The 55,063-nt window shown below is 69.5% G+C and carries 56 protein-coding genes and 3 tRNA genes (2 of these 59 only partly in view); 31 read left to right on the forward strand and 28 right to left on the reverse strand.

From position 1 onward, the window contains the following. Together ABTW65_RS12090 and ABTW65_RS12095 are read left to right on the forward strand one after the other, a co-directional pair. A protein-coding gene (locus tag ABTW65_RS12090) for a D-arabinono-1,4-lactone oxidase (RefSeq protein ID WP_350660333.1) crosses the window boundary here: on the forward strand, positions 1–226 show its end. It extends 1,082 nt beyond the left edge of the window; 226 of the gene's 1,308 nt are visible here — the last part of the coding sequence; the start codon falls outside the window, past its left edge; its stop codon occupies positions 224–226. Between the two features lie 45 nt (positions 227–271). Next, a complete protein-coding gene (locus tag ABTW65_RS12095) occupies positions 272–2,317 on the forward strand; it encodes an acyltransferase family protein (protein ID WP_350660334.1) in 2,046 nt (681 codons plus the stop codon). Between the two features lie 11 nt (positions 2,318–2,328). Here the strand turns inward: ABTW65_RS12095 and ABTW65_RS12100 are convergent, their stop codons facing one another. From ABTW65_RS12100 to ABTW65_RS12110, 3 genes are read right to left on the reverse strand one after another with little or no spacing between them, the layout of a single operon-like run. Continuing rightward, complete coding sequence (locus ABTW65_RS12100) at positions 2,329–3,627, reverse strand: MFS transporter (RefSeq protein ID WP_350660335.1); 1,299 nt, start codon at positions 3,625–3,627, stop codon at positions 2,329–2,331. Positions 3,628–3,677: 50 nt separating this feature from the next. Further along, positions 3,678–4,604 (reverse strand): serine hydrolase, encoded by a 927-nt coding sequence (locus ABTW65_RS12105; protein WP_350660336.1) that lies wholly within the window; start codon positions 4,602–4,604, stop codon positions 3,678–3,680. Further along, the gene (locus ABTW65_RS12110) at positions 4,601–5,464 is read right to left on the reverse strand and encodes a LysR family transcriptional regulator (RefSeq protein WP_502890567.1); all 864 of its coding nucleotides are present in this window, start codon (positions 5,462–5,464) and stop codon (positions 4,601–4,603) included. The genes ABTW65_RS12105 and ABTW65_RS12110 overlap by 4 nt, the downstream gene beginning before the upstream one ends. A 108-nt stretch (positions 5,465–5,572) precedes the next feature. Between ABTW65_RS12110 and bla the strand changes: the two genes are divergently transcribed. After that, positions 5,573–6,451 (forward strand): class A beta-lactamase, encoded by an 879-nt coding sequence (bla, locus tag ABTW65_RS12115; RefSeq protein ID WP_350660338.1) that lies wholly within the window; start codon positions 5,573–5,575, stop codon positions 6,449–6,451. Positions 6,452–6,556: 105 nt separating this feature from the next. Here bla and ABTW65_RS12120 read toward each other — a convergent pair whose 3' ends face one another. Beyond that, entirely contained in the window at positions 6,557–7,438 is an 882-nt protein-coding gene (locus tag ABTW65_RS12120) for an SDR family oxidoreductase (protein ID WP_350660339.1), read from the reverse strand. Between the two features lie 81 nt (positions 7,439–7,519). Here ABTW65_RS12120 and ABTW65_RS12125 point away from each other — a divergent pair, with 81 nt between their 5' ends. The 5 genes from ABTW65_RS12125 to yidC are packed head-to-tail and all read left to right on the forward strand — an operon-like array spanning position 7,520 to position 11,130. Continuing rightward, positions 7,520–8,263: an enoyl-CoA hydratase family protein gene (locus ABTW65_RS12125; protein WP_350660340.1), complete on the forward strand. Its 744-nt coding sequence runs from the start codon at positions 7,520–7,522 to the stop codon at positions 8,261–8,263. Next, positions 8,260–9,330 (forward strand): NAD(P)H-dependent flavin oxidoreductase, encoded by a 1,071-nt coding sequence (locus ABTW65_RS12130; RefSeq protein ID WP_350660341.1) that lies wholly within the window; start codon positions 8,260–8,262, stop codon positions 9,328–9,330. Before ABTW65_RS12125 ends, ABTW65_RS12130 begins: the two co-directional genes overlap by 4 nt. Before the next feature lie 16 nt (positions 9,331–9,346). Further along, a complete protein-coding gene (locus tag ABTW65_RS12135; RefSeq protein ID WP_350660342.1) occupies positions 9,347–9,916 on the forward strand; it encodes a GNAT family N-acetyltransferase in 570 nt (189 codons plus the stop codon). A gap of 35 nt (positions 9,917–9,951) precedes the next feature. Then, positions 9,952–10,239 (forward strand): hypothetical protein, encoded by a 288-nt coding sequence (locus tag ABTW65_RS12140; RefSeq protein WP_350660343.1) that lies wholly within the window; start codon positions 9,952–9,954, stop codon positions 10,237–10,239. Positions 10,240–10,296: 57 nt separating this feature from the next. Further along, on the forward strand, positions 10,297–11,130 hold the full coding sequence (yidC, locus tag ABTW65_RS12145) for a membrane protein insertase YidC (RefSeq protein WP_350660344.1): 834 nt from the start codon (positions 10,297–10,299) through the stop codon (positions 11,128–11,130). Here the strand turns inward: yidC and ABTW65_RS12150 are convergent. Genes ABTW65_RS12150 through ABTW65_RS12160 form a run of 3 tightly spaced genes read right to left on the reverse strand, consistent with a single transcriptional unit; the run spans position 11,114 to position 14,248 of the window. After that, a complete protein-coding gene (locus ABTW65_RS12150) occupies positions 11,114–12,262 on the reverse strand; it encodes an acetyl-CoA C-acetyltransferase (protein WP_350660345.1) in 1,149 nt (382 codons plus the stop codon). The genes yidC and ABTW65_RS12150 overlap by 17 nt on opposite strands. Before the next feature lie 16 nt (positions 12,263–12,278). After that, positions 12,279–13,073 (reverse strand): SDR family oxidoreductase, encoded by a 795-nt coding sequence (locus ABTW65_RS12155; protein WP_350660346.1) that lies wholly within the window; start codon positions 13,071–13,073, stop codon positions 12,279–12,281. Continuing rightward, positions 13,070–14,248, reverse strand: a complete 1,179-nt coding sequence (locus tag ABTW65_RS12160; protein ID WP_350660348.1) for an acyl-CoA dehydrogenase family protein — start codon at positions 14,246–14,248, stop codon at positions 13,070–13,072. Before ABTW65_RS12160 ends, ABTW65_RS12155 begins: the two co-directional genes overlap by 4 nt. A 47-nt stretch (positions 14,249–14,295) precedes the next feature. Here ABTW65_RS12160 and ABTW65_RS12165 point away from each other — a divergent pair, with 47 nt between their 5' ends. The 8 genes from ABTW65_RS12165 (at position 14,296) to ABTW65_RS12200 (ending at position 22,596) form a co-directional block, all read left to right on the forward strand. Beyond that, positions 14,296–15,141, forward strand: coding sequence for an enoyl-CoA hydratase (locus tag ABTW65_RS12165; protein ID WP_350660349.1), 846 nt, complete (start codon positions 14,296–14,298; stop codon positions 15,139–15,141). Further along, positions 15,138–16,268, forward strand: coding sequence for an acyl-CoA dehydrogenase family protein (locus tag ABTW65_RS12170; protein ID WP_350660350.1), 1,131 nt, complete (start codon positions 15,138–15,140; stop codon positions 16,266–16,268). Before ABTW65_RS12165 ends, ABTW65_RS12170 begins: the two co-directional genes overlap by 4 nt. 125 nt (positions 16,269–16,393) lie before the next feature. Next, positions 16,394–17,203 (forward strand): hypothetical protein, encoded by an 810-nt coding sequence (locus ABTW65_RS12175; RefSeq protein ID WP_350660351.1) that lies wholly within the window; start codon positions 16,394–16,396, stop codon positions 17,201–17,203. Continuing rightward, positions 17,200–18,993 carry a hypothetical protein gene (locus tag ABTW65_RS12180; RefSeq protein ID WP_350660352.1) on the forward strand — a complete coding sequence of 598 codons (1,794 nt, stop codon included), beginning with the start codon at positions 17,200–17,202 and terminating at the stop codon, positions 18,991–18,993. The genes ABTW65_RS12175 and ABTW65_RS12180 overlap by 4 nt, the downstream gene beginning before the upstream one ends. A gap of 123 nt (positions 18,994–19,116) precedes the next feature. Beyond that, positions 19,117–20,076 (forward strand): acyl-CoA dehydrogenase family protein, encoded by a 960-nt coding sequence (locus ABTW65_RS12185; protein WP_350660353.1) that lies wholly within the window; start codon positions 19,117–19,119, stop codon positions 20,074–20,076. Then, positions 20,073–21,029, forward strand: a complete 957-nt coding sequence (locus ABTW65_RS12190; RefSeq protein ID WP_350660354.1) for an acyl-CoA dehydrogenase family protein — start codon at positions 20,073–20,075, stop codon at positions 21,027–21,029. Before ABTW65_RS12185 ends, ABTW65_RS12190 begins: the two co-directional genes overlap by 4 nt. Next, the gene (locus ABTW65_RS12195) at positions 21,026–21,850 is read left to right on the forward strand and encodes a CoA transferase subunit A (RefSeq protein WP_350660355.1); all 825 of its coding nucleotides are present in this window, start codon (positions 21,026–21,028) and stop codon (positions 21,848–21,850) included. Before ABTW65_RS12190 ends, ABTW65_RS12195 begins: the two co-directional genes overlap by 4 nt. Further along, positions 21,847–22,596: a CoA-transferase subunit beta gene (locus tag ABTW65_RS12200; protein ID WP_350660356.1), complete on the forward strand. Its 750-nt coding sequence runs from the start codon at positions 21,847–21,849 to the stop codon at positions 22,594–22,596. The genes ABTW65_RS12195 and ABTW65_RS12200 overlap by 4 nt, the downstream gene beginning before the upstream one ends. Positions 22,597–22,739: 143 nt before the next feature. Here ABTW65_RS12200 and ABTW65_RS12205 read toward each other — a convergent pair whose 3' ends face one another. Then, positions 22,740–23,357 (reverse strand): TetR/AcrR family transcriptional regulator, encoded by a 618-nt coding sequence (locus tag ABTW65_RS12205; protein ID WP_350660357.1) that lies wholly within the window; start codon positions 23,355–23,357, stop codon positions 22,740–22,742. 46 nt (positions 23,358–23,403) lie between these two features. Here ABTW65_RS12205 and ABTW65_RS12210 point away from each other — a divergent pair, with 46 nt between their 5' ends. Next, a complete protein-coding gene (locus ABTW65_RS12210) occupies positions 23,404–24,939 on the forward strand; it encodes an AMP-binding protein (RefSeq protein ID WP_350660358.1) in 1,536 nt (511 codons plus the stop codon). Positions 24,940–25,008: 69 nt separating this feature from the next. Next, complete coding sequence (locus tag ABTW65_RS12215) at positions 25,009–27,831, forward strand: FG-GAP-like repeat-containing protein (RefSeq protein ID WP_350660359.1); 2,823 nt, start codon at positions 25,009–25,011, stop codon at positions 27,829–27,831. 1 nt (position 27,832) lies between these two features. Here the strand turns inward: ABTW65_RS12215 and ABTW65_RS12220 are convergent, their stop codons facing one another. Further along, on the reverse strand, positions 27,833–29,425 hold the full coding sequence (locus tag ABTW65_RS12220) for a cation:proton antiporter domain-containing protein (protein ID WP_350660360.1): 1,593 nt from the start codon (positions 29,423–29,425) through the stop codon (positions 27,833–27,835). Between the two features lie 82 nt (positions 29,426–29,507). On the opposite strand from ABTW65_RS12220, the gene ABTW65_RS12225 reads away from it, so the two are divergent. Next, the gene (locus ABTW65_RS12225; RefSeq protein WP_160026252.1) at positions 29,508–29,768 is read left to right on the forward strand and encodes a YlcI/YnfO family protein; all 261 of its coding nucleotides are present in this window, start codon (positions 29,508–29,510) and stop codon (positions 29,766–29,768) included. Between the two features lie 7 nt (positions 29,769–29,775). Continuing rightward, positions 29,776–30,027, forward strand: a complete 252-nt coding sequence (locus ABTW65_RS12230) for a type II toxin-antitoxin system RelE family toxin (RefSeq protein ID WP_350660361.1) — start codon at positions 29,776–29,778, stop codon at positions 30,025–30,027. A gap of 118 nt (positions 30,028–30,145) precedes the next feature. On the opposite strand, the gene ABTW65_RS12235 is transcribed toward ABTW65_RS12230, so the two are convergent. The 3 genes from ABTW65_RS12235 to ABTW65_RS12245 form a co-directional block, all read right to left on the reverse strand. Then, positions 30,146–31,363: an acetyl-CoA C-acetyltransferase gene (locus tag ABTW65_RS12235; RefSeq protein WP_350660362.1), complete on the reverse strand. Its 1,218-nt coding sequence runs from the start codon at positions 31,361–31,363 to the stop codon at positions 30,146–30,148. A 9-nt stretch (positions 31,364–31,372) separates the two neighbouring features. Further along, the gene (locus ABTW65_RS12240) at positions 31,373–32,140 is read right to left on the reverse strand and encodes an SDR family oxidoreductase (protein ID WP_350660363.1); all 768 of its coding nucleotides are present in this window, start codon (positions 32,138–32,140) and stop codon (positions 31,373–31,375) included. A gap of 81 nt (positions 32,141–32,221) precedes the next feature. Continuing rightward, positions 32,222–33,109, reverse strand: coding sequence for a hypothetical protein (locus tag ABTW65_RS12245; protein WP_350660364.1), 888 nt, complete (start codon positions 33,107–33,109; stop codon positions 32,222–32,224). 214 nt (positions 33,110–33,323) lie between these two features. Here ABTW65_RS12245 and ABTW65_RS12250 point away from each other — a divergent pair, with 214 nt between their 5' ends. Further along, a complete protein-coding gene (locus tag ABTW65_RS12250) occupies positions 33,324–34,016 on the forward strand; it encodes a nitroreductase (protein ID WP_350660365.1) in 693 nt (230 codons plus the stop codon). A 100-nt stretch (positions 34,017–34,116) separates the two neighbouring features. Here ABTW65_RS12250 and ABTW65_RS12255 read toward each other — a convergent pair whose 3' ends face one another. Then, positions 34,117–36,204 carry a YhgE/Pip domain-containing protein gene (locus tag ABTW65_RS12255; RefSeq protein WP_350660366.1) on the reverse strand — a complete coding sequence of 696 codons (2,088 nt, stop codon included), beginning with the start codon at positions 36,202–36,204 and terminating at the stop codon, positions 34,117–34,119. Continuing rightward, positions 36,201–38,900 carry an MMPL family transporter gene (locus ABTW65_RS12260; RefSeq protein ID WP_350660367.1) on the reverse strand — a complete coding sequence of 900 codons (2,700 nt, stop codon included), beginning with the start codon at positions 38,898–38,900 and terminating at the stop codon, positions 36,201–36,203. The genes ABTW65_RS12255 and ABTW65_RS12260 overlap by 4 nt, the downstream gene beginning before the upstream one ends. A gap of 61 nt (positions 38,901–38,961) precedes the next feature. On the opposite strand from ABTW65_RS12260, the gene ABTW65_RS12265 reads away from it, so the two are divergent. Both ABTW65_RS12265 and ABTW65_RS12270 read left to right on the forward strand, forming a co-directional pair. Further along, on the forward strand, positions 38,962–39,582 hold the full coding sequence (locus ABTW65_RS12265; protein ID WP_350660368.1) for a TetR/AcrR family transcriptional regulator: 621 nt from the start codon (positions 38,962–38,964) through the stop codon (positions 39,580–39,582). Between the two features lie 48 nt (positions 39,583–39,630). Next, positions 39,631–40,857 carry a TerC family protein gene (locus tag ABTW65_RS12270; RefSeq protein ID WP_350660369.1) on the forward strand — a complete coding sequence of 409 codons (1,227 nt, stop codon included), beginning with the start codon at positions 39,631–39,633 and terminating at the stop codon, positions 40,855–40,857. A gap of 9 nt (positions 40,858–40,866) precedes the next feature. Here the strand turns inward: ABTW65_RS12270 and ABTW65_RS12275 are convergent, their stop codons facing one another. Continuing rightward, on the reverse strand, positions 40,867–41,778 hold the full coding sequence (locus tag ABTW65_RS12275) for an AraC family transcriptional regulator (RefSeq protein ID WP_350660370.1): 912 nt from the start codon (positions 41,776–41,778) through the stop codon (positions 40,867–40,869). A 73-nt stretch (positions 41,779–41,851) separates the two neighbouring features. Between ABTW65_RS12275 and ABTW65_RS12280 the strand changes: the two genes are divergently transcribed. Continuing rightward, positions 41,852–42,640, forward strand: a complete 789-nt coding sequence (locus tag ABTW65_RS12280) for an NAD(P)H-binding protein (protein ID WP_350660371.1) — start codon at positions 41,852–41,854, stop codon at positions 42,638–42,640. After that, the gene (locus ABTW65_RS12285) at positions 42,637–43,074 is read left to right on the forward strand and encodes an anthrone oxygenase family protein (RefSeq protein ID WP_350660372.1); all 438 of its coding nucleotides are present in this window, start codon (positions 42,637–42,639) and stop codon (positions 43,072–43,074) included. Before ABTW65_RS12280 ends, ABTW65_RS12285 begins: the two co-directional genes overlap by 4 nt. Here the strand turns inward: ABTW65_RS12285 and ABTW65_RS12290 are convergent. From ABTW65_RS12290 to ABTW65_RS12305, 4 genes are read right to left on the reverse strand one after another with little or no spacing between them, the layout of a single operon-like run. After that, complete coding sequence (locus ABTW65_RS12290) at positions 43,071–44,402, reverse strand: serine/threonine-protein kinase (RefSeq protein ID WP_350660373.1); 1,332 nt, start codon at positions 44,400–44,402, stop codon at positions 43,071–43,073. The two genes, ABTW65_RS12285 and ABTW65_RS12290, sit on opposite strands and share 4 nt — an antisense overlap. Positions 44,403–44,422: 20 nt before the next feature. Next, on the reverse strand, positions 44,423–44,977 hold the full coding sequence (locus ABTW65_RS12295; protein ID WP_350660374.1) for an NAD(P)-binding domain-containing protein: 555 nt from the start codon (positions 44,975–44,977) through the stop codon (positions 44,423–44,425). Then, on the reverse strand, positions 44,974–45,216 hold the full coding sequence (locus ABTW65_RS12300) for a (4Fe-4S)-binding protein (RefSeq protein WP_350660375.1): 243 nt from the start codon (positions 45,214–45,216) through the stop codon (positions 44,974–44,976). Before ABTW65_RS12300 ends, ABTW65_RS12295 begins: the two co-directional genes overlap by 4 nt. A 1-nt stretch (position 45,217) precedes the next feature. Beyond that, positions 45,218–45,535, reverse strand: a complete 318-nt coding sequence (locus tag ABTW65_RS12305) for a GNAT family N-acetyltransferase (protein WP_350660376.1) — start codon at positions 45,533–45,535, stop codon at positions 45,218–45,220. A 144-nt stretch (positions 45,536–45,679) separates the two neighbouring features. On the opposite strand from ABTW65_RS12305, the gene ABTW65_RS12310 reads away from it, so the two are divergent. Next, positions 45,680–46,336 (forward strand): NAD(P)H-binding protein, encoded by a 657-nt coding sequence (locus tag ABTW65_RS12310; protein WP_350660377.1) that lies wholly within the window; start codon positions 45,680–45,682, stop codon positions 46,334–46,336. A gap of 59 nt (positions 46,337–46,395) precedes the next feature. On the opposite strand, the gene ABTW65_RS12315 is transcribed toward ABTW65_RS12310, so the two are convergent. Both ABTW65_RS12315 and ABTW65_RS12320 read right to left on the reverse strand, forming a co-directional pair. After that, on the reverse strand, positions 46,396–46,896 hold the full coding sequence (locus ABTW65_RS12315) for a MarR family winged helix-turn-helix transcriptional regulator (RefSeq protein ID WP_350660378.1): 501 nt from the start codon (positions 46,894–46,896) through the stop codon (positions 46,396–46,398). A 145-nt stretch (positions 46,897–47,041) separates the two neighbouring features. Then, a tRNA-Arg gene (locus tag ABTW65_RS12320) sits at positions 47,042–47,114 on the reverse strand. A gap of 107 nt (positions 47,115–47,221) precedes the next feature. On the opposite strand from ABTW65_RS12320, the gene ABTW65_RS12325 reads away from it, so the two are divergent. After that, on the forward strand, positions 47,222–48,289 hold the full coding sequence (locus ABTW65_RS12325) for a LuxR family transcriptional regulator (protein ID WP_350660379.1): 1,068 nt from the start codon (positions 47,222–47,224) through the stop codon (positions 48,287–48,289). Between the two features lie 368 nt (positions 48,290–48,657). On the opposite strand, the gene ABTW65_RS12330 is transcribed toward ABTW65_RS12325, so the two are convergent. Next, positions 48,658–48,751, reverse strand: a tRNA-Ser gene (locus ABTW65_RS12330). Between the two features lie 43 nt (positions 48,752–48,794). Further along, positions 48,795–49,289, reverse strand: a complete 495-nt coding sequence (locus ABTW65_RS12335; protein ID WP_350660444.1) for a hypothetical protein — start codon at positions 49,287–49,289, stop codon at positions 48,795–48,797. Between the two features lie 69 nt (positions 49,290–49,358). Here ABTW65_RS12335 and ABTW65_RS12340 point away from each other — a divergent pair, with 69 nt between their 5' ends. Further along, a complete protein-coding gene (locus tag ABTW65_RS12340; protein WP_350660380.1) occupies positions 49,359–49,685 on the forward strand; it encodes a hypothetical protein in 327 nt (108 codons plus the stop codon). A 3-nt stretch (positions 49,686–49,688) separates the two neighbouring features. On the opposite strand, the gene ABTW65_RS12345 is transcribed toward ABTW65_RS12340, so the two are convergent. From ABTW65_RS12345 to ABTW65_RS12360, 4 genes are all read right to left on the reverse strand, one after another. Continuing rightward, positions 49,689–49,776: transfer RNA gene (locus ABTW65_RS12345), tRNA-Ser, on the reverse strand. A gap of 42 nt (positions 49,777–49,818) precedes the next feature. Then, positions 49,819–50,049 (reverse strand): biotin/lipoyl-binding carrier protein, encoded by a 231-nt coding sequence (locus ABTW65_RS12350; RefSeq protein WP_350660382.1) that lies wholly within the window; start codon positions 50,047–50,049, stop codon positions 49,819–49,821. A 48-nt stretch (positions 50,050–50,097) separates the two neighbouring features. Next, positions 50,098–51,819 (reverse strand): hypothetical protein, encoded by a 1,722-nt coding sequence (locus ABTW65_RS12355; RefSeq protein WP_350660383.1) that lies wholly within the window; start codon positions 51,817–51,819, stop codon positions 50,098–50,100. Between the two features lie 85 nt (positions 51,820–51,904). Next, positions 51,905–52,681, reverse strand: a complete 777-nt coding sequence (locus ABTW65_RS12360) for a carbon-nitrogen hydrolase family protein (protein ID WP_350660384.1) — start codon at positions 52,679–52,681, stop codon at positions 51,905–51,907. Between the two features lie 106 nt (positions 52,682–52,787). Between ABTW65_RS12360 and mobA the strand changes: the two genes are divergently transcribed. The 3 genes from mobA to ABTW65_RS12375 are packed head-to-tail and all read left to right on the forward strand — an operon-like array spanning position 52,788 to position 54,954. Beyond that, a complete protein-coding gene (gene mobA / locus ABTW65_RS12365; protein ID WP_350660385.1) occupies positions 52,788–53,357 on the forward strand; it encodes a molybdenum cofactor guanylyltransferase in 570 nt (189 codons plus the stop codon). Between the two features lie 17 nt (positions 53,358–53,374). Beyond that, on the forward strand, positions 53,375–54,349 hold the full coding sequence (locus ABTW65_RS12370) for an NAD(P)H-quinone oxidoreductase (protein WP_350660386.1): 975 nt from the start codon (positions 53,375–53,377) through the stop codon (positions 54,347–54,349). A gap of 14 nt (positions 54,350–54,363) precedes the next feature. Further along, complete coding sequence (locus tag ABTW65_RS12375) at positions 54,364–54,954, forward strand: bacterial proteasome activator family protein (RefSeq protein ID WP_350660387.1); 591 nt, start codon at positions 54,364–54,366, stop codon at positions 54,952–54,954. A gap of 47 nt (positions 54,955–55,001) precedes the next feature. Here ABTW65_RS12375 and ABTW65_RS12380 read toward each other — a convergent pair whose 3' ends face one another. Further along, a protein-coding gene (locus tag ABTW65_RS12380) for a helix-turn-helix transcriptional regulator (RefSeq protein WP_350660388.1) crosses the window boundary here: on the reverse strand, positions 55,002–55,063 show its final stretch. It continues 571 nt past the right edge of the window; the window shows 62 of its 633 coding nt (coding positions 572–633); the start codon falls outside the window, past its right edge; its stop codon occupies positions 55,002–55,004.

The following is a 55,063-nucleotide window of genomic DNA, read 5'->3' on the forward strand; positions in this document are numbered from 1 at the left end:
CCACACGGCGCCCTCCTCACCCTGGCGCGAGGAGTACTTCGCGACCTTCGAGCGCATCGCCGGCGAGGCCGGCGGCCGCCCGCACTGGGGGAAGATGCACACGCTCACCGCCGCTGACCTGGGCGAACGCTATCCGCGGTTCGGCGACTTCGTCGCGCTGCGCGACAAGCTCGACCCGTCGCGCACCTTCGGCAACCCCTACCTCGAACAGGTCCTCGGCTCTTAACCTGCACTTCTCCCCCGGGTCACCGGCGGGCTCTAGCGTGACCCGATGCCGCAGCCTCCCCGACCGCCGCGCATCGCTGAGATCCACGGGCTGCGGGGGCTGGCGCTGGCGCTTGTGGTGGTCTTCCACCTCTTCGGCAACGGCCGCGTCTCCGGCGGCGTCGACGTCTTCCTGGCGCTGACCGGATTCCTGGTGACCCGGTCGCTCGTCCGCCGGGTCGCCTCGTCCGAGCTGCGCCTGGGCGAACACTACGGACGTACGTTCCTGCGGCTCTCGGCTCCCACGCTGGTCGTGCTCGCGGGGACGGCGGTGCTGATGGTGACGGTCATGCCGCGGTCGATGTGGAGCTCGACGCTGCGGGAGATCGCCGCATCGGCGGCGTACGTCCTGAACTGGGAGATGATCCGGTCGCAGCTCGCCTACGGGGCGGCCGGGCCGAGCGCGAGCCCGCTGCAGCACTTCTGGTCGCTGGCGGTGCAGGGACAGTTCCTGCTGGTCTGGCCGGTGGTGGTGCTGGTGATCTGCCGGGTGGCGCGGGCCCGGCTGCGGCTCGTGCTGGCACTCGTCGTGGCGGTGGCGACGGTCGCCTCGTTCGTCTTCGCGTGGCGGCTGGGGATCACCGACCAGCAGGTGGCCTACTTCCACACCGGGGCACGCTTCTGGGAGCTCGGCGTGGGCGCGCTGCTCGCGCTCGGGCTCGACCGTCTCCGCCCGCCGGGGGCCGCCCGCCCGGTGCTCGCCTGGGCCGGGCTGGTGCTCGTCGCGAGCTCGGGGTTCGTGCTCGACGGCGCGGCGCTCTTCCCCGGGCCGTGGGCGCTGTGGCCGGTCGGCGGGGCGCTGCTGGTCGTGATCGGATCCGGCGCGGCCTACTCCTGGGGACCGCAGCGGCTCCTCGCGGTGAGGCCGCTGCGGTTCGTCGCGGACATTTCCTTTCCCCTCTATCTGTGGCACTGGCCGCTGCTGGTGGCATGGCTGAGCTGGACGTACGCCACCAGGACCACGCTCCTCGCCGCGGTCGTCGTGCTCTCGGCCTCGGTCGTCCTGGCCTGGCTCACCCACCGGTTCGTCGAGCTGCCGGTCACGCGCGTCGGGGCGTCTTTCGCGGGCCTCACACGTCTTGTGACCATCCCGGTCGTGCTCGCGCTCGTCGCGGGCACGACGATGGCCGGCGCCACCGCGGTGGAGCGCCAGGACGCCGCGGCCAGGGCGGCCGCCGTCGACGCCGCGAAGAGGTACGCCGGCTGCATCGGCGCCGCCGCCATGGACCCCGCGACCGCCGGCTGCGAGGGTCCGGACCGGCTGCTCGATGCCAGCCTCGGCTACCAGGCGCCCGACGGATCGGACTGCTGGTCCAACAAGGAGCGGCCGGTGCGGTTCAAGGTCTGCACGCTCGGGCCTACCAGCGGCTACACGCGGCGGCTGCTCGCGATCGGCGACTCGCACAACCACCAGCTCGTACCCGCCTACCGTGAGATCGCCGAGCAGCGCGGGTGGCGCATCGACGTCGCCAGCCGCGCCGGCTGCCACTGGAACGCGCGCGATCGCGTCGGCGCTCCGGGGACGACCGTCGAGCTGTGCCGGGAGTGGAAGTCGCGGCTCGCGACCTATCTTTCCGAGGAGGAGGGGATCGATGCGTACGTCGTCATCCACTCCAGCCAGGTCTCGGTCGAGGCCGTCGGCGACGAGACTCCCGGCGAGGCGCTCAGCCGTGGTCTCGCGGAGGCCTGGGCGAGCCGGCCGGACCCAGCCGTGCCCGTTATCGCGATCCGGGACAGCCCGATCTTCGAGGGCAGCACCACCCGCTTCGCCCGCGTGGTCCAGCCGTGCATCGACGACGCCGGCCTCGCCTCGGGGTCGACCTGTGCGCGCGACCGGGATCGGGTCGTACGCGACGACGGCACCGCCGGCGCGGCTCGCCTGACCCCGAACGCCCATCGTGTCGACCTCACCGACTACTTCTGCGAGCCCGACACCTGCTCCCCCGTCGTCGGCAACCTGCAGGTCTACCAGGACGGCTTCCACATCTCGCCGCTCTACGCCGCCACCCTCGCGCCCTACCTCGGCGAACGGATCGCGGCGATCCTGCGCTGACCTCGGCCGAGCTAGGCGGCCGCCGGCTCCGGCTCGGGCTCGTCCTCGTGCGGGAAATGGGTCTGTTTGAAACGTACGGCCATCCTCGTCGACGGCCCCATGGCGGCGGCAGCGGCGACGACGATCGCGCCGATCACGAGCCAGCCAGCCCCGCTGTAGAAGTCGGGGTGCCAGCCCATGGCGAGGAAGGTGAACAGGGCCGGGGCCCAGGCGCCGCCGAGCTGGCGGCCGATGCCGGCGACGCCTTCGTACTCGCCCCGTCGCTCGGGGTCCATGAGCTCGGCCTGGAAGGCCCACGAGGCGGAGCCGATGGCCAGCTCGGCGCCAGTCACGGCGACGTGGCCGAGCCAGACCAGGAAGATCGTGAGGAACCCGCGGGTGTCGTGAGTGACCAGCGTGATCGCGCAGGCGGCGACGAAGAACGCGCTGCTCCACCACACCCGGCGCAACGCGTCGCGTACGTTGCGGACGCCCTTGGACGTGTAGGCCGGGAGGATGATGCAGAGCACCGTGTTGGTCGCGAAGAGCCAGGCCAGCAGCCAGCGCGGGGAGTCGGTGTATTCGACCAGCCACAGCGGGATCACGGTGTGCAGCAGCACCTGGTTGGACCACAGGGTGCCGGTGAAGGTGGTCACCAGGAGCCAGCCGACGTTGCGCAGTGCGCCGGGGCCGGGCAGCTTCTCGGTGACCTCGCCGGCCGCGCGGCGCTCGTCGTGCGGCGCCCTCGGCAGCCGGGAGATCCAGACGGAGTTGGCGATCCCGATGGCCAACGCGAAGAACGGCACGCCCCACTTGAGGACCGTGTCGGTGTCCAGCGCGAGCGCGATGCCGGCGATCAGGGCGCCGATGGTGAAGCCGAGGTTGAGGCTGGAGTACATGAACGCCTGGGTCGCGACCCGCTCCTTGTCGGGCAGCACATCGAGGACGTACGCATTCCGGCCGGCGCCGCCTGCGTTGTTGACCACCTCGAAGACGACGATGACCGCCAGGTAGGCCCAGAAGCCGTGGATGAACGGCATCGTCGCGAACATCAATGCGCTGATCAGCGCGCTGATCGCCCAGATCCGCTTCGGGCCGATGAAGTCGGCCAGCCGGCCCATCGGGTAGGCGGTGAGGAACGACGCGATCCCCGCCACCGTCAGACCGACACCGATCTGCGCCGGGCTCAGGCCGACGAACGCGACGAGGTAGAAGGCCGCCGCGGTGTTGAACGTCCCGTCCCCCGCCGCGAAGAGCAGCGACTGCGTCGCCAACCGCCGCGACAACGGTGTCGGCGGGATGAGGTTGCTGATGAAACCGGGCGGGGGCACCGGCCAATTCCACCACCGCGACCGGGTGGTTGCCGACTGGTTTTCTGGCCTCAGCGGGGGCCGCGGGTAGCGAGGGCCTCGACGGCTTCGCGGGCGGTGGCGGCGATGGCGAGGTCGACGTCGTTCTGGACCCGGGCGGTGCGGTCGGAGTCGGTGAGTACGGCGATGGCGACGCGGCCGCCGGGATGGGTGACGACGGCGATCTCGTGCCGCAGGGTGAGGAACCCGCCGGTCTTGCCGGCGAGCTCGATGTCGTCGGCGAGCAGGTCGGCGGCGATCCGATGGGTGAAGACCTGCTTGCCCATCAGCCGCCGGACCAGCTCGGTCGCCTCGGGCTTGGCAACCTCGTCCCGCCAGACGCGCTCGAGCAGGTCGACGCAGGCGCGGGGCGAGCCGATCGTGGCGCGGTCGACGTCGAGCGAGTCGATGACGTGCCGGCCACCCGGTCGGCGGCCCTCGACCGCGAGCTGGGTGGCGAGGGCGAAGTCGTGGCCGGCGATGCGGGTGGCGTAGTCGTACATCGGCTGCATCCGGTGCCGCACCCGCAGCCCCTCCACGCCCCACTCGGCGAGCTGCTCGTCGACCTCGCGCGGTGGGACCAGGTCGAAGAGCGCGTCGGCGGCGGCGTTGTCGCTGAGGCCGAGCATCATCAGCATCAGGTCGGTGACCGAGCAGGTCGCGTCGTAGGTGAAGGCCGAGATGCCGTACGGCCCATAGCTCCGCTCCGCAGCGGTCAGCGTCACCATCGAGGCTCCGTCGATCTCGCCGCGGGCGATCCGGTCCGCCACGACGAGCGCCAGCGGCACCTTCGCCACCGACGCCAGCGGCATCGGCCGGTCGACGCCGACCCCGACCTCGTGGCCAGTGTCGATGTCGCGGGCGAGGAACGCGACCCGGACCTGGAGCTCGCGGAAGCGCTCTGCGGTGGCTTCGGCGAGGTCGATCAGTCCCCGGTCACTGCCGACGAGCGGGCTCATCCGCGTCCTTCCTCAGGTGCGCCGACGCACGCGGCGAGCAGGGCGAGCGCCTGCTCCCGCAAGGGGCCGGCCGCCAGTGGTCCGGGTGGCGGGGCCTGCTCGACCAGCCGGTGGCCGCGCGCCACCTGGTCGATGAACGGGGACCAGCTCAGTCCGTACGTCACCGCCTCGTGCCGCGCGCAGACCAGGCTCGCGCGCCCTGCCAGGGTCTCGGCCACCGCGAGCTGGTGCGGGGCACGGCGCAGGGTGGCCGGTCCGATGCCGGCCCGGTCCGCGAGTCGTCGCAGCCGGCCGGCGGGATCGTCCAGGTCTCGAGGGAGGGCCAGCACCTGCGTACGTTCTCCGCCTCGGCGGGGGCGCAACGAGCTCAGCGACACCGGCCCTTCGGCGGTCCCGGGAGCGGTGGCCGCGCCCAGCGGGGTGAGCCATGTGGCCGCGTCCGGATCGCACGCCTCGACCGTCCAGGCGGCCGGCTCCGGCGCCTCGTCGCTGTCGCTCGCGAGGCGTACGTCGACGCCTTCCGCCTCCAGCAGCGCGACCAGCCGCGCGAGCGGGGCGGGGTCGCAGCTGGACGGCACCGCGACCACGAAGCTCTCCCGGTCGTGCCGGCGGATGCTGCGCAGCAGATGGTCGGCCTGGTCGATCAGGTGCCTGGCCCGCGGCAGCAGGGCCGTGCCTGCCGGAGTGAGCGCGATCTGGCGCCGGGTGCGGTCGAGCAGCTCCACCCCGAGCTCCCGCTCGAGAGCACGCAGACGGCGGCTGAGGAGTGGCTGGTCGACGCCGAGCTCGAGGGCGGCCTCGGAGACGCTCATCTCGTCCGCGACGGCGGCGAAGCCGCGCAGATGAAGCAGTAGATCCACGCGTACAGGATGGCTGATCGCCCCCACCTCGTCCCATGTCGGCGATGCATACGTGCATGCCGGATCGTCCTTGGACGCGGTCGCGGCGTCGGCGTCACGATGCTCGGCATGACCACACCGATCCTCAGCCGCCGCGCCATCCTGGGCGGAGCCGCCACCGCGGTCGCCGTCGCCGCGACCGGAGTCAGCAGCTCCGTGGCGTACGCCGCCGACAGCCCCTCGATCGCCGCACTCGAGCAGAAGCACCAGCGTCACCTCGGCGTCTGGGCCAAGAACATGCGGACCGGCCGCGTCATCGAGCACCGTGCCGACGAGCGCTTCCCGATGCTGTCGACCTTCAAGACGCTGCTCGTGGCCTCGATCCTGCGCGATCTCCCCGCGCGTACGCTCCAGCAGCGGCTGACCTGGGAGGCGGCCGATGTCGTCGTCAACTCACCGGTCACCTCGCTCACGACCCGCAACGGCCTGACCGTCGCGCAGCTCGCCGAGGCGACGATGACGCGGTCCGACAACACTGCCGCCAACGAGCTGCTCCACCTCATCGGCGGCCCCGCCGGAATCACCAGGTTCGCCCGGTCCCTCGGCGACACCGTGACCCGGCTGGACCGCTGGGAGCCCGACCTCAACAGCGCGATCCCGGGCGACCCGCGCGACACCAGCTCACCGCGGGCGATCGCGCAGACCTACACCAAGCTGGTGCTCGGCGACGCCCTCGACCGCGCCGACCGGGACCAGCTGACCACCTGGATGCTGGCCAACCAGTCGACCGTCACGCGGTTCGGCGCCGGGGTCCCGGCCGGCTGGCGGCTCGCCGACAAGACCGGCGGCGGCGACTACGCGTCGCGGAACGACGTCGGCGTCACCTGGACCCCCGACGGCGCCCCGATCGTCATCGCCGCCCTCACCCGCTCCGACGACCCCACCGCCGCACCCCTCGACTCCCCGCTCGCGGACATCGCGGCGACTGTCTGTGGGGAGCTCGGCTGAGGCGTTGGGATACCCGGTTAACCGGTGAAACCTGCACTTCTCTGGCGTTGCATTGCCTGAGAAGTGCAGGAATACCCTGTTAACCGGGTATCCCTGCACGGCGACTCAGGCCCCGTAGACCTTCTCCGGCTCCGGCGCCTGGGCGAGGAGCTTGCGGAGGGCCGGGCCGACGTCGGCGGCGTCCCAGCGGGCGCCGGCATCGGCGGAGGGGCCGTGGGCCCAGCCGTTCTCGACGGTGATCGTGGACCCGTCGATCTCGACGACCCGGCCGGAGATGTCGCGGGCGTCGCCAGAGGCGAGCCAGGCGACGATGGGGCTGTTGTCCTCGGGCAGCGCCATCGCAGAGGTGTCGAAGGCGCCCTCGGTCATCCGAGTCTTGGCGACCGGGGCGATGGCGTTGACGGTCACGCCGTAGCGGGACATCTCGGCGGCGGCGACCAGGGTGAGCCCGGCGATCCCGGCCTTGGCGGCGGAGTAGGTGCCTTGCCCGATCGAGCCCTGCAGGCCCGCGCCGGAGGAGGTGTTGATGACCCGGGCATCCCGCTGCCGGCCCGCCTTGGACTCCGCCCGCCAGTACGCACCCGCGTGCCGCAACGTCGCGAAGTGACCCTTCAGATGCACCCGGATGACCGCGTCCCACTCCTCCTCGGAGGTGTTGACGAGCATCCGGTCGCGGACGAAACCGGCGTTGTTGACGAGGATGTCCAGACCTCCGTACGTCTCGATGGCCTGCCGCACCATCGCCTCGGCCTCCGCGAAGTCGGCCACATCGGCGGCATTGGCAACCGCCTCACCACCTGCGGAAACGATCTCGTCGACCACCTGCTCCGCGGGCGTCTCGCCGGTACCCTCGCCCGCCAGCGAGACGCCGAAGTCGTTGACGACCACCTTCGCCCCGTGGCGGGCGAGCTCGAGCGCGTGCGCCCGGCCGATGCCTCGCCCCGCTCCGGTGACGATCGCGATCCGGCCTTCGAGCAGTCGAGCCATGGTGGCGTCCCTTTCCAGTCTTGCGTTCAGAAACCAAGCAACTGCTAGGCTACCAAGCAATCGCTAGGTTAGGAACGGACCATGGGCATCTCCACCGAGATCACCGACGAGCAGATCGCCGTCGTCACGATGAACCACCCACCGGTGAATGCGCTGCCGGTGAAGGGCTGGTTCGAGGTCGCCGACGCCGTCACGACCGCCGCCGACGAGGGCGCACGCGTCGTGATCCTGCGCGCCGAGGGGAAGGGCTTCAACGCCGGCGTCGACATCAAGGAGATGCAGCAGATCGAGGGCTTCGAGGGCATCCTCGGCGCCAACCGCGGCTGCTACGCGGCGTTCAAGGCGATCTACGAGTGCCCGGTCCCGGTCGTCGCCGCGGTCAACGGCTTCTGTCTCGGCGGAGGCGTCGGCCTCGTCGGCAATGCGGACACGATCGTGGCCAGCGACGACGCCTTCTTCGGCGTACCCGAGGTCGACCGCGGAGCCCTCGGCGCCGCCACCCACCTGAGCCGGCTGGTGCCACAGCACATGCTGCGTACGCTCTATTTCACCGCCCAGACCATCACCGCCCAGCGCCTCCACGAGCTCGGTTCCGTCCACCAGGTCGTTCCCCGCGAGGACCTCGACGAAGCGGCCCTCGAGGTCGCGCGACAGATCGCCGCGAAGGACCCGCAGGTCATCCGCGCGGCCAAGGCCGCGCTCAACGGCATCGACCCGGTCGACGTGAACGCCTCCTACCGCTTCGAGCAGGGCTTCACCTACGAGCTCAACCTCGCCGGCGTGGCCGACGAGCGCCGTGACGCCTTCGTGAAGGACGGACGATGAGCACCGCACAGACATTTCGTACGCCGCTGACCGACCTCACCGGGGTCGACCACCCGATCGTCCAGACCGGGATGGGCTGGGTCGCCGGCCCGCGCCTCGTCTCCGCCACCGCCAACGCGGGCGCGCTCGGCATCCTGGCCTCGGCCACGATGACCCTCGATGAGCTCGAGAAGGCGATCGTCGAGGTCAAGGGACGCACCGAAAAGCCGTTCGGGGTCAACCTGCGCGCCGACGCCTCCGACGCCCCCGACCGCTGCCGGCTCCTGATCGACCACGGCGTCAAGGTCGCCAGTTTCGCGTTGGCGCCCAAACCCGAGCTCATCAGCAAGCTCAAGGAGCACGACGTCGTCGTGGTGCCCTCGATCGGCGCGGCCAAGCACGCCAAGAAGGTGGCGGGCTGGGGCGCCGACATGGTGATGATCCAGGGCGGCGAGGGCGGCGGCCACACCGGCGCCGTCCCGACCACCCTGCTTCTCCCGAGCGTCCTGGACGCCGTCGACATCCCCGTCGTCGCCGCGGGCGGCTTCTTCGACGGCCGCGGGCTCGCCGCGGCCATGGCCTACGGCGCCGCGGGCATCGGCATGGGCACGCGCTTCCTGCTCACCGCCGATTCGGCCGTCCCGGAGGACGTCCGACGGCGCTACCTGTCGTTCGGCCTCGACGGCACCATCGTGACCACCAAGGCCGACGGCATGCCGCATCGCCTGCTCCGCACCGAGTTCATCGACACGCTCGAGAAGGAGGGCCTCACCGCGAAGCTGCTGCGCACCCTCAAGCGCACCCGGCAGTTCAAGGACATGTCCGGCCTCCCCTGGCGCACCCTGATCAAGGACGGCCGCGCGATGGTCCACGGCGGCGACCGCACCTGGGCCGAGGTCGTACTCGCCGCCAACACCCCGATGCTGCTCCGCGCCGGCCTCGTCGAGGGCGACACGAACGCCGGGATGCTCTCCAGCGGTCAGGTCGTCGGCCTCCTCGACGACCTCCCCACCTGCGAGGAGCTGGTCGACCGCATCGTCGCCCAGGCCGCCGACCGCCTCAAACATCTGGACGCCACCCGAGCCTGAGGCTCAGGGTGGACCCATGGCCATCGAGGTTCGCCCGGCGACGGTGTTCGAAGACGTACGCACGCTTGTCGGTCCCAAACGCCCCGACGCCAGCGTGTGCTGGTGCCTGAGCTACCGCATCCCGTCGAAGCTCAACAACGAGCTGAGCGGGCCGGCGCGAGGAGAGTTCGTACGCGACCTGCTCGCCTCCGGGCCGCTGGGCGTGCTGGCCTACGAGGGTGACGAGCCGGTCGGCTGGGCCGCCGTCGCCCCGCGCGCCGACACCACCTTCGCCCGCAACCGGAAGATCCCGCACGTCGACGACCTCCCGGTCTGGTCGCTGTGGTGCATCCGGGTCCGCCCCGGCCACCGCGGCCAGGGCATCTCGCACGCCCTGATCGAGGGCGCGGTGACGTACGCACGCGACCGCGGCGCTCCCGCCGTCGAGGCCTACCCGCTCGACAATCAGGGCGCCAAGGTCGACCTGACGATGGCGTACGCCGGGATCCGCAAGAACTTCGAGGCGGCCGGCTTCACCTGGGCCGCCGACACCACCTCGGTCCTCGCCGGCCACCCGCGCGTGCTGATGCGACGCGATCTGAGATGAGGGCCCGGTTGACCTCGATCGGTAGAGTGTGAGTCGTGAAGAACGAGACGAGCCGCGTACGCATCGCGCTCGTCGCACTTTTCACGCTGATGCTCCCGGCGCTGATGAGCGTCGATCCCGAGCAGGCGCTGCTCACCATCGCGGTCTCGACCGCGCTCGCGGCCGTCGCCGTCGGAGCGCTCCACAACGTGAGCTCGTTCGCCCTGGTCAGGGCACGTTCGACGGTCCCTCCGGACGTATCCGACGGACCTCACCATCTCGCTGCCCGGGTCACCGACCCGGTGTGCTCCCCGCGCCGGCCGCGCGCTCCTGAGCAGGCCTGACACTCGCCGAACCCGGCGAGCCCGTCAGTCCTACCCACTCACCTCAGGAGCACACCCATGTCCGTTCTCGCCCCCTTGTCGCATGCGCTCGCGGCCGTCCTCGCCGGCGCCCACCACGTCCTCTCTTTCGTCGGCCCCAACGTCAGCTGGCTGCTGGCCATCGCTGCCGTCGTGGTGCTGGTCAGACTCGCCCTCCTCCCGCTCACCATCCGCGGCGTACGCCACTCCCACGCCTCCGCCAGGGCCCGCCCGCAGCTGCAGGCGCTGACCAAGAAGTACACCAAGAAGAACTCCTCCAAGAGCCCCAGCCAGGCCGACGTGATGGCGATGATGGAGGAGCGGCGCAAGATCAACGAGGAGCACGGCGTACCCCGCTTCGCCATGCTCGCCGCCTTCGCCCAGCTGCCGATCTTTCTGGCGCTCTACCACCTGCTCTCCGACGTCAGCCGGAACAACGCGGTCGGTGCGATGAATGACTCGCTGGTCAGCTCGCTCGGAGCAGCGACGTTCTTGGGCACCCCGCTCACCGGCAGCGGCTACCTCTCCGGCGACACCACGCACCTGGTGATCACCCTCGGTCTCGCCGCGACCGCGGCGCTGGTCAGCTATTTCAGCCAGCGGCTGTGGGTCCTGCCCAACATGGTGCGCGCCGACCTGCCCGAGACGATGGTGCGGATGCAGGAGCTCATGCCCGTCATCTCAGCCGCCGGCATGCTCCTCGCCGGCAGCAGCGTCCCCCTCGCCCTGCTCGTCTACTGGGTCATCAGCGGCCTGTGGACCGCCGGGCAGGCCGCGGTCATCCACCGCTGGTTCCCCACCCCCGGCTCTCCCGCCGCCGAGCGCGCCGAGAAACGACACGAGAAGCGAGCCGTGCTCACAGCCGCTCGATGATGGTGACGTTGGCCTGGCCGCCGCCCTCGCACATCGTCTGGAGGCCGTAGCGGCCGCCGGTGCGCTCGAGCTCGTTGAGGAGGGTGGTCATCAGGCGCGCGCCGGTGGCGCCGATGGGGTGGCCGAGGGCGATCCCGCCGCCGTTGACGTTCACCTTCGAGTGCGGGACGTCGAGCTCCTTCATCCACGCCAGGACGACGGAGGCGAAGGCCTCGTTGCACTCGAACAGGTCGATGTCGTCGACCGTCAGACCCGTCTTGGCCAGGGCGTGACGGGTCGCCTCGATGGGGCCGGTGAGCATCCAGATCGGGTCGTCGCCGCGGACCGAGAGGTGGTGGATGCGGGCGCGCGGGGTCAGGCCGAAAGTGCGTACGGCCCGCGCGGAGGCGACCAGCAGTGCCGAGGACGCGTCGCAGATCTGCGAGGCGACGGCGGCGGTGATCCGCCCGCCGGGAGCGAGCGGCTCGAGCGAGGCCATCTTCTCGAGCGATGTCTCGCGCGGGCACTGGTCCGTGTCGAAATCACCCACCGGCACGATCTCCCGGTCGAACCGCCCTTCGGCGATCGCAGCCTTGGCACGCTGGTGCGAGGCGAGCGCGTACGCCTCCATGTCCTCCCGCGAGATGTCCCACTTCTCCGCGATCATCTCGGCGGAACGGAACTGGGAGACCTCCTGGTCGCCGTAGCGCTTCACCCAGCCGGGCGACTCGGCGAACGGGGTGGTGAATCCGTACTCCTGCCCCACCAGCATCGCCGCCGAGATCGGGATCGCGGACATGTTCTGCAGCCCACCCGCGACCACCAGGTCCTGCGTCCCCGACATCACTCCCTGAGCCGCGAAGTGCACCGCCTGCTGCGAGGAGCCGCACTGCCGGTCGATGGTCACGCCGGGTACGTGGTCGGGCAGCCCAGCCACCAGCCACGCGGTCCGCGCGACGTCGCCGGCCTGCCCACCGATGGTGTCGCAGCAGCCCATGATCACGTCGTCGACGGCTCCCGGGTCGATCCCGGTGCGGTCGACGAGCGCGGCCAACGTGTGGGCGCCGAGATCGGCCGGGTGGATACCGGCGAGCGCCCCTCCGCGCTTCCCCACAGGCGTACGGACCGCATCCACGATGAATGCCTCAGACATCTGGTGACCCTCTCGATCAGGCGTGCTGGCTGGAGACGGAGACGACCTCGCCGGTCATGTACGACGAGTAGTCGCTGGCCAGGAAGACCATGACGTTGGCGACCTCCCACGGCTCGGCGGCACGGCCGAACGCCTCGCGGCCCTTGAGCTCGACGAGCAGCTCGGGCGAGGTGACCTTCTCCAGGAACGGGTGCATCGCCAGCGACGGCGAGACCGCGTTGACCCGGATCCCGTGCGGCGCCAGGTCCGCGGCGGCGGAACGGGTCAGCGCCATCACCCCGGCCTTGGCCGCGGCGTAGTGCGCCTGCCCCTCCTGGGCCCGCCAGCCGATCACGGAGGCGTTGTTGACGATCACGCCGCGCTTCCCGGCGGCCACGAACCGCTGCCCGACCGCGCGGATGCATCGGAACGTCCCGGTCAGGGTGATGTCGAGGACGCGCGACCATTGCTCGTCGGTCATCTCCAGCACCGACGCGGTCCCGCCGAGCCCGGCGTTGTTGATCATCACGTCGACACCGCCGTACGGCTCCGCGGCGTCGAGCAGAGCCGAAACCTGGTCCTCCTGCGTGACATCGCAGGTCACGGCCGTGATCCGGTCCTGCCCGAACTCCTCGGCGAGGGCATCGCGCGACTCCTTGAGCCGGCGCTCGTGGGTGTCGGAGACGACGACCGCCTTCGCGCCCTCCTCGAGCACCTTCCGCACCACCGCGGCCCCGATCCCCGCACCGGCGGCAGCCGTCACGACGACGACCCGGCCCTCCAGGAGCGAGTGGCCGGGGACGTACGCGGGGGCTGGCTGTTCGGGCTTCATGCACGGGCCTCTCGTGGCAGGCCGAGCACGCGCTCGGCGATGATGTTGCGTTGGATCTCGTCCGAGCCGCCGTAGATCGTGTCGGCGCGGGAGAAGAGGTAGAGCGACTGCAGCCGGTCGAGCGCGTAGCCCTCGCCAGTGGTCAGCCCGGCGAGTCCGACGACGTCCATCGCCAGCTCGCCGAGCTCGCGGTGCCACCGCGCCCACAGCAGCTTGGAGACGCTCGCCTCGGGACCGGAAGAGCCGGAGTCGTACGCAGAGAGTGTCCGCAGCGCGTGCAGCCGGAGCACCTCCAGCCCGACATGGGCCCGGCTCAGGCGCAGAGCGATGTCCGGCTCGTCGATGACACCGGAAGCGCGGGCGGCCTCCTCGACCATCTCCAGCTCGCGCGCGAAGCCGACCTGTTGGCCGATCGTGGAGACCCCGCGCTCGAACCCGAGGGTCGCCATCGCGACCTTCCAGCCGTCGCCGGGCTCACCCACGACCAGGTCCGCGTCGGTGACGGCGCCGTCGAAGAAGACCTCGTTGAACTCCGAGGTGCCGGTGAGCTGCTCGATCGGTCGTACGTCGACGCCGGGCTGGTCCATCGGCACGAGCAGATATGAGAGCCCGTGATGTCGCGACGATCCCGGTTCGGTGCGGCACACCACGAAGCACCAGTCGGACAGGTGGGCGTTCGACGTCCAGACCTTCTGCCCGTCGACGACCCACCGGTCGCCGTCCAGCCGAGCGCGGGTCCGCACCCCGGCCAGGTCGGACCCGGCGCCGGGCTCGGAGTAGCCCTGGCACCACAGCTCATCCACGGCCACGATCTTCGGCAGGAACCGCTCCTTCTGGGCGTCGGTCCCGTGGGCGATCAAGGTGGGGCCGAGCAACTCCTCGCCGAGATGGTTGATCCGGACCGGGGCGTCCGCCCGGGCGTACTCCTCGTGGAAGATCACCTGGTGGAACAGCGGCAGGCCGCGCCCGCCGTGTTCCTCGGGCCAGCCCAGGCAGGTCCAGCCGTGTTCGGCCAGGTAGCGATTCCACGCCAGCCGCCCCTCGTACGACTCGTGGTCGCGGCCGTTCCCGCCGGTGCCGCGTAGCGCGGCCCACTCGCCGACGAGATGGTCGGCCAGCCACTCGCGCACCTCGGCGCGGAAGGCCTCGTCCTCGGCGGAGTAGGTCAGGTCCATGCCGGACAACCTACCAAACCAAGCACTTGTTTGGTAGCGTCTGTGGCATGAGCGCCACTCCAACCGAGACCAGTGTCGTGACGTACGAGACCCACGGACCCGTCGCGGTGGTGCGGCTGAACCGCCCCGAATACCGCAACGCCCAGAACTCGAAGGTGACCTACGCGCTCGATGAGGCGTTCACCCGAGCGACCAACGATGACGAGATCAAGGTGATCGTCCTCGGCGGCAACGGCAAGCACTTCTGCGCCGGCCACGACATCGGTACGCCGGGCCGGGACATCGACGAGAGCTTCGAGCGCAAGGCCGTGATGTGGTGGGACCACGTCGGCAAGGAGGGCGTCGACTCCCGCTTCGCGCGCGAGTCCGAGGTCTACCTCGGCATGTGCCGACGTTGGCGCGAACTCCCGAAGCCGACGATCGCGATGGTGCAGGGAGCCTGTATCGCCGGCGGCCTGATGCTGGCCTGGTCCTGCGACTTCATCGTCGCCTCCGACGACGCCTTCTTCTCCGACCCGGTGGTCAAGATGGGCATCCCCGGGGTCGAGTACTTCGCCCACCCGTGGGTCACCAACCCGCGCGCCGCCAAGGAGATGCTCTTCACCGGCGACCGCTTCTCCGCCGAGCAGGCCGAGCGCTGGGGCATGGTCAACCATGTCGTACGCCGCGACGACCTCGAGACCGAGACGCTCGCCCTCGCCGGGCGGATCGCCGAGATGCCGCGCCTGGGGCTGGCGCTGGCGAAGAAGGCGGTCAACCAGGCCGAGGACCTGATGGGCATGCGCGCCGGGATGGACTCGGTCTTCGGCCTCCACCACGCCGCTCACGCGCACAACGCCGAGGTCGGCAAGGACTCGCTCGCGGGCATGAACGCGAGGTCGATGAAGTCATGACGGCGATGCTGGAGTTCACCGAGGCCGAGGAGGCGTTCCGCCTCGAGGCCCGTGAGTGGCTCGCCGCCAACAACCCCGGTCGGCTGCCGTCGATGGACACCGCCGAGGGCGCCGCTGCGCACCGCGAGTGGGAGCGCACCCTGGCCGCCGGTCGGTGGTCGGTGGTCGCCTGGCCCGAGGCGTACGGCGGTCGCGACGCATCACTCACCGAGTGGGTCATCTTCGAGGAGGAGTACTACCTCGCCGGCGCCCCGACGCGGATCAGCCAGAACGGCATCTCGCTGCTCGCGCCGATCATCTTCGGCCACGGGACCGAGGCCCAGAAGGAGCGCTACCTGCGCGACATGACCGACGGCACGCTCGTCTGGGCGCAGGCGTGGTCGGAGCCGGAGGCGGGGTCCGACCTGGCTTCGCTCCGGGCGACCGCGACGCGGGTCGACGGCGGCTGGAGGCTGAACGGCCAGAAGACCTGGAGCAGCCGCGCGCCCTTCGCGGACCGCGGCTTCGGTCTCTTCCGCTCGGATCCTTCCGCCGAGCGGCACCGGGGCCTGACGTACTTCCTCTTCCCCCTCGACGCCGACGGCGTCACCGTCCGCCCGATCGACCAGCTCGACGGCACGCCCGGCTTCGCGGAGATCTTCTTCGATGACGCCTTCGTGTCCGACGAGGACGTGCTCGGCGGCGTCGGTGACGGCTGGAAGGTCGCGATGTCGACAGCGGGCAACGAACGCGGCCTCTCCCTGCGGTCGCCCGGGCGGTTCATGGCGGCTGCGGAGCGGCTGATCTCGTTGTACGCCGACGCCCCGCAGCCCCATGCCAACGACCGGGTCGTCGACACTTGGATCCGTGCCGAGGCCTACCGCCTCTACACCTGGGACACCGTGACGCGGGTCGAGGCCGGCGGCTCGGTCGGCGCGGAAGGTTCGGTCAACAAGCTCTTCTGGTCCGAGCTCGACGTGGACCTCCACGAGACCGCGCTCGACCTTCTCGGCCCGGATGCGGAACTACCTTCGCCCTGGTCGGACGGCTATCTGTTCTCCCTCGGTGGTCCGATCTACGCCGGCACCAACCAGATCCAGCGCAACATCGTCGCCGAGCGACTCTTGGGCCTCCCTCGGCTCGGCTAGCGAACTGTTGCTCAGACGAGTGGCGTACGTGAAGGAATCAGCCCTGCACACCGGTCGGGGTATGGCACCATCCGTGCTGCACCCGGACGTACCGGGCTCGGGCACACACTCGGAGCAACGCCTTCATGAGAATCACCCCCACGCGCCTTCTCGGCGTGCTTGCGGGCTTGGTACTGGTGGCCGGCACAGCCGGTTCCACGCCGGCGGCAACCTGGCAGATAGGCACCAACCAGCAAACCGCGAAGTCGCTGGACACGACGGTCACGGTGTCGGCCAGGATTCCGTCGACAGCCACGCTCAGCAATGCGACGTCGACCACCGTCCCGGTCGATCTGACGTGGTCGACGACGGCTGATCGGCTCGAGTTCACCAGCAACACGGTGGAACTGCGGGTTGAACAGACCGATGGCAACGGACCGGGGGCCACCTCCGCACAGGTCTCCGCACCGACTGGAGCCGGCACGACGCGGATCAACGTGCCCATGATGTCCAACCGTGGCCCGGCCCCGACTCTCACTGGGAAGTACGAGGTGTTCCTGGAAGCCGCCCGTGTGAGGGCGCACTTCGACAAGGGCGGGGCGGCGTACGACGACTTCACCTTCGGCAACGTCAAGCTCGGATCCTTCAGCGTGAAGACCAAGACCCAGGTCGCGCTCGAGAGTGCCGCCACGACCAGGACCACCATCCGGTTCTCCGGGACTCTCCAGGCACCCGGAGAGTACGGCAACACCCAGACCGTCCCCGGCGAGGTGCTTCGGATCTCCTTCGACCCCGCAGGCACCAGGCCCAAGGCGTTGCAGCGCAGCATCTACGTGTCGGCAAACGGAACCTTCGATGTCATCGTGCCCAAGAAGGGCAAGGGGACCTGGTCGTTCGCCTTCGCCGGATCCACGAACTGGGCGGCGTCCTCCGCGAGCAAGGCGGTGGCAAGTTGAGAACGCCCCGTGTCCTCAGTGGTCTCGTCGTACTCGCACTCGCTGCGGGTATGGGCCTCGTTTCCATATCCCAGGACCGTGCAAAGGCAACCCCTGTCATCAACGAGGTCACCCGGGAGTTCACCGACGGCGACGCCGTCGTGACGGCGAGGATCCGCGTCCAGGACGCGACCGCCAACGCCAGCGGGTGGTGGAACGCAACGGCGGAGAATGTCGTCGTCGACGTGCATTACGAGCACAACGGCACGGCCATCCGGTTCGTGGACGAGACGCTCAAGCGGCCGACGGTCTCCATCGCCCGAGCGGGCGAGGCGTCGACTCTCTCGGACTGGAGACTGGCTCCCGTCAACAGCAGCCGCACACGTGCCCGTGGCGTGCTCTACAACACCGACGGCCGGTTTTCCCTCACCTTGAACCAGCACGTCATCATCACCAAGGACGGGCAGGAGCACGAGATCCATCTCGACGCACCTCAGGCGGTCGAGTTCGGGCTCAAGCGTGATGTACGTATGGAGATGAATGTCGCCCCGCGAATCGCTCCGTCAGGAAAGACTGTGAAGGTCTTCGGCTCGATCACGGCTACCGATGACGGATCCGGCTACGCGCCGGTGGCCGACCGCGCTGTTGACATCTACCTCGACCCCACCGGCTCCGAGGCGAAGCGCAAGATCGCGACCGTGACTTCCTCGTCCACAGGCACCTTCTCCACGAGCTTCACGGCGGCATCGAGCGGCGTCGTCAGCGCCGAGTACGCCGGCTCGGCGACCGAGATCGCGGCCACCATGGCCGAGGACATCCGAGTGCACACGGGCACGGGCTATCGGGAGAAGACCGTCACGATCAAGGTCGGAGAGGGCAGTGTCAAAGCCCGTGTCTTCACACCGAGCAGCGTCACCGTAGGCACCAAGCCGGTAGCCCTGCCCATCGATGTCGAATACATCGGCGGCTGGAACTGGGAGCAGCTGTCCGGCACTGTCGAGATGTCCTTCTCGCCGCGCAAGGTGGGCTTCGGCGACAGGTTCGGCCCGAACCTCATCCACACCATCGACAAGTACACCGCCCGAGGAACGATCTGGATCGACGGCATGGCTCCGCCGGGGACCTATGCGATCAGCCTCAACGGCACTGCAGTCGGCTCGATCACCGTGAAGAAGGTGACGGCGACCAGCATTCGGGCGACTCCCCCGGCTTCGACCACGAGCGTCCGGCACCGGATCGGCGGCACGGTCAAGGCCGTCAACCTCGCCTCGGCCACCTGGGCTCCCGCCTGGCGGCTGGTCGCCGGCCTGGGCGTGAGGCTCTACTTCGATCCGGCCGGAACGACAGGACCGCGATACCGAGCGACCGTGAAGACGAACTCGTCGGGGGCCTACTCCTACTCTGTCGCCGTCACCACCCCTGGCCGTTGGGTCGCCCGCTATCCCGGGTCGGCCTCATACGCCCCGTCCGAGGCGCTGACCACCACGAGGCAGGCGACCTTGGCAAGGATCAACGCGTCCACCAAGACGCCCGTACGCGGCACACGGGTCACGTTCACCGGCGACCTGAAGGCCGTCAAGAAGACCTCGGTAGGCGCGCGCTGGCGGCCTCTTGCACGGACAACGGTGAAGATCTACTTCGACCCTGCGGGCTCTGCCGGTCCGGTGCTGAAGCGCACGCTCACCACCACCTCGACCGGGACGTACCGCACGTCGATCCAGGTGCAGGCCAAGGGGTACTGGATCGTCAAGTACGCCGGAACGACGAGATACGCACCGGATTCACGCCGCGTTCTTGTCGATCCTCGCTGACGATGCCGTCTGAGCGCCGCCTGCAACCCGCAGGCGGCGCTCCGATCCTTTTCGGACACCTCCTCGACGACCAAGCATTTGCTTGGTAGCCTCGCTATGCAGCGGCCAAACAAGGAGGGGCACATGCGTTTCGGACGTACGCCGGAACAGACGGCGTTCGCGGACGCCCTCGACGATCTGCTGGGGGCAGCCGACACTCCGGGCGCGGCTCGTTCGTGGGCTGATGGGGACCCCGCACTCGGACTGTCGTTGTGGCGGCGCCTTGCGGAACTGGGGGTCGCGGGACTGCTCGTGCCCGAGGAGTATGACGGATCGGGTGCATCCCCCGTCGACCTCACTGTCGCGTTCGAGCGGCTCGGGTATCACGGGACTCCTGGCCCCTGGGTCGAGTCCGTCGCCGTCCTTCCCGGGCTGCTGACACAGGCCGACGAGGCCAAGGTGCTCGCCGGGATCGCCTCGGGCGAGAACGTCGCCACGCTCGCGGTCCAGCCGATGACGCCCAGGGCGCTCGATGCGGACGTCGCCGACCACGCTTTCACGCTCACGACCACCTCCGCGCTGTACCGCGCTGAGCCTGGTGACCGACATGAATCCGTCGACGCGACACGACACCTCTTCGACCTCACTCCAACCGAGCAGATCGCAACCGTCGACGCACGTCAGTCCCTGGATCTCGGAACTCTGGCCTGCAGCGCCCAGCTCCTCGGAGCCGGCAGAAGGATGCTCCAGGACACCGTCGCGTACGCCCAACAACGCCACCAGTTCGGCAAGCCGATCGGCGGCCAGCAGGCGGTCAAGCACCTGCTCGCGGACGTACGCGTCGCCCTGGACTTCGCGGCCCCACTGGTGCACAACGCGAGCCTGACGCTCGCCCCGCGAGACGTCTCTGCGGCCAAGGTGGCGGCCGGGGACGCGGCGTACCTCGCCTCACGCACCGCGCTCCAGGTCCACGGCGCGATCGGCTACACCCGCGAGTTCGACCTGAGCCTGTGGATCCTGAAGGTGCGCGCGCTGGTCGGCGCTTGGGGCACCCCGGCCGAGCATCGTGCGCGGATCCTCGAGTCACTCGTGGAGGGCCGATGAGGTTCGCGCTCACCGAGGAGCAGTCCGACCTGGTCGCGACCGTGCACACGCTGATCGCCAAGCGGGCTGCGTCGATGGATCTTCGGGCGGCGATCAGCACGCCCGAGGGCTACGACACCACGCTGTGGCAGACGCTCACCGAGCAGATCGGGGTGACCGCGCTGGCGGTCCCCGAGGCGTACGGCGGGGTCGGCTGCTCCTACATCGAGGCGCATCTCGTCCTCGAGGAGCTCGGTGCCACGCTCACGCCCTCTCCATTCGTCGGCACCCTGCTGGCGACCCAGGTCCTCACCGCCGCCGACACCCCACAGGCCGGTGAGCTGCTGGAGCGGATCGCCGGCGGCGCCACGGCCGCGGTGGCCGCTCCCGGATCCGATCTCGTCATCGACGTGACCGGCGCGGAGATCCTTCTCGTGCTGCGCGGCGACCAGGTCCATGCCGTGGGTCCCTCGGTGGCCACGATCGCCCCGGCCCCGGCTCTGGACCCGACCTGGAGGTTCGCGACGGTCACCGTCGACGACGCCGCAGGTGTCCTCGTCGGCACGGTCGATCCGGCGTACGTCACCACGGTCGGCGCCACCATGATGACCGCCCTCCAGGCCGGAGCCGCGCGCGAGGCGCTGGAGCGTACGGTCGCCTATCTCAAGGAGCGCCACCAGTTCGGCCGCCCGCTCGGCTCCTTCCAGGCTCTCAAGCACCGCTGCGCCGACCTGCTGGTCCAGGTCGAGACCGCGCGAACGATGAGCTGGGCGGCGGCCTGGGAGCTCACCCAGCCGAGCCCAGATCGACATCTCGTCCATACCGCCAAGACCTGGTGCTCCGATGCGTTCTCGCAGGTCGCGGCGGAGATGATCCAGCTCCACGGCGGGGTGGCGATCACCTGGGAGCACGACGCCCACCTCTACTTCAAGCGCGCCCACGCCACCGCTCAGCTCTTCCGAGGAGACACGTGAACAAGACCCCCATCGACAAGACGCTGCCCCTCACCGAGGTCAGCAGCAAGCTCGAGTCCGGGATGACCATCGGCATCGGCGGCTGGGGCTCGCGGCGCAAGCCGATGGCGCTGGTCAAGGAGATCCTCCGCAGCGACATCACCGACCTGACCGTGGTCGCGTTCGGCGGCCCCGACGTCGGTCTGCTGGCTCGTGCCGGGAGGATCCGCAAGCTGGTCTACGGCTTCGTCAGCCTCGACTCGATCCCGCTCGACCCGAACTTCACCCGCGCCCGCGAGCGGGGCGAGATCCCGGAGACGAGCGAGTACGACGAGGGCATGTTCGTCGCCGGCCTCAAGGCGGGCGCCAACCGGCTGTCGTTCCAGCCCATCCGCGCAGGCCTCGGCAGTGACGTGATGGCGATGAACCCCGACCTCAAGACGGTGAAGTCGCCCTACGACGACGAGGAGTACGTCGCCGTCCCCGGGCTTCGCCTCGACGTCTCGCTCATCCATCTCAACCGCGCCGACGCGGCCGGCAACGGGCAGTATCTCGGCCCCGACCCCTACTTCGACGATCTCTTCGCGATGGCCGCCGACACCACGATCATGTCGGTCGAGCAGATCGTCTCCACCGACGACCTGACCGCCAAGGCCCCGCCGCAGACGCTCCTGGTCCCCCGGATCTTCGTCAACCACGTCGTCGAGGCCCCGGGCGGCGCCCACTTCACCAGCTGCGAGCCGGACTACGGCCGCGACGAAGAGTTCCAGAAGACGTACGCAGCCGCAGCCAAGTCGGATTCCGACGGTGACTGGACCGAGTTCGAGGAGCGTTACCTGTGACCCTGCAAACGATCAGCCGAGCAGACATCTGCGTAGCCGCAGTCTCCGACGCCTTCAAGGGCTCCGGCGAGGTGCTCGCCCACGCCGTCGGGATCGTCCCGGCCATCGGCGTACGCCTGGCCAAGGCCACCCACACCCCCGAGCTCGCGCTCAGCGACGGCGAGGCGTTCATGATGGCCGAGGCTCCGCCGCTGCTGAAGACCGCGGCGGCCGGCGGCACCCCGGAGGCCTGGGTGCCGTTCCGCAGCATCTTCGACATCGTCGCCAGCGGCCGCCGGCACTCGATGATGGGCGCCAGCCAGATCGACCGCCACGGCAACCAGAACATCTCCTCGATCGGCGACTGGCGGCAGCCGAAGCGCCAGCTGATCGGCGTACGCGGCGCCCCCGGCAACACCGTCAATCACCGTGTCGACTACTGGGTCGCCAAGCACTCCGCCCGGATCTTCGTCGACCGCGTCGACGTCGCCAGCGGCGTCGGCAACGACCGTGCCGTCGGCACCGCCGGGCGTTTCCACGACCTCGGCGTCGTCGTCACCAACCTCGCCGTCTTCGGCTACGACGAGCAGGGCCTGATCAAGGTCGCCTCGATCCACCCCGGCGTCACCCCCGAGGAGCTCCAGGAGGCCACCGGTTTCCCGATCGACGCGACCAACGCGCCCCTCACCCGCGAACCCACCCCGGACGAGCTGAAGATCATCGAGGCAGAAGACCCCAAGGGCCTCCGCTACAAGGAGGTCCCGTAAGGCCCCGCCCGCCGGTCGAGCCGGGTTCGTGAGGAACGAACGAAGCCGTGTCGAGACCAACACAGTCCCGTCGGCGCTCGATAGGACTGTGTTGGTCTCGACACGCTCGGCCGCAGGCGGCCTCGCGGCTCGACCAGCGGAGGTCAGGCGAGGATGCCGGCGTGGAGCAGCTTCAGATACTGCTCCGCGAGGGTCTCGGGGGTGTGGCGGCCGCCGGGGCGATACCAGGAGACGGTGGACCAGACGCCGTCACGGATGAACCGGTAGGTCAGCGCGGGGTCGAGCGAGGCGTGGAAGGCGCCCGAGGCCTGGCCAGCCTCGATGACCCGGATCCACAGGGCCTCGTTGTCGCGTGAGCGCTCGGCGACGAACTCGAAGCCCTCGACGGTCGCCAGGAAGGACGCCTCGTTCTGGTAGAGCGCGACGGCGAGCCGCTCGTTGTGGATCGTCCGGAACGACTCGGTGATCAGTCCGTCAAGGTCGGCCTGCGGGTCGACCCCGCTCTCGACGATCTCGGTGAACCGCGCGTTGAGCCCGTCGAGGAACCCCGACAGCAGCTCGGTCAGCATCGCTTCCTTGGAGCGGAAGTGGTGGTAGAGCGAGCCGGACAGGATCCCGGCGGCATCGGCGATGTCGCGTACGGTCGTCTGGGCGAAGCCCTTGGTCGCGAACATCTCGGCAGCCAGCGTGAGCAGCTCGGCCCGTCTCGACGACCCCGACGCCGTCCCCCGCCTTCTCGGCGCAACCCCCGTGTCAGTCATGGACGAAGCCTACCAAACAAGCAGTTGCTCAACTACGCTAGCGAGGGTGACCCCGCGCACGATCCCCGCACTGATCGAGAAGGCCAAGCAGACCTACGCCGACCACCCGGCGATCGTCGACGGCCCCACGACGCTCACCTACGTCGAGCTCGCCGACGCGGCGGACAGGACCGCGCGCGCCTTCCTCGCCAGCGGCGTACGCAGCGGCGACCGGGTCGCGATCTGGGCGCCCAACCGCTGGGAGTTCCCGGTCGCGGTGCTCGGCGCGCAGACGATCGGGGCGGCCGTGGTGCCGCTCAACACCCGCTATCGGGGCCATGAGGCTCGCGAGATCCTGGAGCGTTCCCGCGCCACCGCGCTGGTCACCGTCAACGGCTTCCTCGGCACCGACTACGTCCAGATGCTGCACGACGCCGGCCCGCTCCCGGAGCACCTGCTCACCATCGTCGACCTCGCCGCAGGCTGGGAGGAGTTCCTCGCCACGGGCGAGGAGATCCCCGACCAGCGGCTCGAGGACGCGAAGGCGTCGGTCACCCCCGACACCCTCGCGGACCTGCTGTTCACCTCCGGCACCACCGGGAAGCCGAAGGGCGTGATGAGCGCGCAACGGCAGACGATCGGCGTCGCCGACGTCTGGGCGCGGGGCGCCGGGCTCACCCCGCGGGACCGCTACGCCATCGTCAACCCGTTCTTCCACGGCTTCGGCTACAAGGCGGGCTTCATCGCGGCGTTCACCTCGGGCGCGACGGTCTACCCGATCGCGACCTACGACCCGAGCCAGGCGCTGAAGCTGATCCAGGACGAGCGGATCACCGTCCTCCCCGGCGCTCCCACGATCTTCACCACGCTCATCAACCACCCCGACCTGAAGGCGTACGACCTCTCCTCGCTGCGCTTCGCCATCGCCGGTGCCGCGAGCGTCCCGGAGAGCCTCTTCGCCGACATGCGCGACATCCTCGGGATCGACGAGGTCAAGGGGGCGTACGGCCTCACCGAGTGCATGGTCGCGACCACCACCCGCCCCGGCGAGGATCCGGAGCACGTGGCCAAGGTGGTCGGGCCGGCGGTCGAGGGTCTGGAGATCCGCACCGTCACCGCCGCCGGCCAGGACGCGGAGCCGGGCGAGGACGGCGAGGTCTGGATCCGCGGCGACAACGTCATGCTCGGCTACTTCGAGAACCCTGAGGCGACCGCCGAGGCGATCGACGAGGACGGCTGGCTCCACACCGGCGACGTCGGCTTCCTCGACGAGCACGGCTGCCTGAAGATCACCGACCGGATCAAGGACATGTTCACCGTCGGTGGCTTCAACGTCTATCCCGCCGAGGTCGAGAACACCCTCGCCGGCCACCCCGGCGTCGTCGAGGCCGCGGTCATCGGGGTCCCCGACGCCCGCCTCGGTCAGGTGGGCAAGGCATTCGTCGTCGTACGCGACGAGCTGAGCGCCGACTCGATCGCGACCTGGCTCAAGGACCGCCTGGCCAACTACAAGCAGCCAAGGGCGTACGTGCTGGTCGACAGCCTTCCGCGCAACGCCAGCGGCAAGGTCCTGAAGACGGATCTGCGCGACACCGCGAAATAGGCGGGACACCCCACGGGGCGGGGGTATAGGTTTCCTCAGCCCGTCTTTACTTCCCCCACGGAGGCTTCGATGCCCCGACGCGCCAAAATCGCGTCCATCTCCGGCACCACTCTCATTCTCGGTGCGGCCGCAGTGGCGATCCCCCTGACGCTGAACTCCGCCACCGCCGAGCCGACCACGTCCGGCCCGCTGGCCGCGTTCGAGGCCGCGAACAGGGAGCCGTCCACCCTTCCCGCCGGCCCGGTCGAGTCTCACGTCGAGGAGGTCGCGCTGACCACCTCGACCGGCAAGGCCACCGAGCACGCGACGAAGGTCGACAAGCCCCGCAGCAACGTCATCAAGAGCGAACCGCAGGACGTCACCGGGTTCGGTGTCGTCGGCGTGACCTGGTCCGGCGCCATCGCCGACGACGTACGCCCCGAGATCCGCACCCTGAAGGACGACGTGTGGTCGTCGTGGAGCCCGATGGTGGTCGACACCGAGGACCACGGTCCGGACGCCGGCACGGCTGAGGCGAAGGGTGTCCGCCCAGGCACCGACGAGTTCTTGGCCGGGCACGTCGACCAGGTGCAGACCCGGATCATCGTCCCTGACGCTGCCGAGGTCCCCGGCGACCTCGAGCTTGCGGTGATCGAGCCGGGCAAGCCCAAGGACACGGTCTCCGAGCTTCCCGATATCGAGACCGACAAGGACAAGCCGCGGGCGACCAACGTCCACAAGGGCAGCAAGGACTCGGACCTCAACCTGGTTGCGTCCACCTACACCTCGAGCCCGACGATCTACAGCCGTGCGCAGTGGGGCGCCGACGAGACGCTCCGCGAGCAGACGGCCCCGAGCTACCGCACGATCCACGGCGGTTTCGTCCACCACGCCGCGGGCACCAACGCCTACACCGAGACTGACGTCCCCGGCATCATCCGGGGCATCTACGAGTTCCACGTGAACACCCGCGGCTACCGCGACGTCGGCTACAACTTCTTCGTCGACAAGTTCGGCCGCATCTGGGAGGGCCGCCACGGCGGCGTCGCGCTGCCGGTCGAGGGTGCCCACACCAGTGGCTACAACTACGACAGCTTCGGTGCTTCGGCGCTCGGCTGCTTCGACACGGTCGCGGCCGGCTGTCTCAACGACGCGGGCGCGACGCAGAACCAGCCCACGGACGCGATGATCCAGGCGTACGGCTCTCTCTACGCCTGGAAACTGTCCCTCCACGGCGTCACCGCCAACGCCACCAACGTGACGCTGACCAAGACCGACGGCACCAAGACGGTCTTCCCGCACGCGATCAACGGCCACCGCGACGCGGGTCAAACCGTCTGCCCGGGCGCGAACCTCCAAGCCAAGCTCCCCGCCATCCGTACGCTCGCCGCCAGCCTCCAGAAGAGCTGGAGCGGCCGCGACCTGGAGTCCCACATCGCCGGCACGAGCCACTCCGACTTCGTGGCACGACGGGCCTCCGACGGCCGGATCTTCACGCTGCGTACGGGCGGGTTCGCCGGGTTCAACTCGACCAAGACGTCCACGACGGTCGGCAGCACCGTGCGCGAGGCCGTAGTCACCCCGGACATCACCGGCGACGGCAAGGCCGACCTGATCCAGGTCCGCACCGACGGCTCGGCCGGCATCCGCAAGGGCCGCGGCGACGGCACCTTCGCGGCGGTCTTCAAGAACCTCGGCAAGAGCACCTTCTCCGGGGTCTCCAAGATCACCGCGACCGGCAACATCGGCGGCACCTCGGCCAACGACCTGGTCGGCAAGAACGCGAAGGGCTACCTGGTCCGCTACGCCGGCAACGGTTCCGGCGGGTTCACCCGGGCGGGCACCACGCGCTCGCTGAGCGGCTTCGACAAGCTCGCCGCGACCGGCGACGTCAACAAGGACGGCAAGCGCGACCTGATCGGCCGCAAGTCCGGGGCGCTCTACTACTTCAAGGGCTCCGGCAGCGGTACGTTCGGCTCGCCGATCAAGCTCGCGACCCAGAGCCCGTCCTGGTCCTCGCTGGCCCAGATCAGCGGCTACGGCGACTTCACCGGCGACGGCCGCGGCGACCTGATCGGCCGGGACTCGTCCAACCGCGGCTGGATCTACCCGGCCTCCGGCTCGGGCTTCGGCAAGCCGTTGGGGCCGTACGCGGACATCAACCGCACCGTCGTCGGCGCGGTCAACCTCGTCGGCAACAGCCTCCCGGACCTGGTGATGAAGTCCGGCTCGACGCTCTACGTCAAGGCGAACAGCGGTCGGGTCAGCCTGGCCGCGCCGGTCGACAGCGGCATCACGCTGACGAGCGCGACGGCACTGATGAACGCCGGCGACTGGAACCGCGACGGCAAGGGTGACTTCCTGGCGAAGATGTCCGACGGTTCCGTACGCCTCTACCGGGGCTACGGCACCGGCAAGTTCGCCAGCCCCGTCACGATCGCCACCGGCCTCGGCACGGTCAGCGTCATCGACGCGGTCGGCGACGTCACCGGCGACGGCTACCCGGACCTGATGGGCCGCACCTCCGGCGGCACGATCAAGCTGTGGCCGGGCAAGGGCTCGACCAAGGTCGGCGCCTCGATCACCATGAAGTCATCGGCCTCGGGCACCCGCCTGGTCGGCGTCGGGCGCTGGAACAGCGGCAACACCCCCGACGTACTCTTCGTCAACGGCACCAGCACCGTCGTCCACGAGAGCAACGGGCCCGGCGGCCTGGTCTCCTCGAAGACCCTGTCGATCAACCTGTCCGGCTACGACGCCGTGCTCGGCGTACGCGACCTGCGGGCCGGCTCGGGCGGCGACCTGATCGTGCGGTCGGGCAGCTACATCTACGCGCTGGAGCGCAACAGCACCGGCACCGGCGTGACCCGCACCTACCTGGGCGCGCTGTCGGGCTACAACCTGCTGGGCTGACTCACGCCGAGAGCTGGCGCTCCTGGTTGACCCGGAGCGCCTTCTCGGCGAGGTCGGAGCCGGCGGAGGCGTACAGGTTCAGGACGGCGTGGGCGCCGCGCTTCTTGAGCTCGTCGCGCTCCTCAGGGCGCAGGGCGATGGCGGCCACGGTGCCGCTGAAGCCGAGCTTGCGGAGCAGGTCCATGGCGAGGAGGTTGTCGCCGTGGAAGGGCATGGTGAGGACGACCAGCTCCATGCCGGTGCCCTTCTTGACCCGCTCCCAGAAGTCTTGGTCGGTGGCGTCGGCCTCGACCACGTCGAACCCCTCCGCCTTGAGCGAGGCTGCCCGCAGCGAGTCGTGCTCGACCGCCAGGACCTGATAGCCCTGGGCGTCGCGCAGCTCCTCATAGGTCGTACGCCCCACCCGGCCCATCCCGACCACCAGCGCCTTGGCGTCACCGAGGTTGATCGGCCGGTCCGCCTCCTGGAGCCGGGCTGGCCTCCGCTCCGGCAGCAGCCGGTTGAGCAGGTTGATGAGCTTCGCGGCGTACGCGTTGAAGACCGCGGCGACCAGGAACGAGAGTGACGTCGCGACCGCGAGCACGGTCTGCCACTGCGCCGACGCCAACCCGGTCGCCGAGGCGATGACGATCACGATCAGCCCGAACTCGGAGTAGTTGGTCAGCGTGAACGAGGCCAGCGTCGCGGTGCGGTAGCGCAGCCCCATGATCACGAAGATCACGACGTACGCAACGGCCTGGAGCGGCAGCAGGAGCTGCAGTACGGCGGCCAGCGCCAGGTCCTCGAGCGAGGGCACCCCGGTCAGCCCGATGCTCAGGAAGAACGCGATGAGCAGGAGCTCCTTCGTGCTGAACAGCAGCTTGGCCAGCGCCGGCGCCTTGGCATGCGACCCGAGGAGTACGCCGACCACCAGCGCCCCGAGGTCGCCCTTGAGCCCGACCTCCTCGAAGAGCCAGTAGCCCGGCACGAGCGCGATCGCCAGGCCGAACAGCGCGGTCAGCTCGGCGGAGGTGATCCGGTCCCAGATCCGGTGGGCGAGCCAGGCGCCCGGGAGGAGCAGCACCAGCGCGAACACCCACGGGGAGGGCCAGTGGCCTTTGGAGATGGTCAGGAACACCACCGCGACGATGTCCTGCATGACCAGCACACCGATCGCGATCCGGCCGTAGAGGGTGTTGTTGTCGTGACGCTCCTCGAGCACCTTGATCGCGAAGACCGTGGAGGAGAAGGAGAGCACGAAGGCGATCAGCGCCATCTCGCCCAGGTCGGCGTCGGCGAGGAGCGCGAACCCGAGCGGTGCGAGGCCGGCCAGCATCCCGACTCCGATGATGACGCTGAAGCCCAGGTGGGCGAAGGTGCTCAGCCACACGTCGGGCCGCAGCAGCGATCGCACGTCGAGCTTGAGGCCGATGCCGAACAGGAGCAGCGTGACGCCGAGATCGGCCAGCGTGTGCAGCCCGGCCATCTCGCCGACGCCCGCGGCATGCAGCCCGAACCCGGCGGCCAGGAAGCCGACCAGGGGCGGGAGCTTGAGGAACATCGCGACCAGCCCCGCTCCGAGTGCGACGAGCAGATAGAGCGCGGTCAGCGTCATGTTGAACTTCCCCCAGGCTGAAACTCGACGTTCCGACCTGCGTACGATACCGCGTGATACCACTTAGGGTTACGCTGGGTCCATGGCTATGACTCTGCGACTCAGTGAGGCCGACGACCGGCTGCTGACCGACCGCGCCAGGACGGAGAACCGGTCCAAGCAGGAGATCGCCCGCGAGGCCATCCGCGCCTACCTCAACGATCACGAGCGGCGCATCGAGGATCTCGAGGACGATCTCGCCCTCGCGCGCTACTCCCTGCGCCGCGAGCTCGGCGAGGTCAGCTACACCCCGCACGCCGAGGCTCGCCGCGCCCTCGGCCTCGACCGCCCGGTCGGCGAGTGACCCACCGGTGACCTACCAAGTCGTCTGGGCCGACGAGGCGTTGCAGTCCGCCGGGGCGTACGTCGACGACGACCCCATCGGCCTGATCCAGGTCTTCGACACCGTCGACACCCTGACCGAGACTCCGCGCGACGTCGGCGCCTACGCCTGGGGCAAGGACCGCTACCGACTCCGCGTCGGCCGCTACCGCATCGTCTACGTGGTCGAGGAGCGCCGCATCACCGTCGCCGTCATCCACCTCGGTCGCCGCAGCGTCTGAGCGCCGCTGGTCGAGCAGGGGTCGTGTAACACGCTGTTCGTAGGACTACTCGCCCTATCGGATAGGGCGAGTAGTCCTACGAACGACGTGTTACACGTCTGAGGCCGCGACCACGGGGTCAGCTCAGCCGCTCGATGACCATGGCCATGCCCTGGCCGCCGGCGGCGCACATGGTCTCCAGGCCGTAGCGGCCGCCGGTCTCCTGCAGACCGTGGAGAAGCGTGGTCGTGAGGCGGGCGCCGGTGGAGCCGAAGGGGTGGCCGAGGGCGATCGCGCCGCCGTTGACGTTGACCCGCTCGGGGTCGAGGCCGATCTGGGCGATGCTGGGGAGCACCTGGGCGGCGAAGGCCTCGTTCATCTCCACCAGGTCGATGTCGTCGGCGGAGAGCCCGGCGCGAGCGAGCGCCTGGCGGGAGGCGTCGACCGGCCCGAGGCCCATGATCTCGGGTGAGAGCCCGGAGACTCCGGTCGACACGATCCGGGCCAGCGGTGTGATGCCGAGCTCCGCGGCGCGTACGTCGCTCATGATCACCAGCGCGGCCGCACCGTCGTTCAGCGGACAGCAGTTGCCGGCGGTGATGGTGCCGTCCTCGCGGAAGACCGGCTTGAGGCCGGCGACCTTCTCGAGGGTGACCCCGGCCCGCGGCCCGTCGTCGGTGGAGACGACCTCGCCGGACGGCAGCGTCACCGGCGTGATGTCCCGCTCCCAGAAACCCCGGGCGGCAGCGGCCTCGGCGCGGTTCTGGGAACGTACGCCCCACTCGTCCTGCGCCTCTCGCGTGACGCCGCACATCTCGGCGACGTTCTCGGCGGTCTCGCCCATCGCTAGGTGGTAGTCGGGCAGGTCGCCGGCCTCGCGAGGGTCGGTCCAGGCCTCACCGGCGGCCACCCGTGCGGCACCGCGCTCGCCTGCCTTGAGGAACTCCTCGGCCTTGGTGTCCGGCATCCCGTCGGCCTTGCCGCGCTCGTAGCGGGACACGCACTCCACCCCGGCGGAGACGAACGCGTCCCCCTCTCCAGAGCGGATCGCGTGGAAGGCCATCCGGGTGGTCTGCAGCGACGATGCGCAGTAGCGGTGGACCGTGGTGCCGGGCACGGCGTCCAGACCCAGACGTACGCCGACGACCCGGCCGATGTTGTACCCCTGCTCCCCCGCGGGCTGGGCGCAGCCCATCATCAGGTCGTCGATCTGCGCCGGGTCCAGCTCCGGAACCGACGAGAGGGCGCTGCGTACGATCTGCTCGGCCAGCACGTCGGGACGCAGGTCCTTGAGCGATCCCTTGAAGGCGCGGCCGATCGGTGAGCGGGCGGCCGAGACGATGACTGCTTCGGGCACGGTTTCTCCTCAGGAGTTGGGGGTGTGCTGGAGGAAGGCGGGCCACTCGCCGCCGCCGTCGACGGCGAGGACGGCGCCGGTGATGTGCGCGGCGAGCGGGGAGGCGAGCATGAGGCAGGCGTCGCCGACCTCCTCGGGGGTCGCGAAGACGCCCCGCGGGATGGTCGCGGCCACGGCGGCCCGCTGCTCCGGGCTGCCGTAGTGGTCCTCGGACCCCGGCGTGGCGACGAGCCCGCAGGAGATAGCGTTGACGCGTACGTCCGGAGCCCACTCGACCGCGATCGAGCCGGTCAGGCTCTCGACCGCGGCCTTCGCGGCCCCGTAGACCGCGGTCCCGGGACTGGGCCGCCGCGCCGAGATCGAGCTGATGTTGACGATGGACCCGCGAGAGGCCTTCAACGCCTCGTACGCCGCCTGGCTGACGTAGGCGGTGGCCAGGAAGTTGAGCGCCGAGATCTTCTCGTGGAAGCGCGGCGACGCGGTTGCGAAGTCGGCGTAGGGCGCGCCACCGGCGTTGTTGACGACCACGTCGAGCCGCCCGAGCCGCGAGGTGATCGCGGCGATCCACGCCGCGACCTGCTCCGGATCCCGTACGTCCACCTGGGAGAACACCGGCTTGCGCCCGTCCACCACAGGCAGCTCGTCGAGAGCGTTCCGGCCGCAGATCTCGACCTCCGCGCCGGCCTCGAGGAACCGCGCGACGATCCCGGCGCCCACTCCGCGCGCGCCACCGGTCACCGCGACCACCTTGCCGCTGAAGTCGATCTCGACTGCCATGTTCGGCAGTCTAGAACGCCTACCAAGCAAATGCTAGGTTGATGATCGCGGTGACCGGATCAGAGGGTCAGACGCAGCGCCTCAGACGCAGTGCACGTCCACCCAGTAGGTGTGGTCTCCACTCATGTGCTTCTTGACCTGGATCGGGACGGTGACCGAGCCGTTCGCGTCAGGCAGGAAGGTCTGACCGGCGTAGTGCACGTCGTCGATCTCGCAGCCGACCTGGTCGGTCACGGTGATCTTGTGCAGACCCGCCTCAGCGGCCTCGACATGCGCCTCATGGAACGCGAGGACAGCCGGGTTGTATTCGGAGTACTTCACGTTGTGAGCACCCAGGGTGTCGGTCCACTCGGCAGCCAGACCATCGATGAACGGTCCACCGTGGCGCGAGAACCGGGTGTCGATCTCGACGATCGCCCGTGCCTTGACCTTGAAGTTGTCGGTCTTGCTGTCGGACGGGACGAAACCGTGCCGGTTGCCCGGAGCGGTCGGGTCGAGCGCGTCGTACGGAGTCAGCCACACCTTGTACTCGCCACCGTTGTTCGGGGTGTCGAGGTAGGGGAACAACTGCACCGTGATGCCGCCGTCCTCCGCGTCGGTGCCGGTCGCGTGAGCGCAGGCGCCGCTCGGCGCGACGCTGACGAAGCGGCCACTGTCGTCGACCTGGACCCGGCGGCATTCGACCGGATCGGTGGAGAGCAGCGTCTTGCCGGAGGGATCGGTCACCTGGAAGGCGTAGATCCCGGCAGGCAGGCCGGCCGCGTCATCGGGCGCGTTGATACCGGGACCGCCGTTGAGATAGACGTCCTGCTTGGCGGCGTAGTGGTTGAGGTTGACGGGCGCGCCGGTTACGTCGGTGGTGAAGATCGCGCCGGAGAGCTGCAGCAATGGCGCAGACGAGGCCGGCATCGACCAGAGCGCCGCCGCGGCGACCCCCGCCGCGACCGCACAGACGAGCTTTCGGATCATGGGTTTCCCCCTCAGATAGATCGGACCTCGAGTCTTTGACGCGCTGCGGTAAAGGCCGCCGTCCGACCCCCGGGTATCACCCGAACCGGGTAGGCCCCCGGACTGTGTGTTCGGCCACCTTCGCGCCACCTCAGGGAATACCGGAGGGTCCCTCCGTCTTGCGTCAGGAGTGGATCGAGGCCACCGGCCTCGGCAGACCTGAGAGGAACTTCTTGTGACCACGACTGCCGTCGACACCTTCACGGACGTGATTCGCTCGCGCCGCTCCGCGCGAGCCTTCCTGCCCGACCCGGTGCCTGCCGACGACATCCGCGGTGCGCTCGAGGACGCCCAGCGCGCCCCGTCGCACAGCAACACCCAGCCGTGGGAGGTCCATGTCTTCTCCGGTGAGGCCCGCGAGCGCCTCAGCGAGGCGATGCTCAAGGCGTTCGAGGCCGGCCAGATGAGCCCCGACTTCACCACGACGTACGGTGACGACGACAGCGTCCACGTCCAGCGGTCCCAGCAGACCGGGGCGGTCCTCTACGGCGCCCTGGGCATCGCCCGCGAGGACGCCGAGGGCCGCACCAAGGCCGTCGCCGAGAACCTCCGCTTCTACGGTGCTCCCCACGTGGCCCTGCTCTTCGTGCCGGAGCTCGGCGATGTCGTACGCGCGGCCAACGACGTCGGCATGTACGCCCAGAACTTCCTGCTCTCCCTCACCGCCCGCGGCTACCACGGCGTACCCCAGGGTATGCACGGCCTCTTCGCCGACACCGTCCGCGCCCACCTCGGCCTGCCCGCCGACCTCAAGCTGCTCTACGGCATCTCGTTCGGCACCGCTGACCCCGACGCCGCGGTGAACCGCCTCGACGTCGGCCGGGCCCCGCTCGACGATCACATCGTGCTGCACGACACCGCGCTCTGAGCCGACGCGACGAGCTGTAACACGTCGTTCGTAGGACTTCTCGCCCTGTTGCGGCGACCGGATAGTCCTACGAACGACGTGTTACATGGGCGGCACCCCGTCAGGCAGCAGCCGCTCCGCGGATCTCCGCGACAGACGTACGCTGCGCCCGACCCGCCGCGAAGAGGCTGACCGCCACCGCGAGCAGGAGCCAGAGGACCAGGCCCCCGACCGGCGCAGCGACCGCGGCACCGCTCTGCGCGACGGCGACTCCGCGGAGCGCCTCGGCGGCGAGCGGGACCGGCAGGATGCCGGCGAGCGCACCGAACGGCGCGGAGGCCGTGGCGACCGGCAGCAGTCCGCCGAGGGAGACCAGCTGCAGGGCGAGGAACGCGAGCGAGATCAGCCAGCCACGGCGCTGGCCGGCGAGCGCGACGACGGCCTGGTGGACCGCGACGAACGCCGACGCGGCGAGCACCGCGACCCCGACCGTGGCGAACGGCTGGTCGAGATCAGCCCCGAGAAGCGCAGCGGCGACCACGAGGAGCACCGCCTGCGCCAGCCCGACGAGAGCCGCCGGCCACAGGCCAGCGAAGGTGAGCCGGCGTGCCGTGAGCGCCTCCCGCAGCCGCCAGGCAGGGAAGGCCGGATGGAGCAGATAAATCGCGAGCGCACCGAGCCACAGCGCCAGCGCGATCACCGCCGGCGCCAGCCGGGTCGCCCCCGAGGTCGAGGAACCCGAAGCGACCGAGACCTGCACCGGGTCGGCGACGACCTCGGCCTGCTTCTCACCAGGAACCGCGATCTGCGAGGCACCGTCGTCGAGACCCGAGGCCAGGGAGTCGGCGCCCTCGGTCAGCGAGGACGTACCGGAGGAGAGGTCGTCGGCCCCAGAGGCCAGAGAAGCCGAACCGCTCTCGAGCTGCTCGGTCCCGGAGGCGAGCTGGTCGGCCCCGGAGGCCAGCCCGGTGGCACCGTCGTTGGTCTTCCCGAGGCCGGACTCGAGCTCACGCGCACCCTTGGCGAGGCGGGCGTTGGCGTCGGCGACCTGCGAGGCCCCGGACGCGACCTTCCCGGCACCGTCCGCCGCCGACGAGATCCCTCCGCTCAGCTCAGGAGCCGCCTGCGACAGAGCCGATGCTCCCGAAGCGACCTGCGCCGCGCCTGCGGCGAGCTGGTCAGCCTGCCCGCCACCGGAGCCGACCGCCGAGGCGGTGGCGCCGCACAGCTGCGGCTTGGAGGCCGCGAGCAGGGGGTCGCTCGCGCACGCCTGCGCCCAGCCCTTGGCGAGCTGGGTGTAGCCGTCGACTCCCTCGGACACCTGGGATGCGCCGGCCGCGAGCGACGAGGCCTGCGACGGGAGCCCTGCGGTCGACCTCTCGAGCTGGTTCAGCCCGCCACTGAGCTCGTCGGCTCCGGCAGCCAGCGAGGACGCGCCCTTGGACGCCTTGCCCGCTCCCCCGGCCAGCGATCCCGCACCCGACTCCAGCCGCGCGGTCCCGCCGGCGAGCGTGTCGAGCCCGCCCGCGACCTGCGAGGCGCCGTCGGCAGCCCCGGACGCACCGGAGCTGAGCGACCGAGCACCGTCGGCGACCTTCCCGGCGCCGGAGTCGGCGGCAGCGGTGCCCTCGGCGAGCTGGTCGGCACCGTCGGCGGCCGAGTCCAGGCTGGTCTTGAGCTTCCCGGTCTGGTCGCGGACCCCGTCGAGGTAGGTCGTCGTGACCGTACGTCCCAGGGTCGAGGCCGACTGTCGCGCCACCTGCCGGGCGATCTCGGCGGTCACCTCGCTGGAGGCGTCGGATGCTTCCACGCTCACCCGGCCGGCGCTGGGATCGCTCCCCTGCACGCCGGACAGCGTCTTGGACAGGTCCTTGGGGATCGTGATCACCGCGGCGTACGTGCCGTCCGCATAACCCTCCCGCGCATCCGCAGCATCTGTGAGCTCCCAGCCGAGCGTGGGGCTCGCGGACGAGCCCGAGGAGGAGACGAGGTCCGCGGCCAGCGCCCGGCCGGCGTAGACCGTCTGCTTGTCCTTCCCGCTCCCCGTCGTCACGGGCTTGTCGAGGTTGACCACCGCGGCGGGCACCTTGTCGAGGTTCTCGGTACGGTCGCTGAGCGCGACGAGCGCGAGCGCCGTCACGACGACCGGCAGCAGGATCGCGGCCGCCAGCAGGCGGCGGCCCGACCACAATGATTTCGTACGTGTCATCGGACTGTCTCCAGGTCGGCGACCGAAGCCGCAGGGTCGGTGAGCTCAGGATCGGGTGAGGTGCGTGCGGGCGCGGCGTGAACGAGAGCGTCCGCGACCTGCGGCACCGCGGGCAGCGACGGCATCCCGAGCAGCACCGTCGTGCCTCGCGAGGTCAGCGCGGACAGTGCCGCGAGCTGCCCGCTGTCGAGAGAGGTCGGACTGTCGATGGCGACCAGCGCCGGCACGCGCCGAGCCCCCACGAGCCGGAGCGCCTCCGCGACGTCGCCGACGAGAGCCGCCCGGGCGCGTACCGCCCCCGCCTCCTCCGGCAGCAACCGGTCGAGCACCACCAGCTGCCCGGCGAAGCCCAGCCGGCCGGTGAACGCCGCGAGCGCAGCAGATCGCGCGACCGGGTCGGACCCGTGGACGATCCCGAGCCCTCCCGGCCGCAGGTGAAGATCGAGCGGCGCGAGCGCCCCCGACACCTCGACCTGTCGCGCCCGAACCGCGACCTCGCCGTTCGAGGCGACGTAGTCGGCGTGCTCGAGGTGGTGGATGAGCGCCTCACCCTCGATGTCGAGGACCGGCAGCCGCCGGTCCAGCCAGCCCGGCAGCCACCAGGCACCCCGCCCGAGCAGGGCGAGCACCGCCGGCACCAGCGTCATCCGCACCAGGAACGCGTCCACGAGCACCCCGACGGTAAGGCCCAGCGCCATCGGCTTCACGATCGGGTCGCCGTTGGGCACGAAGGCCGCGAAGACGGCGATCATGATGATCGCCGCGGCGGTGACGACGCGGGCGCTGGCGGCGAAGCCGGTGTCCACGGAGCGCCGCGCGTCGCCGGTGTGGACGAAGTCCTCGCGCATCCGGGAGACCAGGAAGACCTCGTAGTCCATCGCGAGCCCGAAGAGCACGCCCATCAGAATGATCGGGAAGAACGCGATCACCGGGCCGACCTTGGCGACGTTGAAGAGGTCGGCGCCCCAGCCCCATTCGAAGACCGCGGCGACCACCCCGAACGAGGCCGCCACCGACAGCACGTAGCCCAGCGTCGCCTTCAGCGGGACCGCGATCGAGCGGAAGACGATCGTCAGCAGGATCAGCGACAGCCCGACGACGACGGCCCCGAACGGCAGGATCGCACCGGACAGCCGAGTACTGACGTCGATCGCGACCGCCGTCTGCCCGGTGACCATGACGTCCTCGATCCCGAACCGCTTCTCCAGGTCCGCCGAGTCCGCGCGGATCTCCTTGACCAGCGAAGCGGTCGCCGGGTCGCTCTTCTCGGTGGTCGGGTAGATCACCACGAGCCCGAGGTCGGCGGTCCGGTTCGGCGTGGCCAGCGCGACCTTCTGCACCCCGTCGTACGTCCCGAGCGCCTTGCCGAGATCGTCCATCACACCGATCGGGTCGGTGGTGTCGATGATGTCCGCGGTCACGAACAGCGGCGCGTTGTAGCCCGGCCCGAAGTCGCGGCTGATCAGGTCGTACGTCTCTCGCTGACTGGTTCCCGGCTCGGCGCTGCCGTTGTCGTTGAGCCCCAGCGCGAGATCGCGCGCGGGGATCGCCAGGACGGCGATCACCAGCAGCGAGACCACGACGGTGAGGACCGGCACCTTGGTCACCAGCCGCACCCAGCGTGCCCCGAGGGTGGTGGCGTGAGGCCGCCCCTCCGCGAAAGCCTCACGCCGGTGGGCCCGAGACCCAGGCTTCGGTCGCAACCGCTCACCCGCGAGAGCGAGGAGCGCCGGCACGGCGGTGAGCGCGACGAGCACCGCGACCAGGACGGCCGAGGCCGCTGCGTACCCCATCACCGCCAGGAACGGGATGCCCGCGACCACGAGGCCGCACAGCGCGATGATCACGGTGACACCCGCGAAGATGACCGCGCTGCCGGCGGTGGCGACCGCGCGGGCGATCGACTCCTCCACCCCGAGACCGGTGGCGAGTTGGCTGCGGTGCCGGGCGATCACGAACAGCGCGTAGTCGATCCCGACCGCGAGCCCGATCATCAGCGCGAGGGTCGGAGTGGTGGCCGAGATCGTGGTGGCCGCGGCGACCGAGAAGATCCCCGCCATCGCGATCGCCACCCCGAGCAGCGCGGTCAGGATCGGCAGGCCGGCGGCCAGCAGCGACCCGAACGTGATCGCCAGGACCAGCAGGGCGATGAGGATCCCTATCCCCTCGGTCGCACTGACGTGCACCCCGGTGACGGAGTACGCATCCCCGCCGACGTGGAGTTCCAGCGAAGACCCCTCGGGCAGTTCCGCAGCTTCTTCCAGATCCGAGGTCACGCCCTCCGGGAGCTCGTCGAGACCGAGGTCGAACTGCACCGTCGCCAGCGCGTCCCGGCCGTTGTCGCTGACCGTCCGGCTCTCCTTCGCGAGCGGGTCGGTGACCGTCGCGACGTGGTCCACCTTCTCGACCGCGTCGAGCACCGCCCGGATCTCCTTGCCGTGGTCCTCGATCTTCACCCCCTCGGGGGCAACGAAGACCAGTTGCGCCGAGGTCCCGGAGACCTCGGGGAAGCGCTGCGTGAGCGCGTCCAGACCCTGCTGGGACTCGGTGCCGGGGATCGTGAAGTCGTTCTGCAGCTTGCCGCCGAGCGAGACGGTCAGCGCACCCAGCAGCACCGCGAGCAGGAGCCAGAGCGCCAGCACGGTCTTGGCGTGACGCGCGACCTGTCGGCCGAGTCGGTAGAGGTAGGAGGACACGTTCAATACATTAACGCATTCAATACGAAAGTGTATCGTTGGCATATGTGAGGATTACTACATGACCGAGGTGAAGGCCCCCAGGCGACGTACGAACACCCGCGCCCGGCTGCTGTCCGCGGCTGTCGACGTCTTCGTCGAGCGGGGTGCGCGCCGGGTCACCGTCGACGACCTGGTCAGCGCGGCCGGCTACACGCGCGGAGCGTTCTACTCCAACTTCGGCAGCGTCGAAGAGGTGCTGCTCGAGGCGTTCAAGGAGGAGTCCGAGAGGCTGATCGAGGCCGTACGCACCGCCGTCGGCGAGCACACCGACGCCGAGTCGAGCGGGTCACTGATCGGAGCGGCCTTCGACGCGATCCGCCCGCTGCAGGATCGCTGGTTCGTCCTGCAGAGCGAGGTGGTGCTGCAGAGCCTGCGCGACGCGGACGCGCGAGAGATCAGCTCGGCGACGTTCACCGCGCTCAGCGAGCAGCTCGTCGAGGTCGTCGACCTCGCCCTGGACCGCCTCGACCGCACCTCCACGATGCCGACCGACCTCCTCGCCCAGACGATGATGGGCGTGTTCCTCCACAGCGTCACGATGCGTACGATCCGCCCCGAGGACCCCCGCGCCGACCGGCTTCTCGAAGACGCGCTCCCCCAGATCATCGATGGGCTGTCGATCCCCAGGACCTCCGCCTAGGCTGAGGCCGATCCCACTCTCGGGTCGACTCTCAGGGGGTTTGTCACTATGGGCGCACCAACATGGGTGTGGCTGGTCACCGTCGTCGCGATCGTCGGCCTGCTCGGGTTCGACTACATCTTCCACGTACGCAAGGCCCACACCCCAACGCTGAAGGAGTCGGCCACGTGGTCGGCGATCTACGTCGCGATCGCGCTCCTGTTCGGCGTCGGCGTGCTGATCTTCGGCGGCGGCACGATGGGCGGGGAGTACTTCGCCGGCTACATCACCGAGAAGGCGCTCTCGGTCGACAACCTGTTCGTCTTCCTGATCATCATGACGAGCTTCCGGGTGCCCCGCGAGGACCAGCAGAAGGTGCTCCTCTTCGGGATCACGTTCTCGCTGATCGCCCGCACCGCGTTCATCTTCGTGGGCGCGGCGCTGATCAACACCTTCGCCTGGGTCTTCTACCTGTTCGGCCTGATCCTGCTGATGACCGCGGGCAACATGCTGAAGCCCGACAACGACTCACACGGGGAGAACGTCGTCGTCCGCCTGGCCCGGCGGCTGTTCCACGTCAGTGAGCACTACGACGGCGACAAGCTCTTCACGGTGGAGAACGGCAAGCGCATCCTGACGCCGATGCTGCTGGTGATGGTGGCCATCGGCGGCACCGACATCCTCTTCGCCCTCGACTCGATCCCGGCGATCTTCGGCCTCACCCAGAACGTCTACCTCGTCTTCACCGCGACCGCGTTCTCGCTGCTCGGCCTGCGCCAGCTCTACTTCCTGCTCGACGGCCTGCTCGATCGGCTCATCTTCCTGTCGTACGGCCTGGCCGCGATCCTCGCCTTCATCGGCGTGAAGCTGATCCTGCACGCGCTCCACGAGAACAACATCCCGTTCGTCAACGACGGCGATCCCGTGCACGTGGTCGAGATCAGCACCGGCCTCTCCCTGACCGTCATCCTGGGCGTCCTCGTCGTCACCATCGTCGCCTCGCTCTTCAGCAAGCGCGGCCGCGCGAAGAACGCCATCGGCAACGCCCGCCGGCACGCCGCTGCCTACCTCGACTCCGAGTACACCGCCGACCCGGCCGAGCGCGAGCGCATCCACAACGCCCTCCTCGCCGAGCGCGACGTCATCGTCTCCCTCGGCCCGAAGTATCTGCAGATCGCACGCGAAGAGACCCCTCTCATGGAGCTCCTCGAGAGCGCCCTCGCCAGCCACACCGCCGCCGTCGAGCGCGGCGAGGCCACGCCCGCGGGACCACCCAAGATCCTTCGCGAGGAGTAAGCCGGGGCCTCAGGCGGCGTGGCGGCTCCGGTAGGAGGTCGGCGAGGTGCCGTGGTGACGCTTGAAGGCGGCGCTGAGCGCGAACGGGTTGGCGTAGCCGACGCGGGCGGCGATCGCCGACAGGGTCAGGTCCGTGCCGACCAGCAGGTCTGCGGCCAGCGCGAGCCGCCACCTTGTCAGGTACGCCAGTGGTGGCTCGCCGACCTGCTCGGTGAAGCGCCGGGCCAGAGCGGCACGCGAGAGACCGACCTGCTCACCGAGGCCGGCGACCGTCCACGGCAGCTCGGGGTGCTGTTCCATCGCCCGCAGCACCGCGGCCACCGCGTCGTCAGCAGGAAGGGCTGGGGAAGCCGCGAGCACCTCACGCACGGCTTTGACCACGAGTACGTCCAGCAGCCGGTCGAGCAGGGCCGCCTGCCCGGCCTCCTCACGCACCAGCTCCTCCGACAGGAGGTCGAGGACGGCGGTGTCGAAGCCGCGCAGCACCACGCTGGTCGGCAGCCGGGACAACAGCAACGAGCCCACCGACGTCTCGCGCTCATAGGTCCCGATGAGCATCACGGTCGCCTCCGGCGAGCGGCTGTTCCCCCAGGTGCGTACGCCCAGCGCCAGCTCCTCGGCGAGCAGAGCCCCGTTCGGGTCGACACAGACCTGGCCGGGCAGGATCCGGATGTCGGCGGGGCGATCGGCCGTGTCGGCGATGACATAGGTCGCCGGCCCGCGGCAGACGATCACGTCACCTGCCGCCACCTCCTGCGGTCCCTCGCAGCCGGTGAAGACCGCCTCGCCGCGTGCGATCGCGATGACCGTGAGTGGCACCTCGTCCTCGGCGGTGATCGACCACTCCCCGGCGAAGACCGCCTTCAGCAGGAAGGCGGCCTGGGCCCGCGGACCGTCCATGAGCAGGTCGAGTGACGACATGGTGAGACGATAACGCATGTTGCCTGGAGTCGGACGTATTCCATCGTCGTTCACTCCGGGCCAGATTAGAGGCATGACAACTCTCATCACCGGCGCCACCGGCAAGACCGGCCAGCGCGTCGCCCACCGCCTCCAGACCCTCGACCACGACGTACGTGCCGTTACCCGCCACTCGACACCCCGGTTCGACTGGCACGACCAGACCACCTGGGCCGAGGCCATCGACGGCTGCGCGTCGGCCTACCTGACCTTCCAGCCCGACCTCGGCCTGCCGGGTGCCGACGAGATCATCGGCGCGTTCGCCGCCCAGGCGGTCGCCGCGGGCTGCAGCCGGCTCGTACTGCTCTCCGGGCGTGGCGAGGACGGTGCCCAGCGAGCCGAGCAGGCCATGATGGCCTCGGGCGCCGAGTGGACGATCCTCCGTTCGGCCTTCTTCCTGCAGAACTTCACCGAAGGTGCGTTCGCGGACGAGCTCGCGGCCGGGTCGCTCACCATGGTCGAGCACACCGTCGCCGAGCCGTTCGTCGACGCCGACGACATCGCCGACGTCGCCGTCGCGACGCTCCTCGACAAGGAGTACGTCGGCCGGGTCCTAGAGCTCACCGGGCCGCAGCTGCTCACCTTCGAGGAGGCCGCGCACGCCATCGGCGGGCCCACCGTGACGTACCGCTCCATGCCGACCGAGGACTACGTCGCGGTCCTGACGGCGGCCGGGTTGCCGGCGCCCGACGCGGCCGGGCTGGCGTACCTCTTCGAGGAGGTTCTCGACGGTCGCAACGCGTACGTGACCAGCGACGTCGAGGCGGTCCTTGGCCGCGCTGCTCGAAGCATCGATGATCTCGACCGGGGTGAGCAGTCATGAGCGAGGTCGTACTCACCGGCGCGAGGCTGCTCAACGGCGTCACGGCCGGCATCTACATCGCGTTCCTGGTCGCCTTCATGCCGGCGCTGCACGGCCAGCCGGACGAGGTCTACGCACGGGTCATGAACCGGCTCAACGTGGTCATCGTCAACCCGGTGTTCCTGGCCTTCTTCCTGGGCGCCCCGCTCCTGGCCCTGCTCCTCCTCGGATGGCACCGGAGCCCGCTCGCCATCACCGCCGCCTGCCTGGCCGTCGCCGCCGTCGTCATCACCTTCGCGGCGAACCTGCCGCTGAACGACGCCCTGGCGGCCGGCGGCGCCGTGTCCTCGTTCGAGAAGCCGTGGCTGATCTTCCACACCCTACGAACCCTCGCCGCAACCGGTGCCTTCGTCCTTCTCAGCCTGCCCGGGGCGGTGACCCGGGTCTCGGGCTAGCAGCAGACGACCTGCTGCACCTTGAACAGGGAGTCTTCCTGGCGCTGCATGTTGACGTAGCCCTGATCCACCCAGACCACCCGGAAGAGCCCGTCCCCGAGGTCCTCGACCCGTCGCTCGCCGTCGGCGTCGAGGTCTTCGAGGATGTGGTAGTAGAAGCCGTCGCCGCCGTTGGCGTCATCGGTGCAGTTCCAGGCGGCCGGGTCGCCGAGGTCCGGGATGTAGAGGCCCGCGGCCTCGCAGTCACCTTGCTGGAGGGCGTCGACGAACCGGACGGCCGCAGTCTCCGCGCCGCTGACCGGCTGCCCGGCCGCAGTCTCCGCACCGCTCGCCGGCTTCTCGGCCGGACCGCGTGCCACGAACCAGGTCGCGGCGCCGCCCAGCACGAGGGCGGCTGCTACGGCGGCTGCGACGAGGAGGGCGTTGCGCCGCCGGCGCCCGGGCGGCTGGGGCTGCGGCTGGGTTGGGGACGGCGAACGGAGCACGGTCTGCGCGTCCGAGGGAGGGGGTACGGCGACCGCCCGCCCCTCAGCCGCGGCGGTGAGTGCCGCGGCGAAGCTCCCCGCGTCCGGCCAGCGGTCCTCGGCCCTCGGCTCGAGGGCGCGCATGATCACCGCGGACACCGTTGCCGGCACGGGGGCGACCGTGCCGAGCTCGGGAACCCGGGACACGACCGTCAACGCCGGCGCGGGCGAGCGCCCCGCGAACATCGCCCACGCGACGGCGCCCAGGCTGCGTACGTCGGCGCGATGGTCGATCGGCAGTGACTCGTCGAACTGCTCGGGCGCCATATAGGCAGGCGTCCCGATCTGCCTGGTCACCTCCGAGTGCTGGTCGAGCGCGCGGGCCACCCCGAGGTCGGCGACCATCGCCCGCAGCCGACCGTCCGACCCGCCGGTGAGTAGGATGTTGGCCGGCTTCACGTCGCGGTGGATGACCGACCGCACGTGCAGTGCGTCGAGGCCGGACGCGGCCTGTGCCACCAGGTCGGCCACCAGCTGCGGCGGCATGCCTTGAGGGTGCTGGGTGATCAGCTCCGCGACGCTTCCGGCGTCGGCGTACGCCATCACGAAGTAGGGCGCCCCCGTCGGAGTCTCGCCGATGTCATGGACCGAGACGACGTGGGGCGAGTCCACCGACCGGAGGAACCGCGCCTCCTGCAGGAACCGCTCCCGGATGTCGGCCGCCTGAGTCCATTGGGCGCTGAGCACCTTCACGGCGACGGGCGAGTCGAGGTCCGGGTCGTGGTAGAGCCACACCTCGGCGAATCCGCCGGAACCGAGCGGCTTGACCTGGCGCAGGCGCCCGAGGGTCTGGGGAAGGGTCACCGGGACATTATGGGGCCGAGTCAGAGCTGCTCCGGCGGTGCCATGCGGTAGACGAACTCGCCGAGGCCGGACTGCGAGATGGCGAAGAGCGTGCCAGCGAGGCCCTCTTGAGTGGCGGCCATGCTCAAGTCGCCCAGTCGGACCGCCTCGAACCCGGCATCGTGGCTGAGCTGGCTGACGACGTCGTGAGCTTCGTCGTCGCCGGACCACAGGTTGCTCGGTCGTACGCGAGCACTGGCGACCCGGCCAAAGAGCGAGGCGAAGTTGGTGCTGAACGCCTTGGCCGTCGTCCCGCCGGTGACGGACTTGACGTACTCGGCGTTGGAGGAGAACCCGGCCGGAGGCCGCGCATCGCCGTAGAGGTTGGTGGCGTCGAGGACGGTCTTGCCCTCGAGCCCGGCGACCGATGACAGCGCTGCCTCTACCGCGGCTCCTGGGACGGCGAGCAGAACGGCTTCGGCGCCGCTGGCGTCGCCACCGGCTCGCCCCAGCCTGCTCACCTGGTGGCCCGCGCGCTCCCACAGATCGCCCAGTCCACCGCCGATGTTGCCGCGGCCGATCACTGTGATGTTCATGCTGACCACGACCCGTCAGGGTGCTCGACGACGCGAAGGGCACCGGAGGGGCAACGCCCGATCACCTCTCGCAGGGTCTGAGCGGTTCCGTCCGAACTGGCGTGCGTGGGGTCGATCCACGGCCGAGCGGAAGGATCGAAGACGGCGGGCATCCCACGTACGCACTCGGCCGCGTGCTGACACACATCACCGTCGAAGGAGACGTCGAGCACGGGCCCGGTGTAGGTCTTGCGCGTCATGTCAGTCCTTCGCCGTCGACGGGGGCACACGCTTCACGAGTGCGACGTACTCGCGGTGGTTCGCGATCCAGCCCTTGATGAACGGGCACAGCGGCATCACCTTGCGCTCGCTGCCGTCGCGGACGTCGTCGAGCGCGAACCTGGCGATCGCGGAGCCGACACCCTTCCCCTCGTAGGCCGGGTCGACCTCGGTGTGGGTGAACACGATCAGGTCGGTGGCGAGGATGTATTCCGCGAACCCGACCACGGTGCCGTCCACACGCGCTTCGTAGCGCAGACGCTCTGGCGCAGGTGCAACCTCAATGTCGATGTCTGTCATCTCTCGTCCTTGCTCGTGGCCTGCGTATTTGTTTGTGCGCACAAGTATTCTACTAGCGCAGGCAAGATGTTTCCTTCGACACGATGTCGACTTCTTGACCGACCTGATGGGTCTCGCGGCCGGCGGCGAAAGGAAGCAAGGAACGTGAAGGTATTCATTCTCGGCATCAGCGGGGCGATCGGCGCTCTGCTGGCCGACAAGCTGTCCGCGGGCGGGACCGAGGTCCACGGGCTGGTCAGAAAATCGGCACAGCAAGTCGCCCTCGCTGCCCGCGGCATGGAGACCACGCTCGGCGATTTGAGCACGATGTCGGCCACGGACCTGGCGCGCGCAGCAACTGGATCCGATGCGATCGTCTACACCGCAGGCTCCAACGGCGGCGCCCGCGAGGTCACCAAGGCGATCGATGGCGACGGCGTCACCAAGGCTCTGGAGGCAGCACGCCTGGCGGGGATCAGACGGTTCGTACTGGTCTCCGTCCTCCCCGAGTCGTGGCGCGAGCGGGACAACCCGGACGAGGTCGAGTACTACTTCGCCGTCAAGAAGCAGGCCGACATCGCGGTCACCCGCAGCGACCTCGACTGGGTGATCCTCCGCCCCTCGCTCTTGGTCGACGACCCCGCCCTCGGCACGATCTCACTCGGCCCGGCCGAGGCCCACGGCGAGATCGCCCGTGCCGACGTCGCCGAAACCCTCGCCGAACTGCTCCTCGAGCCACGCATCCGACGACAGATCCTCGAGCTCAACACCGGCACCACGCCGATCCGTGAGGCCGTCCGGGCCAACGTCTACAAGGACTGAGCACACGACGGCGCCAACGAGCAGCGTGTCGAAGGCTCAGGCCTGCCAACAGCCGATGGTCAGCGACCGCGGCGACGAACCGGCGGTCCGACCTCGGCCTGAGCGATCGCCCCGAGAGCATCAGCGAACGCGGCCAGATCGACGTCCTGGAGATGATCCATCACATGACGACGGACACTCTCCAGATGCACCGGCCAAGCCCTTTTCAGACACTTCAATCCGGCCGGGGTCAAGCGCGCCAGCTGGCCGCGACCGTCCGCCGTCGAACGGACCCGCTCGACCAAGCCCGTACGCTCCAACCGCTCCACGACGCGGGTCAGCCCACTGACGGAGATCGATACGTAGTTGGCGAGCTCGCTCATGCGCAACGATCGCTCGGGAGCCTCGGACAGGTTCATCAGCACGGTGTACTCCGTGAGACTCACGCCCTCCGACTGCATCAGATCAGACTCGAGCACCCGCGGAATCACCACAACTGCCCGCCCCAACGCCCGCCAGGCAGTCTCCTCCTCGGGCGACAGTGGGGGCACCTCCCCAGCTGCCGCACGCCGACCGTCCATACCAACGAGGCTAGCGGGTAGTTGCTTGACGTAATAACGATCCCCAGCAGGCGGCCTGGCCCTGACCGGTACGCGCATCTCCTTGCGGAAATGAAGAAAGCCCCTCACCGGACTTCTCGCCTGGTCAGGGGCTCTTCGTGTGCTGCGCGCCTGTAGGGATTCGAACCCCAAACCTTCTGATCCGTAGTCAGATGCTCTATCCGTTGAGCTACAGGCGCAGTGTTACCGAAGCAACGTGTAGAAGATTAGCGGAAGATGGTCCGTGACCAGAAATCGCCACGTGTGAGAAGATCTGGCGCTAGCCACAGCATCGGGGAGGTGGAGCGTGAGCAAGCGTCAACCCACGCCGTCCGGCGAGGAGAAGAACGTGAATGACGACGGACACGCGCCCAGGACGCGTGCACTGCTCGAGGCCAAGGGCATCGAGCTCTTCGAACTTGTCGCGGAGCGGGGCGGTATCTCTACCTCCGACCCGCGGATCGGCGAAGATGGCGAGTTCGAGGACGCACTGATCGCTCTCAAAGAACTGGGGCTCGTCCGCAACCCCGACGACGCACCGGACACTTGGGTAACCGTTGACCCGGCGACCGTGCAGGCTCAGGTCGTCACGCCTATGACCCAGGAAGGCATCCGCCTACTCCAGGAGTCGGCAGAGTGGGCCAACGACTTCACCGCTCTGCGAAACGCTTGGCGTCGGTCGACCCCGGACGACCAGCAGGGACCGTTCACCTACATCCACCGTCCTCAGATCCAAGGATTCATCGACGCCCTCGTCGACGAATGCGAGTTCGAAGCCCTCACCGCGCAACCACAGGGGCCGAGAGACGCCGCGAAGTCGCGCGACGAGACCATCCGTAAGGACACGGCGTTGCTCCGCCGAGGCGTAAGGATGCACACCCTCTACCAGCATGCAGCCAGGCGCAGCAGCTCAACCAGGGAGTACGTCGCTGCGATCACCGAGGTGGGCGGCGAGGTCCGAACGCTGGACGAGTTCTTCAACCGCATTCTGATCTTCGACCGTCGGACAGCGATCATCCCGAGTCCAGAAGGCGTCGACGTCGCGGTTGCGGTGCGGGACCCCGCAGTCGTTGCCTACCTCGTCGACGTCTTCGAACGTGCCTGGGAGCGAGCGCGGCCGTTCAATCTTGCCGATTCCTCAACCATGAAGGACATTGCCGGCGAGCAGCGCGCGATGACCCTTCGGATGCTGATCGAAGGCCATTCCGATCCAGCGGCTTCCAAGAGGCTCGGCGTCAGTCCCCGTACGTACGCCGGCTACGTCGCCGATCTCAAGGATGAGTTCGACGCTGAGACTCGATTCCAGCTCGGATACGAAATCGGCCGAACCGACGCCGTCGACATCACGAACCTCGACGGGGACGGGCCGGGGTGAAGCAGGCCCCGGCCCGATCGGAAGTCAGTCCCAGCTCGTGTCGCTAGCGGAGAATCCCGCCGCGGCGATGTGTACCGGAGCGATGTCCCAACTGGTGTCAGCCTGAGCCGGAGTTGTAGCGAAGAGGCTGATGGCAACCGTGGCCGCCGAGGCCAGCGTGAGAGCCGCCGCAGTGCGTACGAACTTCATGTTCTTCCCTTCCTGGTCTCGAGGCCGATGCTGTGCCGAGAGGCCTACGGGATGATTATTGTGCAGGTCGAAGCGTTTCGGGTAACCCAAGTTCCGGCGTACGGACTTTTGCAGTGCTTAAAACTGCAGGTCAGAATGCAGTTTGGCCCCCTCATGAAGGGGGCCAAACACATTGAAACTGGCGGAGGCGGAGGGATTTGAACCCTCGATGGGGTTTAAGCCCCAAACTCGATTAGCAGTCGAGCGCCATAGACCGGACTAGGCGACGCCTCCATACCGCTCGAACAGGCTACAAGACCCGCCCTCCTGGGACCAATCAGGGTGCGTCGGACGATCCCGCAGCGGTGTCGAGAGGCTTGATCGTGGCCTTCAGATAGACCTGGAGCTCGCGCACGAACTGCTCTCGGTCGATGCTGAGGATGGTCACCGGGATCGTGGTGGCGCCGCCCTTCTTGAGCCGCAACTCCAGGCACGGTGTGCCGCCAGGCATGGTGGTCACCGCCTCCTGGATGTCGACCCAGCGGGCCTCGCGCACACCGGCACCTCGCACGAACGCGATCCGGTAGCCCTGGGCGCTGGCGCGCAGGACGTACGCCTTGTTGCGGAGCCACCAGCCGAAGCCGACCACCACGGCGACGCCGACGACGAGCGGGATGAAGAGCCACGCGAAGTCGATCCGGGCCGCGATCACGACGGCCGTGCCGGCGAAGACCAGGAGCGCCAGGCCAACCATGGCGGCGCCGACGAGGCGGGCCTGCACGGTGGGAGCAAGGCGGTAGTAGGTGAGCTCAGCAGATGACACGCTCTCCATTGTGACCGACACGGGAGCCGAGAGCCGCATCGGCTTGCTCCTTTACGTGACCTAGGTCACAATCTGCTCATGACAGGTGTGCTTCCCAATATGTCGGATGCTCTTCGGGCCCTGGATACCGCTATCGCCGCTCCCCGTCCGGGGGCCAACGTCGGTCTCTGGCGCTGGTCGGTGCGACAGCGCCTCGGGGGCGTACGTGAGGCGTTGCTGGTCCTCGACACGGGTCAGGAGTGGCATGCCCTCACCGATGTCAGCGCGCTCCGCGACCGCGGCACGCTGCTGAGCAGGCTCGCCGTCCTCGCCGACGACGTGCTCGACCGCACTGACCTCGAGGATCTCCTCCTCGAGCTGCGGCGGCTGATGATCGACGTGGATCGGCACCTGCAAGAGGTCTAAGTCTGGCAGAGGGAGCGGGATTCGAACCCGCGGTAGGTCTCCCTACGACCGCTTTCAAGGCGGTTCCGATCGGCCACTCCGGCATCCCTCCATGCGCCCGTGGGCGCTTGGCCGAGTCTAGTGCGCCTGAGGCTCAGGCGCTCAACTCGACGAGAACGTCGCCCTCCTGGACGACGTCGCCGGAGGCGACCTTGACCGCTACCACGGTGCCCGGGGCCTCGGCGAGGACCGGGATCTCCATCTTCATGGACTCCAGGAGCATCACGGTGTCCCCGGCGGCAACCTTGTCCCCGGGCTGCACTCCGACGCTCATGACGTTCGCGACCATCTCGGCAGCGATCGTGGTGGGGGCTCTGCGGTTCATACCCAGAACCTATGGGTTACCGCATGGTAGCCCTAGCTAGAGAGCGCCTCAGAGCAATGCGTGGGTGCGGCCGGGCTCGGGGCGGACAGCGCTGGCCTCGTCGGCCTCACGCGCCGCTCGGCGGCCGCTGCCTGCGGCCGTCGAGCCGGTGAGCGCGAGGTCGATGCGGATGATGACGAACGCGATCACCAGGCCGATGAGGATGCTGTAGACGACCGAGAGACCAGCCTCGGCGAGCCCGACGTCGGGGTTGAGGAAGGTGCTGGCGACCGGCGCGGTGAGCGTCACGCCGAAGAGGCAGACCCACCAGCCCTGGCGGCGCCGGGAGCGCATGTGGGTGCCCCAGACCAGCGCCGGGACCCCGAAGAGCGCCTGGATCGGATGCGGGTAGCCACCGATGTGGATGCGGCACCAGCGCTGCATGTCGTCGACCGAGTCCAACAGGCCGGTGCTGCCGTAACGGCGCAGCATCTCGGCGTAGATCAGGGTGAGCGCCAGCATCAGGCCGCCGATGCCGACGATGATCGCACCGCGCCGACCGAGGCCGTGCAGGCCGGCACCGAGGCGGTAGACCGCGAAGAAGGCGATCGCGAGCGAGCAGGCCAGCGTCGCGTACTCGAACCGGGAGACCATCACCACCGGCTCGAAGCCGAGCGCGGCGAAGCTTCCGAGCGCGGCGATGCCGACAGCGATGAACGTCTCCCGGATCGTCTTCGGGAAGCGGCGCGACGGGACGGTGGCCATCACCGCGAGGACCGCCGCCACCGATGCGACCAGAACCGCCGCACCCGTACGCAGCGCCTCGTTGTCCACGAGCACCACGACGAGTCCGGCAACCCCTGCCAGGGAGCCGAAGATCAGCGGGCGGCCACCGGTGCGGTGAGCCAGCGCGAAGGTGTAGGCGGTGCCGACGACGACGGCGCCGAGGCCGCCGAAGATCTCCGGGCCCAGGTCGAAGGCGCTGACCGCGAGACCGAGCACGCCGACGGCGAGCGCGACCAGCCAGATCGCCCGGATGGTGCCGGCGGTCAGGCTCTCGATGATGCCGAGGCCCGCGCGGGCGGCGCCCGCTCCGGGGACCCGCGGCTGAGCGAGGAACGAGGTCACCTTGGCGGCGGTCGTCGGCCGACCGGACGCCTCGGTGTCGTACGGCCCGACGGGATCGTGGACCGGCTCGAGATGGCCGGACTGGTAGGGGTCGGGCTGATACGCGGGCTGCTGGACGTGGGGCGGCGTCTGCGGCGCCTGCGCCAGACCGGTCGTCCCGAGGTAGGGAACCGGCGTGGAGTAGGCCGGCGCCTGCCACGCACTCGGCGGCGGCGCGGTCGGCCCGCTCAGGGCCGGCTCGGGCTCGGGCCGGAACTCCGGCGCCGGGTAGCCACCGTAGGAAGGCTCCTCCGGTGCCGTACGCGCAGCACGCTTGCCCGTATAGCCGTTCGGCTCGTCGAACTGCTCCGGCTCGGCACGCCCGGCGATCCGGCGCCCGCCACCCGTGGGCGGAGCTTCCTGAGGCGCCTGACGCTCGTCGTACCACGTCTCGTCGGCCCAGCCGTTCTCGCTCCAGCCCTGGCTGTTGCTCTGCCCGCCGAAGGTCTGGCCGGGGTCCTGGCTGGCGTCCTGATAGCCGGACCAGTCGTCCTCCGCCCACTGGTCATACGCGAGCGCCTCGCTCGAGGTCGGCTCCACGTAGGCGGGTGTGGGTTCGCTGCGACCGGCTGCACGACGGCCACGCTTGCTCTTGTCAGCGCGACGGCGGGGGGCTCGGTCCATAACAGGCGAGGATACCGGGGAAGGGGTGAACCTAACGAGTCATCGATATCCGTTTACCGCTGTGACGGGGAGTTGTTGACGAGGGTCACATTCTGCGGTTGACCAGGGAGGGGTTGGTGCGACGCGCCTCCTCGAGCACGGCTCGATCGATCGTCGCGGAGACGATCTCGTCGCCCTCGCCGGCCTCGGCCAGCACGTCCCCGAGAGGGTCGACGACCATCGAGTGACCGCAGTAACGAGGGGCCGACTGGGCGGCCGCCGCGATGAAGACGGTGTTCTCGATCGCGCGTGCTCGCACGAGGGTGCGCCAATGGTCGACCTTGCGCGGACCGGCAACCCACGCGGCCGGCAGCACGATCAGCTCGGCACCCTCGTCGACCAGCCGCCGCGCGAGCTCGGGGAAGCGCAGGTCGTAACAGGTCATCAGCCCCGTCGGCACCCCGTCGATGTCGACCACCACCGGCTCGACCTCACCCGCGACCAGAGCATCGGACTCCTTGTAGCCGAAGGAGTCGTAGAGATGGATCTTCCGGTACGCCGCCTCCGCCCCGCCCCGTACGAGCAGGGTGTTGAACGGCCGGCCGCCGGGATTGCCGCTGTCCTCGAGCATCCCGGCCACCACCGTGGTCCCACGCTCCCCGGCCACCCGGGACAGCTCGGCCCCGAACGGCCCATCCTGACTCTCGGCGAAGGAACTCAGGTCGGATCCAGGCTTGCCGAAGTCCCTGGCGAAGACCTCGGGAAAGACGACCAGGTCGCTGTCGGCGGGAGTCAGCTCGGCCAGGAGAGACCGATTGGCGTCGGGCTCGAGCCCCGAGGCCTGTTGCACGAGACTGATCCGGAGGCTGTTCCAGGTGGTCACCTCTCCAGACTAGGGTCTGCCGTGTGAGCGAGCGTCAGCGAGTGAGCCGTCGAAACTGCACGCGACCGCGTCCGTATTCTGGCGCTCGCGCTAAGGAGGTGGTCGCGTGACTGCTTGGGACGAATGGGAGCCGTACGCAGCCGTGCTGCTCGCCGGAGGACGCAGCTCTCGCCTCGACGGGATCGACAAGTCCGGCATCGAGCTCGGCGGTCGCACGATGCTGGCCTGGGCGCTGGACGCCGTCGTCGACGCGATGGAGGTCGTCGTCGTAGGCGACCCGGTGCACACCGAGCGCCCGGTGACCTTCGTCCGCGAGGACCCCCGCTTCGGCGGCCCGGTCGCCGCACTGCTGACCGGGGTCGACGCGTTGCTGACCCCGCGGGCGTACATCGGGGTGATCGCCGTCGACATGCCCTTCCTGCGCCCACGGACGCTGTCGCGGCTTCGTGAGGCGGCGTTCGGTCGCGACGGTGCCGTGCTCGTCGGGCCCGACGAGCGCCGGCAGCTGGCCCTGGTCCTCTCCACCGCCCGGCTCGCCGAGGTCCGCCCGGACCACGAGGGGCAGCACGGGATGCCAATGCGCAAGCTGCTGGCCGACCTCGACCTCGTCGAGGTCCCCTCGGAGGGCGACGAGCACCGCGACATCGACACCTGGACGGACCTGAAGTCGCTCTAGCCTCCTAGTGTTGAGGCATGCGAGCCGTCGTAGCCGAGCAGCCCGGAGGGCCCGAGGTCCTCACCGTCACCGACCGTCCCGACCCGGAGCCGGCAGCTGGTGAGGTCGTGATCGACGTCGCCGCCGCAGGCCTCAACCGGGCCGACCTGCTGCAGCGGCAGGGCTTCTACCCGCCGCCGAAGGGCGCCAGCGACATCATCGGGATGGAGTGCAGCGGCGTCGTCTCAGCGGTCGGCGAGGGCGTCGAGGAGTGGCACGAGGGCGACGAGGTGTGCGCGCTCCTGGCCGGCGGCGGCTACGCGACGAAGGTCGCCGTCCCGGCCGGGCAGGTCATGCCGGTGCCCGAAGGCGTCGACCTGGTCACCGCCGCGGCGCTCCCCGAGGTCACCACCACCGTGTGGTCCAACGTGTTCATGGTCGGCGGCCTGACTCCCGACGAGACCTTCCTGGTCCACGGCGGCGCCGGCGGGATCGGCACGATGGCGATCCAGCTCGCCAGCCAGATCGGCGCCCGGGTGATCACCACGGTCGGCTCGGCCGAGAAGGCCGAGCTCGCCAAGTCGCTCGGCGCCGAGGCGGTCATCAACTACAAGGACCAGGACTTCGTCGAGGTCGCCAAGGTCTACGGCGGCGCCGACGTCATCCTCGACAACATGGGCGCGAAGTACCTCGCCCGCAACATCGACGCCCTCAACCCCGAGGGCCGTCTGGTCATCATCGGCATGCAGGGCGGCACCAAGGCCGAACTCGACATCAACGCCCTGCTCCGCAAGCGGGCGGCGGTGATCGCCACCAACCTCCGCGGCCGCCCGGTCGAGCAGAAGGCGACGATCTGCGCCGAGGTCGTCGAGCGCATCTGGCCGATGGTCGAGGCCGGCGAGGTGAAGGCGGTCGTGCAGGACGTACTTCCGCTGGCGGAGGCCGCCGAGGCGCACCGGCTCATGGAGTCCGGCACGCACACCGGCAAGATCCTGCTGACCACCGCGGGCTAGGTAGGGTTGAGCGCATGACGCAGGAGCAGACCGGGGAAGTCGTGGTCATCGGACCCGACGGGCAGCCGATCGCGGTGCCCGCCGACGTACTCAAGGACGCCACCGCGCCGGAGGCCGACGGGGACGAAGAGCGCGATGTGACCGACCTCGTGGAGCAGCCCGCGAAGGTGATGCGGATCGGTTCGATGATCCGCCAGCTGCTCGAGGAGGTGAAGGCCGCCCCGCTCGACGAGGCCTCCCGCAACCGGCTCCGCGAGATCCACCAGGCCTCGATAAAGGAACTCGAGTCCGGGCTCGCACCCGAGCTGGTCGAGGAGCTGGAGCGGCTCTCGCTGCCGTTCGCCGAGCAGCAGACCCCGTCCGAGGGCGAGCTGCGGATCGCGCAGGCGCAGCTGGTCGGCTGGCTCGAGGGCCTCTTCCACGGCATCCAGACCGCCATCTACGCCCAGCAGGTCGCCGCGCGCGCCCAGTTCGAGCAGATCCGCAAGGGCCTGCCGCCGGGCGTGAGCCTCTCCCCCGAGGGTCAGCCGACCCCCGGCCAAGGCGGGCCGCAGCAGGACGGCCAGCACGACCACGGCGACTCCTCCGGCGGGCTCTACCTCTAGGCACGGAACATCACCGGTGCCGCGGACGCGCAGGTGACGGGCGCGACCTAGCGGTCCGGGAGGGCGTCACGCAGCTCGCGACGCGACGTGATCCCGAGCTTGCCGAAGA

This window comes from Nocardioides sp. NPDC127503, assembly GCF_040302165.1.
Classification (GTDB): Bacteria; Actinomycetota; Actinomycetes; order Propionibacteriales; family Nocardioidaceae; genus Nocardioides.

What these genes read in the sequence shown, in the direction of transcription:
- ABTW65_RS12095 (WP_350660334.1), top strand. Translation starts at nt 272, where the DNA reads ATGCCGCAGCCTCCCCGACCGCCGCGCATCGCTGAGATCCACGGGCTG.
- ABTW65_RS12105 (WP_350660336.1), bottom strand. Translation starts at nt 4,604, where the DNA reads ATGAGCCCGCTCGTCGGCAGTGACCGGGGACTGATCGACCTCGCCGAA.
- bla (WP_350660338.1), top strand. Translation starts at nt 5,573, where the DNA reads ATGACCACACCGATCCTCAGCCGCCGCGCCATCCTGGGCGGAGCCGCC.
- ABTW65_RS12120 (WP_350660339.1), bottom strand. Translation starts at nt 7,438, where the DNA reads ATGGCTCGACTGCTCGAAGGCCGGATCGCGATCGTCACCGGAGCGGGG.
- ABTW65_RS12125 (WP_350660340.1), top strand. Translation starts at nt 7,520, where the DNA reads ATGGGCATCTCCACCGAGATCACCGACGAGCAGATCGCCGTCGTCACG.
- ABTW65_RS12130 (WP_350660341.1), top strand. Translation starts at nt 8,260, where the DNA reads ATGAGCACCGCACAGACATTTCGTACGCCGCTGACCGACCTCACCGGG.
- ABTW65_RS12135 (WP_350660342.1), top strand. Translation starts at nt 9,347, where the DNA reads ATGGCCATCGAGGTTCGCCCGGCGACGGTGTTCGAAGACGTACGCACG.
- yidC (WP_350660344.1), top strand. Translation starts at nt 10,297, where the DNA reads ATGTCCGTTCTCGCCCCCTTGTCGCATGCGCTCGCGGCCGTCCTCGCC.
- ABTW65_RS12150 (WP_350660345.1), bottom strand. Translation starts at nt 12,262, where the DNA reads ATGTCTGAGGCATTCATCGTGGATGCGGTCCGTACGCCTGTGGGGAAG.
- ABTW65_RS12155 (WP_350660346.1), bottom strand. Translation starts at nt 13,073, where the DNA reads ATGAAGCCCGAACAGCCAGCCCCCGCGTACGTCCCCGGCCACTCGCTC.
- ABTW65_RS12160 (WP_350660348.1), bottom strand. Translation starts at nt 14,248, where the DNA reads ATGGACCTGACCTACTCCGCCGAGGACGAGGCCTTCCGCGCCGAGGTG.
- ABTW65_RS12165 (WP_350660349.1), top strand. Translation starts at nt 14,296, where the DNA reads ATGAGCGCCACTCCAACCGAGACCAGTGTCGTGACGTACGAGACCCAC.
- ABTW65_RS12170 (WP_350660350.1), top strand. Translation starts at nt 15,138, where the DNA reads ATGACGGCGATGCTGGAGTTCACCGAGGCCGAGGAGGCGTTCCGCCTC.
- ABTW65_RS12175 (WP_350660351.1), top strand. Translation starts at nt 16,394, where the DNA reads ATGAGAATCACCCCCACGCGCCTTCTCGGCGTGCTTGCGGGCTTGGTA.
- ABTW65_RS12185 (WP_350660353.1), top strand. Translation starts at nt 19,117, where the DNA reads ATGCGTTTCGGACGTACGCCGGAACAGACGGCGTTCGCGGACGCCCTC.
- ABTW65_RS12190 (WP_350660354.1), top strand. Translation starts at nt 20,073, where the DNA reads ATGAGGTTCGCGCTCACCGAGGAGCAGTCCGACCTGGTCGCGACCGTG.
- ABTW65_RS12205 (WP_350660357.1), bottom strand. Translation starts at nt 23,357, where the DNA reads ATGACTGACACGGGGGTTGCGCCGAGAAGGCGGGGGACGGCGTCGGGG.
- ABTW65_RS12215 (WP_350660359.1), top strand. Translation starts at nt 25,009, where the DNA reads ATGCCCCGACGCGCCAAAATCGCGTCCATCTCCGGCACCACTCTCATT.
- ABTW65_RS12220 (WP_350660360.1), bottom strand. Translation starts at nt 29,425, where the DNA reads ATGACGCTGACCGCGCTCTATCTGCTCGTCGCACTCGGAGCGGGGCTG.
- ABTW65_RS12225 (WP_160026252.1), top strand. Translation starts at nt 29,508, where the DNA reads ATGGCTATGACTCTGCGACTCAGTGAGGCCGACGACCGGCTGCTGACC.
- ABTW65_RS12240 (WP_350660363.1), bottom strand. Translation starts at nt 32,140, where the DNA reads ATGGCAGTCGAGATCGACTTCAGCGGCAAGGTGGTCGCGGTGACCGGT.
- ABTW65_RS12245 (WP_350660364.1), bottom strand. Translation starts at nt 33,109, where the DNA reads ATGATCCGAAAGCTCGTCTGTGCGGTCGCGGCGGGGGTCGCCGCGGCG.
- ABTW65_RS12255 (WP_350660366.1), bottom strand. Translation starts at nt 36,204, where the DNA reads ATGACACGTACGAAATCATTGTGGTCGGGCCGCCGCCTGCTGGCGGCC.
- ABTW65_RS12265 (WP_350660368.1), top strand. Translation starts at nt 38,962, where the DNA reads ATGACCGAGGTGAAGGCCCCCAGGCGACGTACGAACACCCGCGCCCGG.
- ABTW65_RS12270 (WP_350660369.1), top strand. Translation starts at nt 39,631, where the DNA reads ATGGGCGCACCAACATGGGTGTGGCTGGTCACCGTCGTCGCGATCGTC.
- ABTW65_RS12275 (WP_350660370.1), bottom strand. Translation starts at nt 41,778, where the DNA reads ATGTCGTCACTCGACCTGCTCATGGACGGTCCGCGGGCCCAGGCCGCC.
- ABTW65_RS12280 (WP_350660371.1), top strand. Translation starts at nt 41,852, where the DNA reads ATGACAACTCTCATCACCGGCGCCACCGGCAAGACCGGCCAGCGCGTC.
- ABTW65_RS12285 (WP_350660372.1), top strand. Translation starts at nt 42,637, where the DNA reads ATGAGCGAGGTCGTACTCACCGGCGCGAGGCTGCTCAACGGCGTCACG.
- ABTW65_RS12295 (WP_350660374.1), bottom strand. Translation starts at nt 44,977, where the DNA reads ATGAACATCACAGTGATCGGCCGCGGCAACATCGGCGGTGGACTGGGC.
- ABTW65_RS12300 (WP_350660375.1), bottom strand. Translation starts at nt 45,216, where the DNA reads ATGACGCGCAAGACCTACACCGGGCCCGTGCTCGACGTCTCCTTCGAC.
- ABTW65_RS12305 (WP_350660376.1), bottom strand. Translation starts at nt 45,535, where the DNA reads ATGACAGACATCGACATTGAGGTTGCACCTGCGCCAGAGCGTCTGCGC.
- ABTW65_RS12315 (WP_350660378.1), bottom strand. Translation starts at nt 46,896, where the DNA reads ATGGACGGTCGGCGTGCGGCAGCTGGGGAGGTGCCCCCACTGTCGCCC.
- ABTW65_RS12335 (WP_350660444.1), bottom strand. Translation starts at nt 49,289, where the DNA reads ATGGAGAGCGTGTCATCTGCTGAGCTCACCTACTACCGCCTTGCTCCC.
- ABTW65_RS12340 (WP_350660380.1), top strand. Translation starts at nt 49,359, where the DNA reads ATGACAGGTGTGCTTCCCAATATGTCGGATGCTCTTCGGGCCCTGGAT.
- ABTW65_RS12350 (WP_350660382.1), bottom strand. Translation starts at nt 50,049, where the DNA reads ATGAACCGCAGAGCCCCCACCACGATCGCTGCCGAGATGGTCGCGAAC.
- ABTW65_RS12355 (WP_350660383.1), bottom strand. Translation starts at nt 51,819, where the DNA reads ATGGACCGAGCCCCCCGCCGTCGCGCTGACAAGAGCAAGCGTGGCCGT.
- ABTW65_RS12370 (WP_350660386.1), top strand. Translation starts at nt 53,375, where the DNA reads ATGCGAGCCGTCGTAGCCGAGCAGCCCGGAGGGCCCGAGGTCCTCACC.
- ABTW65_RS12375 (WP_350660387.1), top strand. Translation starts at nt 54,364, where the DNA reads ATGACGCAGGAGCAGACCGGGGAAGTCGTGGTCATCGGACCCGACGGG.